The sequence below is a fragment of the Blastococcus sp. SYSU DS0828 genome, assembly GCF_054050975.1.
In genome coordinates, this window is sequence record NZ_JBJHAK010000003.1 from 1 (window position 1) to 56,904 (window position 56,904).

Annotated in this window: 53 protein-coding genes (1 of these 53 only partly in view); 29 read left to right on the forward strand and 24 right to left on the reverse strand. The window is 74.9% G+C overall.

The features are described from left to right. Positions 1-198 precede the first annotated feature (198 nt). A complete protein-coding gene (locus ACI79Q_RS02930) occupies positions 199-1,662 on the forward strand; it encodes a hypothetical protein (protein WP_456614103.1) in 1,464 nt (487 codons plus the stop codon). Between the two features lie 142 nt (positions 1,663-1,804). After that, entirely contained in the window at positions 1,805-2,755 is a 951-nt protein-coding gene (locus ACI79Q_RS02935; protein WP_456614221.1) for an SAM-dependent methyltransferase, read from the forward strand. Positions 2,756-2,765: 10 nt separating this feature from the next. Here the strand turns inward: ACI79Q_RS02935 and ACI79Q_RS02940 are convergent, their stop codons facing one another. From ACI79Q_RS02940 to ACI79Q_RS02950, 3 genes are all read right to left on the reverse strand, one after another. Next, the gene (locus ACI79Q_RS02940; protein ID WP_456597423.1) at positions 2,766-4,268 is read right to left on the reverse strand and encodes a phytoene desaturase family protein; all 1,503 of its coding nucleotides are present in this window, start codon (positions 4,266-4,268) and stop codon (positions 2,766-2,768) included. Between the two features lie 49 nt (positions 4,269-4,317). Beyond that, positions 4,318-5,979, reverse strand: a complete 1,662-nt coding sequence (locus ACI79Q_RS02945; RefSeq protein ID WP_456587313.1) for a SpoIIE family protein phosphatase — start codon at positions 5,977-5,979, stop codon at positions 4,318-4,320. 144 nt (positions 5,980-6,123) lie between these two features. Next, a complete protein-coding gene (locus tag ACI79Q_RS02950) occupies positions 6,124-7,242 on the reverse strand; it encodes a spore photoproduct lyase family protein (RefSeq protein WP_456614104.1) in 1,119 nt (372 codons plus the stop codon). A gap of 52 nt (positions 7,243-7,294) precedes the next feature. Here ACI79Q_RS02950 and ACI79Q_RS02955 point away from each other — a divergent pair, with 52 nt between their 5' ends. Continuing rightward, complete coding sequence (locus ACI79Q_RS02955; protein ID WP_456614105.1) at positions 7,295-8,071, forward strand: LamB/YcsF family protein; 777 nt, start codon at positions 7,295-7,297, stop codon at positions 8,069-8,071. Between the two features lie 4 nt (positions 8,072-8,075). Here ACI79Q_RS02955 and ACI79Q_RS02960 read toward each other — a convergent pair whose 3' ends face one another. Next, the gene (locus ACI79Q_RS02960; RefSeq protein ID WP_456614106.1) at positions 8,076-8,804 is read right to left on the reverse strand and encodes a GAF and ANTAR domain-containing protein; all 729 of its coding nucleotides are present in this window, start codon (positions 8,802-8,804) and stop codon (positions 8,076-8,078) included. Positions 8,805-8,892: 88 nt separating this feature from the next. Next, entirely contained in the window at positions 8,893-10,104 is a 1,212-nt protein-coding gene (locus ACI79Q_RS02965; RefSeq protein ID WP_456599694.1) for a PP2C family protein-serine/threonine phosphatase, read from the reverse strand. Positions 10,105-10,199: 95 nt separating this feature from the next. On the opposite strand from ACI79Q_RS02965, the gene ACI79Q_RS02970 reads away from it, so the two are divergent. Together ACI79Q_RS02970 and ACI79Q_RS02975 are read left to right on the forward strand one after the other, a co-directional pair. Further along, a complete protein-coding gene (locus tag ACI79Q_RS02970) occupies positions 10,200-10,829 on the forward strand; it encodes a 5-oxoprolinase subunit B family protein (RefSeq protein ID WP_456599693.1) in 630 nt (209 codons plus the stop codon). Further along, the gene (locus ACI79Q_RS02975) at positions 10,830-11,681 is read left to right on the forward strand and encodes a 5-oxoprolinase subunit C family protein (protein ID WP_456614107.1); all 852 of its coding nucleotides are present in this window, start codon (positions 10,830-10,832) and stop codon (positions 11,679-11,681) included. A 6-nt stretch (positions 11,682-11,687) separates the two neighbouring features. On the opposite strand, the gene ACI79Q_RS02980 is transcribed toward ACI79Q_RS02975, so the two are convergent. The 4 genes from ACI79Q_RS02980 to glgA all read right to left on the reverse strand — a co-directional run bounded on the left by ACI79Q_RS02980 (position 11,688) and on the right by glgA (position 15,993). Beyond that, a complete protein-coding gene (locus ACI79Q_RS02980; protein WP_456614108.1) occupies positions 11,688-12,497 on the reverse strand; it encodes an ABC transporter ATP-binding protein in 810 nt (269 codons plus the stop codon). After that, entirely contained in the window at positions 12,494-13,588 is a 1,095-nt protein-coding gene (locus ACI79Q_RS02985) for a FecCD family ABC transporter permease (RefSeq protein ID WP_456614109.1), read from the reverse strand. Before ACI79Q_RS02985 ends, ACI79Q_RS02980 begins: the two co-directional genes overlap by 4 nt. 10 nt (positions 13,589-13,598) lie before the next feature. Then, positions 13,599-14,567 (reverse strand): ABC transporter substrate-binding protein, encoded by a 969-nt coding sequence (locus tag ACI79Q_RS02990; protein ID WP_456614110.1) that lies wholly within the window; start codon positions 14,565-14,567, stop codon positions 13,599-13,601. Between the two features lie 253 nt (positions 14,568-14,820). Beyond that, positions 14,821-15,993 (reverse strand): glycogen synthase, encoded by a 1,173-nt coding sequence (gene glgA / locus ACI79Q_RS02995; protein WP_456587323.1) that lies wholly within the window; start codon positions 15,991-15,993, stop codon positions 14,821-14,823. Between the two features lie 213 nt (positions 15,994-16,206). Here glgA and glgC point away from each other — a divergent pair, with 213 nt between their 5' ends. Then, positions 16,207-17,427, forward strand: a complete 1,221-nt coding sequence (gene glgC / locus ACI79Q_RS03000) for a glucose-1-phosphate adenylyltransferase (RefSeq protein ID WP_456587324.1) — start codon at positions 16,207-16,209, stop codon at positions 17,425-17,427. Positions 17,428-17,503: 76 nt separating this feature from the next. Here the strand turns inward: glgC and ACI79Q_RS03005 are convergent, their stop codons facing one another. Continuing rightward, positions 17,504-18,163 (reverse strand): O-methyltransferase, encoded by a 660-nt coding sequence (locus ACI79Q_RS03005; protein WP_456614111.1) that lies wholly within the window; start codon positions 18,161-18,163, stop codon positions 17,504-17,506. 196 nt (positions 18,164-18,359) lie between these two features. On the opposite strand from ACI79Q_RS03005, the gene sigE reads away from it, so the two are divergent. The 4 genes from sigE to ACI79Q_RS03025 all read left to right on the forward strand — a co-directional run bounded on the left by sigE (position 18,360) and on the right by ACI79Q_RS03025 (position 21,489). Further along, the gene (gene sigE / locus ACI79Q_RS03010; RefSeq protein ID WP_456587326.1) at positions 18,360-18,947 is read left to right on the forward strand and encodes an RNA polymerase sigma factor SigE; all 588 of its coding nucleotides are present in this window, start codon (positions 18,360-18,362) and stop codon (positions 18,945-18,947) included. After that, entirely contained in the window at positions 18,944-19,513 is a 570-nt protein-coding gene (locus ACI79Q_RS03015; RefSeq protein WP_456587327.1) for an anti-sigma factor family protein, read from the forward strand. Before sigE ends, ACI79Q_RS03015 begins: the two co-directional genes overlap by 4 nt. A gap of 98 nt (positions 19,514-19,611) precedes the next feature. Then, on the forward strand, positions 19,612-21,063 hold the full coding sequence (locus ACI79Q_RS03020) for a S1C family serine protease (protein ID WP_456614112.1): 1,452 nt from the start codon (positions 19,612-19,614) through the stop codon (positions 21,061-21,063). Between the two features lie 60 nt (positions 21,064-21,123). Then, positions 21,124-21,489 carry a twin-arginine translocase TatA/TatE family subunit gene (locus tag ACI79Q_RS03025; RefSeq protein ID WP_456587329.1) on the forward strand — a complete coding sequence of 122 codons (366 nt, stop codon included), beginning with the start codon at positions 21,124-21,126 and terminating at the stop codon, positions 21,487-21,489. A 121-nt stretch (positions 21,490-21,610) separates the two neighbouring features. Here the strand turns inward: ACI79Q_RS03025 and ACI79Q_RS03030 are convergent, their stop codons facing one another. Then, positions 21,611-22,762, reverse strand: coding sequence for an Mrp/NBP35 family ATP-binding protein (locus ACI79Q_RS03030; RefSeq protein WP_456587330.1), 1,152 nt, complete (start codon positions 22,760-22,762; stop codon positions 21,611-21,613). A gap of 165 nt (positions 22,763-22,927) precedes the next feature. Here ACI79Q_RS03030 and ACI79Q_RS03035 point away from each other — a divergent pair, with 165 nt between their 5' ends. The 4 genes from ACI79Q_RS03035 (at position 22,928) to ACI79Q_RS03050 (ending at position 25,208) form a co-directional block, all read left to right on the forward strand. Next, on the forward strand, positions 22,928-23,620 hold the full coding sequence (locus ACI79Q_RS03035; protein WP_456587331.1) for an AzlC family ABC transporter permease: 693 nt from the start codon (positions 22,928-22,930) through the stop codon (positions 23,618-23,620). Then, on the forward strand, positions 23,617-23,934 hold the full coding sequence (locus tag ACI79Q_RS03040; protein WP_456587332.1) for an AzlD domain-containing protein: 318 nt from the start codon (positions 23,617-23,619) through the stop codon (positions 23,932-23,934). The genes ACI79Q_RS03035 and ACI79Q_RS03040 overlap by 4 nt, the downstream gene beginning before the upstream one ends. 66 nt (positions 23,935-24,000) lie before the next feature. Then, positions 24,001-24,657, forward strand: a complete 657-nt coding sequence (locus tag ACI79Q_RS03045) for a DUF6518 family protein (protein ID WP_456614113.1) — start codon at positions 24,001-24,003, stop codon at positions 24,655-24,657. An 86-nt stretch (positions 24,658-24,743) separates the two neighbouring features. Continuing rightward, complete coding sequence (locus ACI79Q_RS03050; protein WP_456613758.1) at positions 24,744-25,208, forward strand: PPC domain-containing DNA-binding protein; 465 nt, start codon at positions 24,744-24,746, stop codon at positions 25,206-25,208. A 6-nt stretch (positions 25,209-25,214) separates the two neighbouring features. On the opposite strand, the gene ACI79Q_RS03055 is transcribed toward ACI79Q_RS03050, so the two are convergent. Further along, entirely contained in the window at positions 25,215-25,733 is a 519-nt protein-coding gene (locus ACI79Q_RS03055; protein WP_456587335.1) for a DUF1003 domain-containing protein, read from the reverse strand. Continuing rightward, positions 25,726-26,964, reverse strand: a complete 1,239-nt coding sequence (locus ACI79Q_RS03060; protein ID WP_456614114.1) for a magnesium transporter MgtE N-terminal domain-containing protein — start codon at positions 26,962-26,964, stop codon at positions 25,726-25,728. The genes ACI79Q_RS03055 and ACI79Q_RS03060 overlap by 8 nt, the downstream gene beginning before the upstream one ends. Before the next feature lie 25 nt (positions 26,965-26,989). On the opposite strand from ACI79Q_RS03060, the gene ACI79Q_RS03065 reads away from it, so the two are divergent. The 3 genes from ACI79Q_RS03065 to ACI79Q_RS03075 all read left to right on the forward strand — a co-directional run bounded on the left by ACI79Q_RS03065 (position 26,990) and on the right by ACI79Q_RS03075 (position 29,995). Further along, positions 26,990-27,865, forward strand: coding sequence for a PhzF family phenazine biosynthesis protein (locus ACI79Q_RS03065; RefSeq protein WP_456587337.1), 876 nt, complete (start codon positions 26,990-26,992; stop codon positions 27,863-27,865). 101 nt (positions 27,866-27,966) lie between these two features. Further along, the gene (locus ACI79Q_RS03070; protein ID WP_456587338.1) at positions 27,967-28,836 is read left to right on the forward strand and encodes a DMT family transporter; all 870 of its coding nucleotides are present in this window, start codon (positions 27,967-27,969) and stop codon (positions 28,834-28,836) included. A 205-nt stretch (positions 28,837-29,041) separates the two neighbouring features. After that, on the forward strand, positions 29,042-29,995 hold the full coding sequence (locus ACI79Q_RS03075) for an HpcH/HpaI aldolase/citrate lyase family protein (RefSeq protein WP_456587339.1): 954 nt from the start codon (positions 29,042-29,044) through the stop codon (positions 29,993-29,995). Between the two features lie 55 nt (positions 29,996-30,050). Here the strand turns inward: ACI79Q_RS03075 and ACI79Q_RS03080 are convergent, their stop codons facing one another. From ACI79Q_RS03080 to ACI79Q_RS03090, 3 genes are all read right to left on the reverse strand, one after another. After that, positions 30,051-30,695 carry a dihydrofolate reductase family protein gene (locus tag ACI79Q_RS03080; protein ID WP_456587340.1) on the reverse strand — a complete coding sequence of 215 codons (645 nt, stop codon included), beginning with the start codon at positions 30,693-30,695 and terminating at the stop codon, positions 30,051-30,053. A gap of 77 nt (positions 30,696-30,772) precedes the next feature. Further along, the gene (locus tag ACI79Q_RS03085) at positions 30,773-31,144 is read right to left on the reverse strand and encodes a DUF4190 domain-containing protein (protein WP_456614115.1); all 372 of its coding nucleotides are present in this window, start codon (positions 31,142-31,144) and stop codon (positions 30,773-30,775) included. Positions 31,145-31,153: 9 nt separating this feature from the next. Beyond that, complete coding sequence (locus tag ACI79Q_RS03090; protein ID WP_456599685.1) at positions 31,154-31,867, reverse strand: M23 family metallopeptidase; 714 nt, start codon at positions 31,865-31,867, stop codon at positions 31,154-31,156. 141 nt (positions 31,868-32,008) lie between these two features. On the opposite strand from ACI79Q_RS03090, the gene ACI79Q_RS03095 reads away from it, so the two are divergent. The 4 genes from ACI79Q_RS03095 (at position 32,009) to ACI79Q_RS03110 (ending at position 39,420) form a co-directional block, all read left to right on the forward strand. Then, complete coding sequence (locus tag ACI79Q_RS03095; protein ID WP_456587343.1) at positions 32,009-33,208, forward strand: acyl-CoA dehydrogenase family protein; 1,200 nt, start codon at positions 32,009-32,011, stop codon at positions 33,206-33,208. 85 nt (positions 33,209-33,293) lie between these two features. Continuing rightward, on the forward strand, positions 33,294-34,229 hold the full coding sequence (locus ACI79Q_RS03100; protein ID WP_456614116.1) for a quinone oxidoreductase family protein: 936 nt from the start codon (positions 33,294-33,296) through the stop codon (positions 34,227-34,229). 76 nt (positions 34,230-34,305) lie between these two features. Then, on the forward strand, positions 34,306-34,974 hold the full coding sequence (locus tag ACI79Q_RS03105) for a DUF1028 domain-containing protein (RefSeq protein WP_456614117.1): 669 nt from the start codon (positions 34,306-34,308) through the stop codon (positions 34,972-34,974). Positions 34,975-35,067: 93 nt separating this feature from the next. Next, positions 35,068-39,420 (forward strand): FtsK/SpoIIIE domain-containing protein, encoded by a 4,353-nt coding sequence (locus tag ACI79Q_RS03110; RefSeq protein ID WP_456614118.1) that lies wholly within the window; start codon positions 35,068-35,070, stop codon positions 39,418-39,420. 79 nt (positions 39,421-39,499) lie between these two features. On the opposite strand, the gene ACI79Q_RS03115 is transcribed toward ACI79Q_RS03110, so the two are convergent. Next, positions 39,500-39,796: a WXG100 family type VII secretion target gene (locus tag ACI79Q_RS03115; RefSeq protein WP_456587347.1), complete on the reverse strand. Its 297-nt coding sequence runs from the start codon at positions 39,794-39,796 to the stop codon at positions 39,500-39,502. Positions 39,797-39,995: 199 nt separating this feature from the next. On the opposite strand from ACI79Q_RS03115, the gene ACI79Q_RS03120 reads away from it, so the two are divergent. From ACI79Q_RS03120 to ACI79Q_RS03140, 5 genes are all read left to right on the forward strand, one after another. Further along, positions 39,996-40,307, forward strand: coding sequence for an EthD family reductase (locus tag ACI79Q_RS03120; RefSeq protein ID WP_456614119.1), 312 nt, complete (start codon positions 39,996-39,998; stop codon positions 40,305-40,307). 4 nt (positions 40,308-40,311) lie between these two features. Beyond that, positions 40,312-41,850 carry an acetolactate synthase large subunit gene (locus ACI79Q_RS03125; protein WP_456587349.1) on the forward strand — a complete coding sequence of 513 codons (1,539 nt, stop codon included), beginning with the start codon at positions 40,312-40,314 and terminating at the stop codon, positions 41,848-41,850. 159 nt (positions 41,851-42,009) lie between these two features. Beyond that, positions 42,010-43,428 carry an esterase gene (locus tag ACI79Q_RS03130; protein ID WP_456614120.1) on the forward strand — a complete coding sequence of 473 codons (1,419 nt, stop codon included), beginning with the start codon at positions 42,010-42,012 and terminating at the stop codon, positions 43,426-43,428. 129 nt (positions 43,429-43,557) lie between these two features. Then, entirely contained in the window at positions 43,558-44,808 is a 1,251-nt protein-coding gene (locus ACI79Q_RS03135; protein ID WP_456614121.1) for an MFS transporter, read from the forward strand. Between the two features lie 38 nt (positions 44,809-44,846). Then, on the forward strand, positions 44,847-45,677 hold the full coding sequence (locus ACI79Q_RS03140; RefSeq protein WP_456614122.1) for an alpha/beta hydrolase: 831 nt from the start codon (positions 44,847-44,849) through the stop codon (positions 45,675-45,677). A gap of 104 nt (positions 45,678-45,781) precedes the next feature. Here ACI79Q_RS03140 and codB read toward each other — a convergent pair whose 3' ends face one another. Both codB and ACI79Q_RS03150 read right to left on the reverse strand, forming a co-directional pair. Beyond that, positions 45,782-47,074 (reverse strand): cytosine permease, encoded by a 1,293-nt coding sequence (gene codB, locus ACI79Q_RS03145; protein WP_456614123.1) that lies wholly within the window; start codon positions 47,072-47,074, stop codon positions 45,782-45,784. After that, entirely contained in the window at positions 47,071-47,565 is a 495-nt protein-coding gene (locus tag ACI79Q_RS03150; protein ID WP_456614124.1) for a nucleoside deaminase, read from the reverse strand. The genes codB and ACI79Q_RS03150 overlap by 4 nt, the downstream gene beginning before the upstream one ends. Positions 47,566-47,819: 254 nt before the next feature. Here ACI79Q_RS03150 and ACI79Q_RS03155 point away from each other — a divergent pair, with 254 nt between their 5' ends. Together ACI79Q_RS03155 and ACI79Q_RS03160 are read left to right on the forward strand one after the other, a co-directional pair. Beyond that, positions 47,820-48,326: a hypothetical protein gene (locus ACI79Q_RS03155; protein WP_456614125.1), complete on the forward strand. Its 507-nt coding sequence runs from the start codon at positions 47,820-47,822 to the stop codon at positions 48,324-48,326. A gap of 206 nt (positions 48,327-48,532) precedes the next feature. Then, positions 48,533-49,894, forward strand: coding sequence for a hypothetical protein (locus ACI79Q_RS03160; RefSeq protein ID WP_456614126.1), 1,362 nt, complete (start codon positions 48,533-48,535; stop codon positions 49,892-49,894). Between the two features lie 98 nt (positions 49,895-49,992). Here the strand turns inward: ACI79Q_RS03160 and ACI79Q_RS03165 are convergent, their stop codons facing one another. The 5 genes from ACI79Q_RS03165 to ACI79Q_RS03185 form a co-directional block, all read right to left on the reverse strand. Beyond that, entirely contained in the window at positions 49,993-51,180 is a 1,188-nt protein-coding gene (locus tag ACI79Q_RS03165) for an McrC family protein (protein WP_456614127.1), read from the reverse strand. Positions 51,181-51,193: 13 nt separating this feature from the next. Next, the gene (locus ACI79Q_RS03170; RefSeq protein ID WP_456614128.1) at positions 51,194-53,269 is read right to left on the reverse strand and encodes an AAA family ATPase; all 2,076 of its coding nucleotides are present in this window, start codon (positions 53,267-53,269) and stop codon (positions 51,194-51,196) included. Between the two features lie 372 nt (positions 53,270-53,641). Then, on the reverse strand, positions 53,642-54,268 hold the full coding sequence (locus ACI79Q_RS03175; RefSeq protein ID WP_456614129.1) for a LuxR family transcriptional regulator: 627 nt from the start codon (positions 54,266-54,268) through the stop codon (positions 53,642-53,644). A gap of 54 nt (positions 54,269-54,322) precedes the next feature. After that, a complete protein-coding gene (locus ACI79Q_RS03180) occupies positions 54,323-54,979 on the reverse strand; it encodes a hypothetical protein (protein ID WP_456614130.1) in 657 nt (218 codons plus the stop codon). Between the two features lie 182 nt (positions 54,980-55,161). After that, positions 55,162-55,371 (reverse strand): helix-turn-helix transcriptional regulator, encoded by a 210-nt coding sequence (locus ACI79Q_RS03185; RefSeq protein WP_456614131.1) that lies wholly within the window; start codon positions 55,369-55,371, stop codon positions 55,162-55,164. Between the two features lie 940 nt (positions 55,372-56,311). Between ACI79Q_RS03185 and ACI79Q_RS03190 the strand changes: the two genes are divergently transcribed. Then, positions 56,312-56,904 carry the 5' portion of an ArdC-like ssDNA-binding domain-containing protein gene (locus ACI79Q_RS03190; protein WP_456614132.1) on the forward strand. It continues 496 nt past the right edge of the window, so only the first 593 of its 1,089 coding nucleotides appear in the window; the start codon lies at positions 56,312-56,314; the stop codon falls past the right edge of the window.

Sequence of the window (56,904 nt, forward strand, 5' to 3'; positions counted from 1 at the left end):
GCCTCCCCACAAAACCCCCCCCCCCCCCCCCCCCCGGGGGAGGCGGCCCCCCCCACCCCCCCCGCCCGGGACCGCCCCCCCCCCCCCCCCCCCGGGGGCCGGGTCGTTCCCGGGCCCGGGCCGGGGCCGGCGCAGGGGTGCTGCTGAGCTGGCCGCGTGCCAGGAGCCGGGAGAAGCTGGACGGGTGGAGGAAGGCGCATGAGCGAGGACCAGGGGGTCGTGTTCCCGGCCGGGTCCGACGGACGCCGGAGCACGGCGGCGCTGGGCCGGGCCGTCGTCGCGGATGCACTGCGCCCCGCCGACGCCGCCGGCGCGCTGGCCGCCGAGCGGGAGACCAACTGGCGGGCGGGCTACCTGACGCACTTCCGCCGGCTGGTGGAGGCCGGGCTGCCCTCGCCGGAGGCGGCGCAGGCCATCGCCGCTGCCGGGCTGGCGTCCCTGCACTCGCGGATGCGGGTGGCCGGGCCCGAGGGGGAGGCCGACCTCGCCGGGCTGACCACCGCGCCCGCCGGCCGGGTGCTGCACACGGTCGAGGTGACCGGCACCGCCGAGCCGGAGCGGGAGCTGTCGCTGCCGTTCCGCGGCGGGCGGCTGCGGGGTGACGCCCTGCTGCGCCGGCTCGACGACTGGGTGGCCGCGGGGATCGTGGAGCCGTCGTGCGCGGAGGCGGTGCGCACCGTGGCGGCGCACCCCGAGTGGCTGTCGCTGCCGGACACCACCGTGGTCGTGCTCGGGGCGGGCGCCGAGATGGGACCGCTCACCGCACTGCTGCGCTGGGGCGCCCGCGTGGCCGGGGTGGACCTGCCCCGCGCGCCGCTGTGGGAGCGGGTGCTCGACATCGCCCGGTCCGGCGCCGGCACCCTCCTGGTGCCCGTGGCGGAGCCCGGGTCGGAGCCCGACCCGGCGCGCGCGGGAGCCGATCTGATCGCCGAGGTCCCCGCGGTGGCCGACTGGGTCGCGGGGCTGTCGGGCTCCCCGGTCCTGGGCAACTACGTCTACGCCGACGGTGCCACGAACGTGCGCGTCTCGGCGGCCGTCGACGCGCTCACCGTGCGGCTCGCGGGTGCGCGGCCGGAGCTCGCGCTGGCGTTCCTGGCCACCCCGACCGACGTCTTCGCCGTCCCCGCCGAGGCGGTGGCGCAGTCGGTGGAGGCGTACGCGCGCCGCAGCCGCACGGCGAAGCTGCTCGGCCGCCCGCTGCGGACGGTGTCGGGCGGCCGGCTCCTGCAGCGCGCCTACGTGCCCGGCACCGACCCGGGCATCGCCGACAGCCTGGTGGCGCAGCAGGGCCCCAACTACGCGCTGGCCAAGCGGCTGCAGCGGTGGCGGGCGACCGCCGCACGCGCGGCGGGCAGCACGGTGTCGATGAACGTCGCCCCGCCGACGCGGACCCGCTCGGTGGTGAAGAACCGGGCCCTGGCCGCGGCCTACGCCGGCGCCCACCGGTTCGGCGTGGAGATCTTCGAGCCGTCGACGTCGAACGTGCTCATGGCCGCGCTGCTCGTGCACGACCTGCACACCGGCGGCGGACCGGCGCACGAGCACCCGTGGCAGGACGAGGCGCACGAGGCCGCGCACGGCGGGTTGTGGCGCGCGGCGTACCAGCCACGCAGCGCGCTCGGGCTGGCCGCGCTGCTGGGCTACGGCGCGGCCCGCGGCTGACCGGACCGCGTCGCCGGTACTGGTGCGACGGGTCCGGGCGGACCACAGTGGGCTCCCCGAACGGTGGGAGCGCCAGATGGCCGGGTTGTTCAGCGCACGCACCCTGCTCACCGTCCTGCGGACCGGGAACGCCCGGGCCCGGTTGCGGGCCACCCGTGACGGGCAGGCCGCGGTCCGGCTGAACCTGGGCGCCGCGGCGCTGCACACCGGCGTCCTGGACGCGCTCGGCGACCGTGCGGTGGCGACCCCGGAGCTCGCCCGCCGGCTGGCGGTGGCCCGCGACGACCTGCTCGCAGCCTTCCTGCGGGTGCTCGCGGCCGCCGGCCTCGTCCGGGAGGACGCCGCCGGCTGGTCCCTGACCGGCGCCGGGCGCGCCCTGCGGGACGACGACCTGGTGCGGGCCTCCTACGAGGCGTTCGCCGGGTTCCACACCGGGCTCTACCGCCACCTCGGTGACCTGCTGGCCGGTGGCCCACCGCGGCGGGACGTCGCCGAGCAGGGGGCGGTCATCGCCCGGGTGTCGGCCGCCTTCGAGCCGTTCGTCGACGACGTCCTCCGGGAGACGGCGGCGGACGTGTCCCCGCGGCGGGTGGTCGACGTCGGGTGCGGCGCGGGGCTGCAGCTGGCCGCGGTGCTGGCGGCGGCTCCGCAGGCCGAGGGCGTCGGGGTGGACGCCGACGCCGACGCCGCCGCCCTCGCCGAGCGCACCCTCGAACGGCGCGGGCTGGCGGGACGGGCGCGCATCGTGCGGGCCGACGTCCGGGAGCTGCCCGACGAGGGCGGGTTCGACCTCGCGCTGCTGGCCAACGTCGTCTACTACGTCCCGGTGGCGGAGCGCGTCGCCCTGTTCGCCGACGTGGCGAGCCTGCTCGCGCCGGGGGGCACCCTCCTGGTCGTCACCACCGTGGCGACGCCGCAGCTGTTCAGCCGGCACTTCGACCTGCTGCTGCGGGCGCAGGAGGGCGGCATGTCGCTGCCGGGGGCCGCGGACCTGGTCGCGGAGCTGCGCGCGGCCGGGCTGCGACCGGGAGAGACCCGGCGGATCGCCCCGGGCGCCCCGCTCGTGGCCGTCGCGGCCGTCCGGCCGCGGTGACCGGACCCGGTCAGGCCGGGCCGACGAGCCCCGCCACGATCTCCGCCGAGAGGCCCACCAGCGGCAGCCCACCGCCGGGGTGCGCCGAGCCGCCGACCAGGAACAGCCCCGGGATGCGCGAGGCGTTGCCCGGGCGCAGGAACGCCGCCCGGGAGCCGTTGCTGGAGCTGCCGTAGATCGACCCGCCGACGCTGCCGGTGCCCCGCGCCAGGTCGGCCGGCGTCCGGATCTCCCGCCAGCGGAGGCGGTCCCGGACGTCGAGCCCGCGGCGGGCCATGACCGCCAGCACCCGGTCGGCGTACCGCTCGGCGAGCCCCGGGGCGTCCCAGTCCACCCCGTGCACCGGATCGTGCCGCGGCGCGTTCACCAGGACGAACCACGACTCGCTGTCGCCGTCGGGCACCAGCGCCGGGTCGTCGGGCGCGCTGACGTAGACGGTGGGATCGGGCACCGGGCACGGCCGGCCCGCGTACCGGCCGGTGCCGAAGACGGCGTCGAACTCCGCGTCGTAGTCGTCGGGGAAGAGCACCGTGTGGTGCTCCAGCCCCGGGGTCCGGCCGCGCAGCGCCAGCAGCAGCACGAACCCCGATAGCGACGGTGTGGCACGGGCCAGGTCCCGCCGGACGCCGCGGGTGCGCCGGTCGGTGGGCAGCAGGTCGGCGTGCAGCGCGGCGGCGTCGACGCCGGAGACGACGACGTCGGCGCGCAGCCGCTCGCCGTCGGCGAGCTCCACGCCCGCAGCCCGGCCGCCCGCCACCAGCACCCTGCGCACCGCGCAGCCGGTGCGGACCGCGGCGCCGCCCGCGACGGCCCGGTCCCGCACCGCCGTCCCGAGCCGGTGCAACCCACCCCGCACGTACCAGGAGCCGAAGGCCTGCTCGGCGTAGGGGACGGTGGCCAGCACCGCCGGCGCCCGGCGCGGGTCCGAGCCGGAGTAGGTGGCGTAGCGGTCCAGCACGGTGCGCAGGTGCGGGTGGCGCAGGTGGCGGTGACCGAGGCCGCGCAGCGACCGCCACGGCGCGATCGCGGCGACGTCGGCCGGGCGCCGGGCCAGCCGCGCCAGCGTCGTCGCCCCGGCCAGGGGGGTGCGCAGGAACGGCTCCTCGCTGATCCGCCACATCGCCGCGGCCCGCTCCATCAGGGCGGCCCACTGGGCTCCGGCGCCGGCCCCCAGCGCGTCGTCGAGCGCGGCGGGGACGGCCTCTGCGCGGCCGGGCACGGTCAGCCGGGTGCCGTCGGCGAACCGGTAGCCGACCGCCGGGTCCAGCCGGACCAGGTCGACGGTGTCCTCGAGCCGGCTGCCGGTCGCGGCGAACAGGTCGCGGTACACCTGCGGCAGGGTGACCAGGCTCGGCCCGGTGTCGAAGGCGTGCCCGTCGCGGGTGAACCAGCCGAGCTTCCCGCCGACGTCGGGCGCCTGTTCCACGACGGTCACCGCGTGTCCGAGGGCCGCCAGCCGCGCGGCGGCCGCCAGCCCGCCGAGCCCGGCGCCCACGACCACCACCCGCGCCACCGACCCACCGTAGCCAGCCGGCCCGGAGCGCGTCGGCGGGACGGGGCCCTCAGCGCGGGACGGCGAGCGCCAGCACGGCGAGGTCGTCGGGCTCGTAGCGGGAGCCGGCCAGCTGGGCCTCGACCGCGGCCGAGATCGCGCCGACGGCCGCTTCCGGATCGGCGACCGGCGCGCCGGCGACGACCCGCAGCAGCGCGTCCTCGCCGAACTGCCGCCCGGCGTCGTCCCGCGCCTCCGTGACGCCGTCGGTGTAGAGCACCAGGGTCGACCCGGGAGGCAGGTCCAGCGTGGTCTCGGTGAGCTCGACGTCGGCGTCGATCCCGAGGGGTGGGCCGGCGGTCCCGACCGGACGGGCGTCGGAGTCCGCATCGGAGACGACGGGGAGCGGGTGCCCGGCGACGGCGAGACGGACCCGGTGGCCCGGCCCCGCCGGTTCCAGCACCAGGCAGCAGGCGGTGACGAACCGCAGCGGCCCCGTCCCCTGTTCGTGCAGCAGCGCGGTGTTGACCGCCCGCAGGATCTCCGCCGGGCTCCCCGTGGCCGCGGCGCGGGCGGTGTGCCGGGTGACCGCCGTGACCGCCGCCGCCTCGGCTCCGGTGCCGCAGACGTCGGCGATCAGCACCATCCAGCGGCCGTCGGGCAGGGGGGTGACGTCGTAGGTGTCGCCGCCCACGAGGGCGGAGTCCCCGCCCGCGCGGTAGCGGGCCGCCAGCTCCACCCCGGGGATCGTGGGCAGGTGGGAGGGGAGCAGGCTGCGCTGCAGGGTGTCGGCCAGGTCGCGGATCACCGACTCCGCGCGCAGCCGGGCGAGGAACTGGCCGATCTGCCGGCCGGCGTGCCCGAGCACCTCCAGCAGCTCGGGGGGCACGGGCCGGGACTGCGTCGAGAACAGCTCGCAGACGGCGAGCAGCGTGTCGCCGCTCAGGACCGGGAACGCGACGCCGGTGCCGAGCCCGTCGGCCCGGACGACGTCGCGGCGGACCACCCGGGGGTCGGCGGCGAGGTCCTCGGCCACGACCGGGACCCGGTGCAGCCAGGCGCCCCCCGGCAGGCCCTCACCACGGCGGAAGACCCGGCGGGGGGCGTCGGCGGCCAGCGCTGGCACGTCCGCGCCGGGAGCGGCCCAGGTGCCCGCGTGCACGAGCCGGCCGTGCTCGGTGTCGGCCTGCCACAGCAGGGCGGCGTCCCAGTCCAGCTCCGTGCACAGCGTCGGGAGCAGCTGCTGGAAGGCGACGTCGGCGTCGCGCGCCTCGGTCAGCGCCGCCGTCACCCGCAGCGTGGCGGCCAGGTAGCGGCTGACGGCGAACTGCCGCTCGAGGAGGATCGTGGTGCTGGCGTCGCGGAGCACGGCGACCACGAGCGCCTCGTCCGGCGACGCGCCGTCCGCCGGGGTCAGGCGCGACAGGGTGAGGTCGACCGGCACCTCGTGACCGGCTGCGTGGAGCGCCGGCAGCTGCGTGGTCGCGCCGACGAGCTTCCCCTCGCCGGTGGCCCGGTACCGGGAGAAGCCCTCGTTGTGGCCGTGCCGGAGCCGCTCGGGCATGAGCAGCTGCAGCGGCCGGCCGATCAGCGCCGCCGGGTCGTGACCCAGCAACGTCTCGACGGCCGGGCTCACGTACGCGATGCGCCCGTCGCCGTCGGCCACGATCACGGTGTCGGGCAGCGCGGCCAGCAGCGTCGCCGCCGGTACGCCAGAGGTGGACCCGGGCACTCTTCCCCCTGCGTGACGTTCCCCGACGGAACGTAACGGCTCCGTCACGATGAGCCTCTCACAGGTCGGGTGGGGGTGCCGACGCGAGATGTCGACATGTGGTCATGCCGACATTTCGCCATGTCGGCCCCGGGCGGCAGCGGCTCAGAACGCGTAGCGGATGCGCAGCCAGGGGGCGTGCCGGGTGACCAGCTCGCGCAGTCGCGCGACCGCCGCCCGCTTGATCCCGGCGCGGTAGCGCACGTTGTCCTGCCCGTTGGAGCTGCGCTTGGGCTCCTGCAGGTCGGGGCGCCAGAGCAGCTGCTCGGCCGTCGGGTGCCACCCGAGGTTCACCTCGTGCAGGGCCTCGTTGTGGGTCAGCATGATCACCTCGGCGGCGGCCTGCGCCTTGGCCGCCGCGCCGAGCTCGTCGTCCAGCCGCGCCAGGAGCCGACCCCAGTCCTCCTCCCAGCCGGCGTGCAGGACCACGGGCGAGAGGTTCAGGTGCACCTCGTACCCCGCGGCCACGAAGTCGTCGACGGCGGCGATGCGGTCGGCCACCCGGCTGGTGCGCACGTCGAGGACCCGTGCGTCGTCCTCGGGCATCACCGAGAAGCGCACCCGGGTGCGACCGGCCGGGTCGAGGTCGAGCAGCTGCCGGTTCACGTACTTGGTCGCGAAGGACGCCTTCGCCGTCGGCAGGCCGCGGAAGGTGCGCACCAGGTCGGCGACGTTGTCGCTGACCAGCGCGTCCACCGAGCAGTCGCTGTTCTCGCCGATGTCGTAGACCCAGCTCTCCGGGTCGCACTGGTCGGGCTCGGTCTTCGGTCCCTGCCGGGCGACGTGCCGGCGCAGGTGCCCGGCGATCTGGTCGATGTTGGTGAAGACGGTGATCGGGTTGGCGAAGCCCTTGCGCCGGGGCACGTAGCAGTAGGCGCAGGCCATGGCGCAGCCGTTGGCCGTGCCGGGGGCGATGAAGTCCGCGGAGCGGCCGTTGGGCCGGGTGACCAGCCCCTTGCGGACGCCGAGCACCAGCGTCTCGGTCTTCACCCGCACCCAGCGGTCGACGTTCCCGGCGTTGCCGTGCAGCTCGGGGATCTGCCAGTGCGAGGGCACCTCGACCACCTCGGCGTCGGGGAACCGGCCGAGCACCTGGCGGCCACGCGGGGACTCCCTCGCCGCCGGTTCGGCGTAGATGCGGCGGACCTGCAGGAGGTGGTTGGGCGGCATCGGCGCCGGCGGCGGCCCGACCTCGAAGAGCGTGAGCGGCTCGGCGGCTCCCATACCGGGTGCAGCACCCGCGGGGCGGCCGCCATTCCGGTGCGAGACTGCGCGGGTGAGCGCACCGGGCGGCCCCCGCATCGATCTCAACGCCGACCTGGGGGAGGGCTTCGGCGTGTGGCGGCTGGGCGACGACGACGCGTTGCTGGAGGTCGTCAGCAGCGCCAACGTGGCCTGCGGGTTCCACGCCGGGGACCCGGTCACGATGCGTCGCGTGTGCGGTGCCGCCGTGGCCGGGGGCGTGGCCATCGGCGCCCAGGTCTCCTACCGCGACCTGGCCGGGTTCGGCCGGCGCTTCGTCGACGTCGCCCCGGACGAGCTCGCCGCCGACGTCCTCTACCAGCTCGCCGCGCTGGACGGCGTGGCCCGCACGGCCGGGGGGCGGGTCTCCTACCTCAAGCCGCACGGGGCCCTCTACAACGCCGTCGTGCACCACGCGGCGCAGGCCCGCGCCGTCGTCGAGGCGGTCGCCGCCTACGACGCCGGGCTGACCGTGCTGGGGCTGCCGGGCTCGGAGCTGCTGTGCACCGCCGCGGCGGCCGGGCTGCCCACCGTGGCGGAGGGGTTCGCCGACCGCGGCTACGCCCCCGACGGCAGCCTCGTGCCCCGCGGGTCGGTGGGAGCGCTGGTGCACGAGCCGGAGGTGGTCGCCGAGCGCGCGGTCCGCATGGCCGCCGAGGGCAGCGTGGTCGCGGTGGACGGCAGCGTGGTGCCGGTCGAGGTGGGGTCGGTGTGCGTGCACGGGGACACGCCGGGCGCGGTGGAGCTCGCGCGGTCGGTGCGGGCAGCGCTGGAGGGGGCCGGGCTCGCGGTCGCCCCGTTCACCGGGTGAGCGGTCAGTCGCCGGGGCGCAGGTCCTCCATCGAGCGGCGCCCGGAGAGCAGGGCGGCGGCGACCTCGTCCACGGACCGCCCCGACGTGTAGGCCTCGGTCCGGAGCAGGGCCAGCGCCTCCTCCGGATCGATGTCGTGGGCGACGCCCAGCTTGCCCACCGCCTCCCACACCGCCGCCCGCTGCCGCGGTGCCGCGCCGCGCAGCCAGTCCGGTCCCTCCGCCGGCGTCCAGGTCGACCAGACCGCGGCGTCGCTGAGCGCGGAGCTGACCAGCTCGCCCACCGCCACCGCCGCGAAGACGTCGAGCTCCACGACGGCGGCCGACCGCCTGAAGTACAGGTCGAGGGTCCCTTCCCCGGCGGGACCCGGGTGCAGGGGGAGGGCGACGACCGCGCGGAAGGGGGTGCCGCGCAGCAGCAGGTCGGCGAAGACCGGCCACCGGCGTCGCAGGTCGTCCTCGACGGCGAACACCGGCTGGCCGGTGGCCTGGGCCGTCGCGCACGGCCCCTCGCCGACGGTGAACTGCATCCGTTCGGCGCTCGCGGCCGCCGGGTCGCTGGCGCCCAGCGGGAGCCGGCGGCCGGTGCCGTCCACCAGGACCAGGCCGGCACCGTCGACCCGGAGCAGTTCGGCGCACACGCGGCTGAGCCGCAGCGGCAGGGCCTCGGGCCCGGCGAGCGCGGGATCGGACTGCCGCGCCAGAGCGGCGTCGAAGCGCGCCCCGATGGTCATGCCCGATTGTCCATCGGTGTGGCGGTGCGTACATCCCGGCCGGTATGGAGCCCCGTCCGGTCGCCCGGACCGGCCGATTCCGGCGGGGTCACAGGGTTATCTGGTTCTCACGGCCGGTCCGCCACTCGACGAGCACGATGGTGGCGTCGTCCTGCAGCCGGCCCGCCTGGTGGGCCATCACGCTGCGCATCAGCCGGCGGAGCGTCTCCGGCGGGGGGTCGCCGGCCGTCTCGGCGCGGACGACGAAGTCCGCGAGGCGCTCCTCGCCGAAGAAGTCGCCCGCCGGCGATCGCGCCTCGGTGACGCCGTCGGTGTGCAGCAGCACCCGGTCGCCCGGGCGCAGCTGCACCTCGCACGTCCGGGCGGGCCCCTGCTGGAGCCCGAGCGGCAGGTCCGGGCGGCAGCTGCGGGCGGGGATGAGGACGCCGTCGCGCACGACCAGCGGGGAGCCGTGCCCCGCGTTGACCCAGGTGAGCAGGCCGGACTCCAGGTCGAGCCGGGCCAGCAGCGCGGTGGCGAACCGGCTGCCGGGGAACTGCCCGGCGATCGCGGCGTCCATCGCCGCCGACGTCGCGGGAAGGGAGAGCTCGTGCCGGCGGGCCGAGCGGTAGGCGCCGACGGCGACCGTGGTCAGCAACGCAGCGGGCAGACCGTGGCCCACCGCGTCGAGGACCATGAGGTCGGCGACGGGGCCGTTGACGGCGTAGTCGAAGGTGTCCCCGCCGATCTCGTACGCGGGCTCCAGCGCCGCGGAGATGACGATCCGGTCGGTGCCGAAGGTCAGCGGTGGGATCAGGTCCCACTGGATCTCCGCGGCCAGGCTCAGCGGCCGGGTGCGCCGCAGCCGCGCGAACACGTCGCTGTAGGCGTCCCGGGTGACGCAGAGCTCGGCCACCAGTGCGGCGAAGGCGCGGCGTTCCTCGTCCTGCTCCGCGGGAGGCCCCGTGTCGAACAGCAGCTCCAGGACGCCGACCCGCTCGGCGCCGTCGAGCAGGGGGAGCCAGAGGCGCACGGCAGCGTCGTCGCCGGGGCTCGGGGAACGGGTCTCCTCGACCCGGCGAAAGGCGAGGCCGCCGATCGAGCCGTCGACGGACAGCCCGGTGCGCGGCGGAACGTCCTCGCCGGCCACGGGGACCAGGGAGGACTGTTCGTAGTCGGCCAGGTAGATGACGGCCGCGCGGGCGCCGAGGAGCCTCGCGTGCCGGGAGACGACCGAGCCGAGCTCGTCGGCCGTCAGGTGGTGCGACGACCGGAGCAGCGACCGCAGCGGGTCCTGCCCGGAGGCCGTCGTCGAGGTCACGGCGGTCCAGCATTCCACCGGCGTGCGGACCGGGCGAACGGAGTTGCGCGGCGGAGGGGCCGTCACGGGCCCGGGGGATGCCCGATCATGGGCGGGTGGGCGACGGTGGGGGAGCGGTGCGTGCGCTGCCCTACGGCGATCGCGCAGTACTGCTCGAGGTGGCCGACGTCGCCGCGATCCCTGGGCTGCGGGCCGCGCTGCTCGCCGCCCCGCTGGCCGGGCAGGTGGACCTGGTGCCCGCCGCCCGCACCCTGCTCGTCCTGCTCGATCGGCCGGTCACCGACCTCGACGTGACCACCCTGTGCCGACTGGCCCCCGCCGCGCCCGCGGCCGGACCGGCGCGCGCGGCCGTGGTGCTGCCGGTGGTCTTCGACGGACCGGACCTCGCCGAGGTCGCCCGGCTCACCGGGCGGACGGCGGACGCCGTCGTCGCCGCGCTGACCGGCACCGCGCTCACCGTGGCCTTCGGCGGCTTCGCCCCGGGCTTCGGGTACCTGACCGGGCTGCCGGAGGAGCTGCACGTGCCGCGCCGGGCCACCCCGCGCACCCGGGTCCCGGCCGGCTCGGTGGCGCTCGCCGGCCCGTACGCGGGCGTCTACCCGCGTGCCTCGCCCGGGGGCTGGCAGCTGGTCGGGCGCACCGACGCGGTCCTCTTCGACGTCGGGCGCGACCCGCCGGCGCTGCTCGCCCCGGGCACCACGGTCCGCTTCCGGGCGGTGGCCTGAGTGCTCACCGTGCTGACCCCGGGGCCGTTCGCGACCGTGCAGGACGCCGGGCGAATCGGCTGGGCGTCCGTCGGGGTGCCCCGGTCCGGCGCCGCGGACCGGCCGGCGGCGGCGCTGGCCAACCGGCTGGTGGGCAACGCGCCGGCGGCCGCGGTCGTCGAGGCGACGGGCGGGGGGCTGCGGCTCCGCGCCGAGCGCACCCTCCTGGTGGCGGTGACGGGTGCCCCGGTGCCGGTCGTCGTGGACGGGCGCCCGGCGCCGTTCGCCGCTCCCACCACCGTGCGCCCCGGCGCCGTGCTGGGGCTGGGCCCCCCGCGCGCCGGCCTGCGCAGCTACCTCGCGGTGCGGGGCGGCGTCGACGTCTCGCCGGTGCTGGGGTCGCGCAGCACCGACACCCTGTCCGGCCTCGGGCCGGCCGTCCTGACCGCGGGCACGCGGCTGCCGGTCGGCGGGCTGGCGGGGGAGGAGCCGGTCGTCGACGTCGCGCCCGTGGGTGCGCCGTCGGACCGGCCGGTGCTGCGGGTGCTGCCCGGGCCGCGGCGGGACTGGCTCGACGACGCCGCGTGGCCGGCCCTGCTGGGAGCCGGCTGGGCGGTCGGTGCCGACAGCGACCGGGTGGGGTTGCGGCTGGCAGGTCCCCGGCTCGGTCGGGCCCGCGACGGGGAGCTGCCCAGCGAGGGGCTGGTGCCCGGGGCGCTGCAGGTCCCGCCCGACGGCGCCCCGGTGCTGTTCCTCGCCGATCACCCGGTCACCGGTGGCTATCCGGTGCTCGCCGTCGTCGTCACCGCGGACCTGCCCGCCGCCGCCCAGTTGCGGCCCGGGGACGTGGTCCGCTTCCGCGCGGCGCGCTGACCGGCATCAGCTCCCGCGCACCGGCAGCACCGCGGGCCCGTGCGGGCCCGGCACGATGCGGGCGCGGGCGCCGTAGTGCTCCGCCAGCACGGCGGCGGTGAGCACCTCCGCCGGGCTGCCCTCGGCGGCCACCCGCCCCTCGGCGAGGAGGGTGAGCCGGTCGGCGTACTGCCCGGCGAGGGTGAGGTCGTGCAGGGTGCTCACCACGGTGAGCCCGTCCTGCCGCCGCAGCCGGTCCAGCAGGTCGAGCACCTGCTGCGCGTGCCCGAGGTCCAGGGCGGCGGTGGGCTCGTCGAGCAGCAGCACCCGCGGTCGCTGGGCCAACGCCCGCGCGAGGACGGCGCGCTGCTGCTCCCCACCGGAGAGGGTGACGACCGCCCGATCGGCCAGCTCGTCGAGCTCCAGCCGGTCCATCACCTCGGCGACGACCTCGCGATCGACCCGCCGGGGTGCGGCCAGCAGCGGACGGTGCGGGGTGCGGCCGAGCAGGACGTAGTCCCGCGCGCTGACGCCCTCGGGCAGCACCGGCAGCTGCGGCGCGTAGGCCAGCAGGCGGGCCCGGTCGCGGCGCGGCATCCCGGTGAGCGGGACGCCGTCGATGCGCACCTGGCCCTCGTGCGGGTGCAGGCCCAGCACCGAGCGCAGCAGCGTGGACTTGCCCGACCCGTTGGGGCCGATGATGCCCAGCCAGCCGCCGGCCGCCACGGTGAACCGGACACCGACGAGCACCGGGCGCCGTCCGTAGCCGGCGTCGAGGCCCACGACCTCCACGCGCGCGCCGCCGGCCGGGCGCGGGCCGGGTGGTCCTGCGCTCACCGTCGCCGCGCCCCCGCCCACAGCAGGCCCGCGAAGAACGGGGCGCCGACGAAGGCGGTGACCACGCCCAGCGGCAGCTCCGCGGGGGCGAGCACGGTGCGGGCCAGCAGGTCGGCGAGCACCAGGAACGCGCCACCGGCCAGCAGGGAGACCGGGAGCACCCGGGCGTTGGCGCCGCCGACCAGCCGGCGGACGATGTGCGGCACGACCAGCCCGACGAAGCCGATCAGCCCGCTGACCGCGACGGCCGACGCGGTGGCCAGCGACGCGGCGACCACGACCAGCAGCCGCAGCCGGCCGGGGTGCACGCCGAGCGAGCGGGCCTCGTCGTCGCCGACCGCCAGCACGTCCAGGGGGCGGGCGCACAGCAGCAGGGCGACCACCGCCACCCCCAGGTAGGGGAGGACCAGGCCCACCTCGGACCACTGCGCGCCGCCCAGGTGCCCGAGCAGCCAGCCGTAGATCTCCCGCAGGTCGTCCGTGTTCTGCTGCTGCACCAGCGTCTGCGCCGCCGCGAGAAAGGCGGCGACCGCGATGCCCGCCAGCAGCAGCGGCGCGCTCTGCGAGCCGCCGGCCGCGTGACCGAGGGCCAGCGCGCACCCCACACCGACGAGCGCGCCGACGAAGGCGGCCAGCGGGACCACCCCGACCGGGCCGACCTGCTGGCCGGGCGCGTAGGCGAGGACCAGGGTGGCGCCCAGCCCGGCCCCGGCCGCCGCGCCCAGGAGGTAGGGATCGGCGAGCGGGTTGCGGAACACCCCCTGGTACGCGGCGCCGGAGACGGCCAGCCCGGCGCCGACCAGCACCGCGAGCACGACGCGGGGCAGGCGGAGCTCCAGCAGCACCGCTGCGCGGGTCCCCTCCAGGGTGCCGGGGACGTCGAGGCCCACGGGCGCCAGCGCGCGGTCGAGCAGCGTGGCGACGACCGCGCCGGGCGGCAGCGGCACCGCGCCCACCCAGACCCCGGCGAGCGCCGCGGCCACGAGGGCGGCGGTGACGCCGGCTCCGGAGAGGAGTGCGGAGCGCGGTGACCGCACGGCACCCGGCTCCGCCGCGGTGCGGCCGGGCCGGGTGCCGTGGGTGGTGCTCATGCCGCCGGGCTCACTCCTGCAGCGCCCCGGCGACCGCCTCGGCGAAGTCGGCCACGCGCGGACCCCACCGGGAGGCGATGTCGTCGTCGACGGCGAGGACCCGCCCCTCGGTCACCGCGGGCACCGAGCCGAACGCCGGCCGCTGGGCCACCGTCTCGGCGCTCTCGCCGCAGCACTCGGTGTCGGCCAGCACGATCAGCTCGGGCGCCTGGTCGACGACGTACTCGGCCGACAGCTGGGGGTAGCCCCCGGCCTCGGGGGCACCGTCGGCGATGTTCTCCAGGCCGAAGAGGGAGTAGATCCCGCCGATGAACGTCTCGCTCGTCGCGGAGTAGAACGACGGGTCGAGCTCGTGGTAGACGCGCATCCCGGCGACGTCGTCGGGCACGGACGCGACGGCGGCGTCGATCCGGTCCTGCACGTCGGCGACCACCTCGGCCGCCTCGTCGTCGTGCCCGGTCGCCGTCCCGAGGGTCTCCAGCTGCGCGTAGGTGTCGTCGAGGTCCTCGGCGGCCTCGAGCAGCAGGACCGGGACGTCGAGCGTCTCGAGCGCGTCGACGATGCCGTTGATGTCGTTGCTGAGCACCACCAGGTCGGGGTCGTACCCGGCGACGGCCTCGGCGTTGGGCGTGAACGCCGACAGCTCCGTGGTCGGCGCCTCGGCCGGGTGGTCGGAGTTGTCGTCGACGGCCTCCACCTGCTCCCCGGCGCCGATGGCGAAGAGCATCTCGGTGGCCGTCGGCGACAGGGAGACGATGGCCTCCGGCCGCTCGTCGAGGGTCAGCTCGCCGTTGTCGCCGGTGACCGTCACGGGGAAGTCGCCGGCGGCCGTGGTGGGGGCCGCGTCGTCACCGCCGTCCGAGGCCCCACCGCAGGCGGGCAGCGCCAGGACGGGGGCCGCCAGGAGGGCGAGGACGGCGCGCACGGGTCGCCGCGGGGCGCGCGAGGTGCGCGCCGCCCGGGAGGAGGTGCCGAGCAAGGAAGAGCCTCCAGAGGAGGCGGCGGGCGTCGCCCCCGAGCTGACCCGACGCCCGATGCGCGACCCCTGCCGCGGGGGTCGGTTGCACGGCGCAGGGCAGGCGATCTGGCTCGGGCCCGCACGGGGCCATCACAGTTGCGGGACAGCGCCGGGTTCGCACCGGGCTTCGCTGCGGCTGCACCGCCGGCAGACGCCGGCGGGCTGAAAGGTACCAGCGGGCGGGACGCGGACGGCCGGAACCGCGGCGGTCGGCTCACCCGCGGGCGGCGAGCACCTCCGCGTAGACGTCCACGGTCTGCCGGGCGATCGCGGCCCAGCCGAACTCGGCGACGACCCGCTCGCGGCCGGCGGCGCCCATCGCGGCGGCGCGCTGCGGATCGGCGAGCAGCTCGCCGGTGCGCGCGGCCAGGCCGGCGGCGAACCCGGTCGGGTCCGCCTCGTCGTAGGGCACCAGGAGACCGGTGCGGCCGTCGTCGACGACCTCCGGGATGCCGCCCACGGCGCTGGCGACGACGGCGGTGCCGCACGCCGCCGCCTCCAGGTTGACGATGCCCAGCGGCTCGTACACCGACGGGCACACGAAGACCGTGGCACCGGTGATCAGCGGCACCAGCTGCTCGCGCGGCAGCATCGCCTCGATCCACACCACGCCGTCGCGGCGGGACTGCAGCTCGGCGACGGCGTCGGCGACCTGCTGCCGCTCGGCCGGGGTGTCGGCGGCCCCGGCGCACAGCACGAGACCGGCGTCGGCCGGCAGCTGGTCGGCCGCGGCCAGCAGGTGGGCCAGCCCCTTCTGCCGGGTGATCCGGCCGACGAACAGCGCGTACGGCCGGTCGGGGTCCACCCCGAGCCCGCGGACCACCTCCGGGGCGTGCACCGGGCGGTAGGCCTCCGCGTCGACGCCGTTGTGGACGACGTGCACCCGGGCCGGGTCCAGCTCGGGGTAGACGGCGAGCACGTCCTCCCGCATGCCCGCGCTCACCGCGACCACCGCGTCGGCGGCCAGGTAGGCGGTGCGCTCGGCCCAGGAGGACAGCCGGTAGCCGCCGCCCAGCTGCTCGGCCTTCCACGGCCGGCGCGGTTCCAGCGAGTGGGCGGTGACGACGTGCGGCACGCCGTGCACCAGCGCGGCGAGCAGCCCGGCCGTGTTGGCGTACCAGGTGTGGCTGTGCACGAGGTCGGCTCCGGCGAGCGCGGCGGCGATCTCGACGTCGACCCCCAGCGCCTGCAGGGCCCCGTTGGCGTCGGACAACCCGGCGGGCACGGCGTGGGCGGTCGCGTCCGCCCGTGCGCCGCCGAAGCAGTGGACGTCGAGCTGCGGCCCGTCGGGCAGGGCACGCAGCGCCGACACCAGGTGCTCGACGTGCACCCCCGCGCCGCCGTAGACGTCCGGCGGCCACTCTCGCGTGACGATCCCGATGCGCACGCCGTCACCCTAGAAGGACCACCTTTCCCCCCGCGCCTCGCAGGCTCGGCGCGGGCCCCTGAAAGGTGGCCGTTCCAGCGCGTCACCGGGCTCGGCGCGGGCCCCTGAAAGGTGGCCGTTCCAGCGCGTCACCGGGCTCGGCGCGGGACCCAGACGGGTGGCCTCCGTGCGGTTCGTGCTGTGCCCGCGTCGGCCAACGGATACGTTTCTGGCATGCGCGGCGGTCCACGGGTGCTCGGCATCGTCCTGGCGGGCGGTGAGGGGAAGCGGCTGTCTCCGCTGACCCAGGACCGCGCGAAGCCGGCCGTCCCCTTCGGGGGCAACTACCGGCTCATCGACTTCGTCCTCTCCAACCTGGTCAACGGCGACATCCGGCACATCGCCGTCCTCACCCAGTACAAGAGCCACAGCCTGGACCGCCACATCACCCAGACCTGGCGGATGTCCAGCCTGCTCGGCAACTACGTGACACCGGTGCCGGCGCAGCAGCGCCTCGGCCCCCGCTGGTACACCGGCAGCGCCGACGCGATCTTCCAGAGCCTGAACCTCATCTACGACGAGCGCCCGGAGATCGTCGTCGTCTTCGGCGCCGACCACGTCTACCGCATGGACCCGGCGCAGATGATCGACCAGCACCTGCAGACCGGTGCGGGCGTCACCATCGCGGGGCTGCGGGTGCCGCGGCGGGAGGCGACCGAGTTCGGCGTCATCGACTCCGACGCGGCGGGCAAGGTGCGGGGGTTCCTGGAGAAGCCCGCAGAGCCGCCCGGCCTGCCGGACTCGCCCGAGGAGAGCTTCGCCTCCATGGGCAACTACGTCTTCACCACCGACGCCCTGCTCGAGGCGCTGCGCACCGACGCGGAGGACCAGGACTCGGTGCACGACATGGGCGGCTCGATCATGCCCATGCTGGCCGACGCAGGAGAGGCGTGGGTCTACGACTTCTCCACCAACGTGGTGCCCGGCGCGACCGAGCGGGACCAGGGGTACTGGCGCGACGTCGGGACGATCGACTCCTACTACGACGCGCACATGGACCTGGTGTCGGTCTCGCCGGTGTTCAACCTCTACAACGAGCGGTGGCCGATCTACACGCTGCCGCCGCAGCGCCCGCCGGCGAAGTTCGTGCTGGGGGGCCGCGCCGAGGAGTCCATGGTCAGCGCCGGCGCGATCATCGGCGGCGGCTCGGTGCACAACTCCGTGATCTCGCCGGGGGTGCGCGTCGAGCGGGGCGCCCGGGTCGAGGACAGCGTCGTCATGGACGGCGCCTACATCGGGGAGGGTGCGCAGGTCCGGCGGGCGATCCTGGACAAGAACGCCGTCGTGCCCGCGGGTGCGCGGATCGGTTTCGACCACGACCTGGACCTGGAGCGCTACCACGTCAGCGCGGGCGGGATCACCGTGCTCGGCAAGGGCGCCCGCGCCTACCTGTAGGCCCCGTCCGGCGGCTCGCCGCGAGCCTGCGAGTGGTGGGGGGGAACCGAGGTCCTTCTGGGGGTCCTTCCTCGCGTTACCCGCGCTTGGTGGCGACGAGCAGGCCGGTGCCGATCGGCAGGACGGCGGGCAGCAGGGTCTCGTCGTCCCGGATCGTGCGGGCGATCTCCCGCCAGGCCACCGACTGGGGGTCGCGGGCGGTGCGGTCGGCGACCCGGCCGCCCTCGAGCAGCCCGTGGCAGGTCAGCGTGCCGCCGACCCGGACCAGGGCGAGCAGTGCGGGGAGGTGCTCGGCGTACTCCCGGGGCGGGCCGGCGCAGCACACCATGTCGTAGCCGCCGGGCGAGAGCCGGGGGAGGACCTCCCCGGGGGTGCCGAAGATCAGCCGTGCCCGGCTGGCCGGCACGCGGGCCTCGGCGAGGGCGGCACGTGCCGCGCGCAGCTGCTCGGGATCGCCGTCCAGCGCGGTCAGCACCCCGTCGGACCGCATCCCGCGCAGCAGCCACAGCGCGGCCAGCCCCCCGCCGCTGCCGATCGAGACCACCGAGCGGGCAGCGCTCGTGGCGGCGAGGACGGCCAGGGTGGCGCCCACCGGGGGCTCCACCGGGCCAGTCCCGGGTAGGAACTGCGCGCGGCGCCGGGCGGCCACCATCTCGGGGGACTCGGCGGCGAAGCGGTCGGCGTAGGCGGCGCCCGGGTCGGTGCCGCCTCCGGGCGGCGGCTGATCGGCGCTCATCACCGGCCGAGGGTAGTTGCCCGCACCGCCGCCGCCGCGTGCGCGGGCGCACCTGTGCGTCTGCTGGGAGTCCCGGTGCGCGGGAACACGGGTGTGCCGATCGACCGTTGACCAGGACGTGCGATTCACGCGTGCCGCGTCCGGTCCCGCCGACGCCGGGGAGGTCGCGGGCGGCCCCGTCTGCGATCCTGGTGGCGTGCCCGAGGCCACCGCCCCGCAGTCCGCCGCTCCCGCGGAGCAGCCGGGCTGGGTGGCGCCGTCCTGGGAGCAGGTCGTCCGCGACCACTCCGCCCGGGTGTACCGGCTGGCCTACCGCCTGTCGGGCAACCCCCAGGACGCCGAGGACCTGACGCAGGAGACCTTCGTCCGGGTGTTCCGCTCGCTGGCCGACTACTCGCCGGGCACCTTCGAGGGCTGGCTGCACCGGATCACCACGAACCTGTTCCTCGACATGGTCCGGCGTCGGCAGCGGATCCGCTTCGACGCGCTGCCCGACGACACCGAGCGCCTGCCCGGCCGCGCGCCGAGCCCGGAGCAGGTGTACGCCGACACCCACCTCGACCCCCAGGTGCAGGCGGCGCTCGACGCGCTGTCCCCGGAGTTCCGGGTGGCCGTCGTGCTGTGCGACATCGAGGGGCTGACCTACGAGGAGATCGCCGCCACGCTGGGCATCAAGCTCGGCACCGTGCGCAGCCGCATCCACCGGGGGCGGGTGCAGCTGCGCGAGGCGCTGGCGCACCTGGCCCCGCGCCGGGCGGGCGTCCCGGGGGAGGTGGGGGCATGAGCATCCCGGAGAGCCACCTGGCGCAGGAGGCGATCGCCGCACTGGTCGACGGCGAGCTCTCCGCCGGGCCCGCCGGTCGGGCGGCCCGCCACCTCACCGCCTGCGCCTCCTGCCGGATGGCCGTGGCCGCGCAGCGCGAGGCCAAGGAGGCCCTCCACGGCTCCGCCGACGTGGCCATGCCCGGTGATCTGCTGTCCCGGCTCCGCGCCATCCCCTTCACCGCCGAGGTACCGGGGGCCGGTGCCGGCACCGGGGGGCTGAGCGCCTCGGCCGGGGAGCTGACGGTCACGGGCAGCACCGGCGCCTTCTCCGTCGACCTCACCGAAGGGGCGCACCGGCGCACGTCGTCCGACCACCGCTGGTTCCGCCGCGGCGTCGCCGGGACGATCGTCGGCCTGGGCGCCGGGGTGACGGCGCTGGCGCTCACCCTGCCGCCCGACGGCGGCCGCGCGCCCGCGGCCGATCCGGTGCGGCCCGAGCAGCACACCGAGGTCGCGCCGCCGGTGCTGCGGACGGTGACCATCGGCACCGTCGGCGGCCTCGGCTCCCCGGGCGGGACCCCCTGAGCAGCACGCGGCGCGACGCCCCGGAGGACGGCGACGCCGCCGCCTACGCGCGGCCCGAGGGCCAGGCCGGCGCCTTCGACGAGACGACGGCCCCCCGGGTGGCGCCCGGCCCGGTCCGCGCCCCCCAGCCCAGCCCCGCGCAGGCCACGGCCTTCGGACGCCCGGAGCGGGTGACGGGCAGCTTCGCCGGCGACCGCCCGACCCTCCCGCCGCGCCCGGTGCCGCCCCCACCGCCCGAGGCGCTGCTGCGCGCCTTCGGCCCACCCGCTCCGGGGCGGGGCGGCCTGCAGGAGCCGCCGGATGGCCGCCCCGGACGGCGGCGCACCGCCACCGGCCCGTGGTGGAAGGCCGACGCGCGTGAGGACCCCTGGCGCGACCCGTCGTCCCCCGCCGCGCTGGGCGCTCCCGCCGTGTACGACGAGGACCGCCAGCCCGGCCCCGTCGTCGTGGACGCCCGCGGCCGCCGCAAGGTGCGGCTGCGGGACCTCTCGATCCGCCTGACCACGCTCGCCGTGCTCGGCCTGCTGGTCGTCGGCCTCGTCGGCGGCGGCGTCGGCTGGTACCTCACCCGCACCGCGGACGAGACGCCCCTCCACACCCCGGGCACCACCCTCACACAGGTCGATCCGGGCGGGCCCCGCGAGCAGGGGTCGGTGTCGGGCATCGCCGAGGCGGTGATCCCGGCGGTCGTCTCGATCGAGGTGCGCGTCGGCCAGGCCGGTGCCACCGGTTCCGGGGTCGTGATCGACGGCGAGAACGGCTACATCGTCACGAACAACCACGTCATCTCCGGCGCCGACGACGTCGAGGGCGCCGAGATCCGGGCGGTCTTCTCCGACGGCAGCGGATCCGCCGCGCGCATCGTGGGCCGAGACCCGGCCAGCGACCTCGCCGTCGTCAAGGTGGAGAAGCCCGGTCTGGTGACGGCCGCGCTGGGCCGGTCCGGCGACGTCGTGGTCGGCGACCCGGTGGTGGCGATCGGCTCGCCGCTGGGGCTGGCGGGCACCGTCACCAGCGGGATCGTCAGCGCGCTGGACCGCCCGGTACGGCTCTCCGGCGAGGGCACCGACACCAATGCGGTGATCAGCGCGGTGCAGACCGACGCCCCGATCAACCCGGGCAACTCCGGTGGGGCGCTGGTCGACGGGAGCGGGGCGCTCGTCGGCATCAACACCGCGATCGCCTCGACCGGCGCCGGTGGGTCGATCGGCCTCGGTTTCGCGATCCCGGTGGACACGGTGAAGCGGATCACCGAGCAGCTCATCGCCACCGGCTCGGCCGTGCACGCCACGCTCGGCGTCAACGCCCGGTCGGTCACCGACGGCACGCGCGACGGCGCCCTGGTCGTCAACGTCGAGCCGGGCAGCCCCGCGGCCGAGGCCGGCATCCGCGAGCAGGACGTCATCATCGCCGTCGGGGACACGCCGGTCGGCAGCTCCGAGGAGCTGGCCGTCGCCGTCGACGCCCGGCAGCCGGGGGACGTCGTGACCGTCGAGCTCGTGCGCGGCGGGAGCTCGCGCACGGTCGAGGTGACGCTCGCCGCCGCATAGGCCCGGCGGCGGCTACGCTGACCCCCGGTAGCGCTGGCGGCCGGAGGAACAGGGAGCACGGTGTTCGACTCGATCGGCTGGGGCGAGATCTTCGTGCTGGCGCTCGCCGCCCTGTTCATCTTCGGGCCGGAGCGGCTGCCCGACCTGGCGCGCGAGGCCGCCGCCGGGCTCAAGCGGTTGCGCAGTGCGGTCACCGGCATGCGCACCCAGGTCAACGACTCCCTCGGCGACGACTTCGCGGAGCTGCGGGACCTCGACCTGCGCAAGTACCACCCGCGGACGTTCATCCGCGAGCAGCTGCTGGGTGACGACGACGACGCCCGGGTACCCGCCGCCACGGCGAACGGGGCGACGGCCGCCACGGTGGTCGCCGCGCAGCTGCGCGACCGCAGCGTCCCGCCGCCGTTCGACATCGACGCGACCTGACCCCCTGAGCCGGGCGCCGCGACACGACCCCTGATCACGACTCTGGGGGTGCTCCTCCCGCTGGTGGAGTCCTGAAGGACGCCGACAGCGGGAGGAACACCCCCAGAGCGGGCGGCTCAGCTCAGTGCTTGACGGGGGTGAGCCCGAGGCTCATCCCGGAGAGCCCGCGCTGGCGGACGGCGAGCCCGTCGGCAATCTTCTCCAGCGCCTTGGCGGCCGGGGTCTCGGGGTCGGCGAGGACGATCGGCGCACCGGCGTCGCCGGCCTCCCGGAGCCGGGTGTCCAGCGGGATCTGACCCAGCAGCGGGACGCGCGCACCGAGGGTGCGGGTGAGCGCGTCGCTGACCGTCTGCCCGCCGCCGGAGCCGAAGACCTCGACGCGCGAGCCGTCGGGGAGCTCCATCCAGCTCATGTTCTCGATGACGCCGACGACCTGCTGGTGGGTCTGCGTGGCGATCGCACCGGCGCGCTCGGCCACCTCGGCCGCGGCCAGCTGCGGGGTGGTGACGACGAGGATCTCGGCGTTGGGCAGCAGCTGCGCGATGGAGATCGCGACGTCACCGGTGCCCGGGGGGAGGTCCAGCAGCAGGACGTCGAGGTCGCCCCACCACACGTCGGCGAGGAACTGCTGCAGCGCGCGGTGCAGCATCGGCCCGCGCCACACGACCGGCGTGTTGCCGGGGGTGAACATGCCGATCGAGATGACCTTCACGCCCATCGACTGCGGCGGCATGATCATGTTGTCGACCTGGGTGGGCTTGTCGTCGACGCCGAGCATGCGCGGCACGGAGTGGCCGTAGATGTCGGCGTCCACGACACCGACCGACAGCCCGCGCTTGGCCAGGGCCGCGGCGAGGTTCACGGTGACGCTGGACTTGCCGACGCCGCCCTTGCCCGAGGCGACGGCGTAGACGCGGGTGAGCGAGCCGGGCTGGGCGAAGGGGATCACCGGGTCCGCGGCGTCGGTGCCGCGCACGGTCTTGCGCAGCTCGGCGCGCTGCTCGTCGCTCATCACGTCGAGGGCGACCTGCACCGAGGTCACGCCGGGGACGGCGCCGACGGCGGCGGTGACCCGGTTGGTGATCGTCTCCCGCATCGGGCAGCCGGCGACGGTCAGGTACACCTCGACGTCGACCGAGCCGTCGGGCCCGATCCGCACGTCCTTGACCATGCCGAGCTCGGTGAGCGGGCGGTTGATCTCCGGGTCCTGGACGGTGGCCAGAGCGGCGTTGACGGCGTCGAGCGCCGGGGTGCCGGTCAGCTGGTCGGACATGGTGTTCGTCTGTCTCCTTCGACGGGGGACCGGCGTCCGGCGGTCTGCGGCCAGAAGCGGCGACCTGCGCGATCGGTCGCCTGCCACTGTACGGCGGGTGGCGGCCCGGCCTGCCCGGCGGAGGGTGATCTACCGCGCAGCCGGCCGCGTCCTAGGGTCGGGGTCGTGCCGGCCGACCGCTCCCAGACCCTGCGCGACGCCGTGGGGCTGGGCCTCGCGGTCGGGCTGTACGGCATCGCCTTCGGAGCCGCCGCCGACGCGGCCGGGCTGGACGTCTGGCAGGCGATGACCCTCTCGGCGCTGATGTTCACCGGCGCGTCGCAGTTCGCGCTCGTCGGCGTCCTGGGGGCCGGCGGGAGTGCGGCGGCGGCCGCGGGCAGCGCGCTGCTGCTCGGCACGCGCAACACCGTCTACGGCGTCCGCATGGCCCCGCTGCTGGCGCCCCGGGGACCGGCCCGGCGGGCCGGTGCGGCGCACTGGGTGATCGACGAGACGACGGCGATGGCCGTGGCCGCGCCCGACCGCGAGCTGGGCCGGCTGGCGTTCTGGGCCACCGGCGCCACCATCTACCTCGGCTGGAACGTCACGACGCTGATCGGCGTGCTCGGCGCCTCGGAGCTCGGCGGGGCGGCGGAGGCGGCGCTGGACGCCGTCGTCCCCGCGGCCTTCCTCGCGCTGCTGTGGCCCCGGCTGCGCGCGGGCTTCCCGGAGGCGCAGGTCCAGCGCCGCGTCGCCCTCGGGGGAGCGGTGGTGGCGCTGGCCCTGACGCCGTTCGTGCCCGCCGGCGTGCAGGTCGTCGCCGCGGTGGTGGCGGTCGCGCTCGCCGGCCGGCCGCGGTCGGAGGTCCGCCCGGCATGAGCGCTACCGCGGTGTGGACGGCGGTCCTGGTGGCCTCGGCCGGCTGCTACCTGCTGAAGCTGGCCGGCCTGTCGGTGCCGGCGGCGTGGGTGGAGCAGCCGTGGGTCGCGCGGGTCGTCGACTTCGTGCCCGCCGCGCTGCTGGCCGCCCTCGTGGTGGTGCAGGCCCTCACCAGCGGCGACCGGCTCGTGCTCGACGGGCGGCTGGCCGGGCTGGCCGTCGCTGCCCTGGCCCTGGCGCTGCGGGCGCCGTTCATCGTGGTGCTGGTGCTCGCGGGGGCGGCCGGGGCGCTCGTGCACGTCGTCACCGGCTGACCGGTACCGCGGCGCGCCGGAACCGCAGCTCACCCGCCCCTCGGCCAGGATCGCGGGGTGACAGAGGTGACCGAGGCTGCGACGCCGGGGCGGGCGGCCGCCCGGCGGGAGGCGTTCCTGCGGCTCGCCGGTCTCGCCGTCCTGGGCGGGGTCGCCGGCGTGGCGGCCAAGCTCGGCGACGAGTCGGGGTGGCGGTGGGCCGCCGATCTCGGCACCTACCCGGCGGCCTGGGTGCTCGTGGTGGCGCTGATCGGGCGGTTCGCGCCCGGCGTCGCGTCGGCCGCGGTCCGTGCGGCCGTCTTCTTCGCCGCGATGACCGCCGCCTACTACGGCTGGGCGGTCCTCGTGCTCGGCTTCGGCTACGACCCCGGGCTGATCGCCGCCTGGCTGCTGCTCGCGGCCACCGCGGTGGCGGTGTTCGCGGCGGTCTGCTGGTGGGCCTCCCGCCGGCCGGGTCCGCTGGCCGGGGCGCTGCTCGCGCTGGCCGCGGGGACGGCCCTGGCGAACGGCGCGCTCCGCGGCTTCTGGCTGGATCGGACGGGCAGCGACGTGGTGCTGCACCCGGTGCAGGCGGTCGTGGAGGTCGTCGTCGTCCTGGTCGTCGTCCTGCTGCTGCCCCGCCGGCGCAGCACCCGGCTGTGGGCGCTGGGACTGCTGCTCCCCATGGCCTGGCTGGCGCAGGAGCTGCTCGACCGCCTGTACGGGACCGGCCTCGTCCGCTGACCGGCGGCACGGGGTCGCCCGGGGATTGGGGGGCCGATCGGGGGGCACGGCAGCGGGTGCCCGACCCCGACGATCGGAGGGACCCCGTGCAGTACCGCGAGATCACCACCCCGGGAACGAGTGCGGAACGCGAGCGCACCTACGTCGTGATCCTCGACGAGGGGGACGAGGCGGTGGCGGCGCTGACCTCGTTCGCCCGGGAGGAGCGGCTCTCCGCCGCCCAGGTCACCGCCGTCGGCGCGTTCCGGCGCGCGGTGGTCGGCTGGTTCGACCGGCAGACCAGCGACTACCGGCGGGTCACCGTCGGCCAGCAGTGCGAGGTGCTCTCGCTGATCGGCGACGTCGCCCTGGGCACCGACGGGAACCCGGCGCTGCACCTGCACGCCGTCCTCGGCCTGCCCGACGCCACCACGCGCGGCGGCCACCTGCTCGAGGGCGAGGTGTGGCCCACGCTGGAGGTGGTGGTCCGGGAGAGCCCGGCGCAGCTGCGCAAGACCATGCGCCCGGAGATCGGGCTGGCGCTGATCGACCTGGACCGCGCCGAGCACTGAGCGGGCTCAGGCGACCGGGTCGCGCTTCCGCTTGCCCTTCTTGTCGCGCCGCTCCCGGTCCTCGCCCTCGTCCGGCACCAGCCGGTTGAGCTCGCCGCGGATGAAGTCCCGGGTGGCCAGCTCGCCGACGGCCACGCGGAGCGCGGCCAGCTCGCGGGCCAGGTACTCGGTGTCGGCGCGGTTCTGCGCCGCCCGGGCGCGGTCCTCCTCGGCCTGCACGCGATCGCGGTCGGCCTGCCGGTTCTGCGCCAGCAGGATGAGCGGGGCGGCGTACGCGGCCTGGGTCGAGAACGCCAGGTTGAGCAGGATGAACGGGTACGGGTCCCAGCGCAGCTGGACGGCGAAAACGTTCAGCGAGATCCAGACGACGACGAGGATCGTCTGGACGGCCAGGAATCGCCCCGTCCCCAGGAAGCGTGCGATGCCCTCGGCGAACTGCCCGACCGCGTCGGGGTTGAGCCGCAGGAAGCTGCCGAACCGGCGGGCGCCGCCGCGCGGGACGTCCAGCCGGGGCGTGTCAGCCACGGCGCGCCCGCTCCCGCCAGTCATCGGGCAGCAGGTGGTCGAGGACGTCGTCGACGCTCACCGCGCCGACCAGCCGGCCCTGCGCGTCGACCACCGGCGCGGCGACCAGGTTGTAGGTGGCGAAGTAGCGGGTGACCTCGGCGAGCGGCGCCTCCGGCTTGAGCGGCTCCAGGTCGTCGAGCACGCCGCTCACCAGGGTCGAGGGTGGCTCGCGCAGCAGCCGCTGGATGTGCGCGAGCCCCAGGTACCGCCCGGTCGGCGTGGCCGACGGCGGGCGGCAGACGTACACCTGGCTGGCCAGCGAGGGGGTGATCTCCTCCTGCCGCACCCGGGCCAGCGCCTCGGCGACGGTGGCGTCGGGGGAGAGGATGACCGGCTCGCTGGTCATGATCCCGCCGGCGGTGTCCTCCGAGTACTTGAGCAGCTGGCGCACCGACTCGGCCTCGTCGGGCTCCATCAGCTCGAGCAGCCGGTCGCGGTCGACGTGGTGCAGCTCGGAGAGCAGGTCCGCGGCGTCGTCGGGGTCCATCTCCTCCAGGACGTCGGCCGCGCGGCCCTCCTCCAGCGTGCCGAGGATGGTGATCTGCTCGGCCTCGGGGAGCTCGCCCAGGACGTCGGCCAGCCGCACGTCGTCCATGGCCTCGGCGACCTCGTGCCGGCGTTTGATCGGGAGCTCCTGGAGCGCGTGCGCCATGTCCGCTGCGTTCAGCTCCCGGTAGGTGGCGATCAGCGTCTCGGCGCCCTGCCCGGCCGGCGAGAGCGCCAGCCCGGTGACCTCGCCCCACTCGAGCTGGTGCAGCTGCCCGCGCCGGCCGATGCGACCGGGCTCCTGGACGGCGACCCGGGACAGCAGCCAGTCGCCGGTGCGGGTCTGCTCCATGCCGGCGTCGACGACCGTGGCCGGGCGGCCGGACTCGTTGATCGTCACCTGCCGGTCGAGCAGCTCGCCGAGCACGAGGGTCTCGCCGCCCCGCTGCTCGAACCGCTTGAGGTTGAGGGTGCCCGACGCGAGCATCACCGCTCCCGGGTCCAGCGCCGTCACCCGGCCCATCGGCACGAAGATCCGCCGCCGGGCGACCACCTCGACCACGAGGCCGAGGACGCGGGGGCAGGCGGTGCCCACCCGGAGCCCGACGACGACGTCGCGGACCTTCCCGACCCGGTCGCCGTTGGGGTCGAAGACGGTCAGCCCGGCAAGCCGGGAGACGTACGCCCTGGTCGCCGTCGTCACGGATCGGAAGGCTACCGTCGGCGCCGTGACTGCCCCGGTTGCGCTGGAGTACGAGGTCGTCGACGTGTTCGCCCCGCGGGCGTTCGCCGGGAACCCGCTGGCGGTGGTCTTCGCCGCCGACGAGCTCACGACGCAGCAGTGCCAGGCCCTGGCGAACGAGTTCCAGCTCTCGGAGACGTCGTTCCTGTGCGCCCCCACGGAGCCCGGCGCCGACTACCGGGTGCGGATCTTCACGCCCTACGCCGAGCTGCCCTTCGCGGGCCATCCGAGCGTCGGCGCGGCGCACACCCTGGTCCGCACCGGGCGGCTGCCGGCGGGGACGCTGCGCCAGGAGTGCGGTGCCGGGGTGCTCGACGTGGTGGTCGACGACGGCGGCGCGACCCTCTCCGGTGGCCGGCCGACGCTCCAGGACGGACCCGCGCCGGCTGTGCTGGCCGCTGCGCTCGGGCTGGACGAGGCCGACGTCACCGGGGTTCCCTCGGACGTCGCCGGCTGCGGCCTGCCCTTCGGCTACCTGTCCGTGTGCCCCGACGCCGTCGACCGGGCCGACCCCGACCGGGCCGCGCTCGCCGGGCTCGACGTCGGTGAGGGCGTGTCGGTGCTCTCCTGGGACGGCGCGACCGCGACCGCCCGCGCGCGTGTCTTCGCCCGCGACCTGAACTGGGGCGAGGACCCGGCCACCGGCTCCGCCGCGCTGGGCGCGGGGGTGTGGCTGGTCGAGAGCGGTCTGGTGGCCGGGGAGGGGACGACGTCGTTCACCGTGCGGCAGGGCGAGCGGATGGGGCGCCCCTCGGTCCTCGGGTGCACCGTCACCGCGGCCGGCGGGCGGGCGGTCGCGACCACCGTGCGCGGTGCCGTCGTCCCGGTGGCGAGCGGTCGGATCCGGGTGCCGTCCTGGTGAAGGGCACTCCTGCCCCCCGCCACTCGCCCGCTCGCGGCGGGGCGCTGCGGGAGGGCCACGCGTCCTCCGCCTGGGCGCTGCACCGACCCGGGAGCCGGGACGTGGGCCTGCTCTCCCTCGCGGTCGTGGGGGTCTCGCTGTCGGCGCCGCTGACCGCGATGGTCACCGCGCCGATGCTGGCGCTGGCGTTCTGGCGCAACGCAGCGGGCGCGGCCGCGCTCGTGCCCGTGCTGCTCACCCGCGAGCGGGCCACGCTGGCCGGCCTGCGGGCGCGGGACCTGCGCAGCTCGGTGGTCGCGGGGCTCTTCCTCGCGGCGCACTTCGCCGCGTGGCTGCCGAGCCTGTCGATGACGACGGTGGCCGCCTCGGTCGCGCTGGTCACCACCACGCCGATCTGGACGGCGCTCGCGGCCCGGATCTCGGGGGTGCGGCTGCCGGCCGCGGTCTGGTGGGGCCTGCTCCTCGCGTTCGCCGGCGTCGTGCTGATCGTGGGCGTGGACGTCACGGTGAGCGCCGAGGCGCTCGCGGGCGATGCGCTGGCCCTGCTCGGGGCGATCTGCGCCGGCGGGTACGTCCTGGCCGGGGCGCGCGCCCGGCGGCGGCTGGCGACCTCGGCCTACGCCGTCGTCTGCTACTCCGTGTGCGCCGTGGTGATCGCGGTGGCGGCGCTGCTCGTCGACGCGCCGCTGGGCGGGTTCGAGGCCCGGGACTGGTGGCTGATCGCGGGCATCACCGTCTCCGCGCAGCTGTTCGGGCACACGCTGCTCAACCTGGTGCTCTCGTCGGTGGGCCCGACCGTGGTGAGCCTCGCCGTCCTGCTCGAGGTGCCCGGCGCGCTGCTGTTCGCGCTCGTCCTCCTCGGCCAGGTGCCGCCGCTGCTGGCGCTGCCCGGGGTCGTACTGGTGGTGGCCGGGGTGGCGCTGGTGGTGCGGGCCGGACGTCCGGCGACCCTGGTCGAGCCCGCCACCTGAGCAAGGACCCCCAGAAGGACCTCGGTCCCCCTGCCACTCGCAGGCTCGCGGCGGGACCCGGCACCGAGGCCTCCCGACCACTCGCAGGCTCGTGGCGGGCCCCTGCGACGGGGCCGACGGCCGATGATCAACGCGGCAGCGCGGGCGTGCGACGCCGTCGCTACCCTCCGGTAGCCGAACTTTCCGACCCACACGCGGAGGCACCGTGGCCGAGCTCCGATCCCGTCGTTCCAACCTGGCCGTCCCGGGCAGCAACCCCCGGTTCCTGGAGAAGGCCAAGGGCCTCCCCGCCGACCAGGTGTTCCTCGACCTGGAGGACGCGTGCGCGCCGCTGGCCAAGCCCGGCGCCCGCAAGAACATCGTCGCGGCGCTGAACGAGGGCGGCTGGGGCGACAAGATCCGCACCGTCCGGGTCAACGACTGGACGACGGAGTGGACCTACCGCGACGTCATCGAGGTCGTCGAGGGCGCCGGCGCCAACCTCGACTGCATCATGCTGCCGAAGGTCGTCGACGCCGCCCAGGTGCGCGCGCTGGACATCCTGCTCACCCAGATCGAGAAGACCAACGGGCTGCCCGTCGGGCGCATCGGCATCGAGGCGCAGATCGAGACGGCGCAGGGCCTGATCAACGTCAACGACATCGCGTTCGCCAGCGAGCGCATCGAGACGATCATCTTCGGCCCGGCCGACTTCATGGCCAGCATCAACATGAAGTCGCTGGTGGTCGGCGCCCTGCACCCGGACTACCCGGGTGACCCCTTCCACTACATCCTCATGCAGATCCTCATGGCCGCCCGCGCCCGTGGCGTGCAGGCCATCGACGGCCCGTTCCTGCAGGTGCGCGACGTGCCGGCGTTCGAGGAGGTCGCGAAGCGGTCGGCCGTCCTCGGCTTCGACGGCAAGTGGGTGCTGCACCCCGGCCAGATCGACGCCGCCAACGAGATCTACGCGCCGTCGCAGGAGGACTACGACCACGCCGAGCTGATCCTCGACGCCTACGACTGGTACACGTCGGAGGCCGGCGGCAAGAAGGGCTCGGCGATGCTCGGCGACGAGATGATCGACGAGGCCAGCCGCAAGATGGCGCTGGTCATCGCCGGCAAGGGCCGCGCCGCGGGCATGTCCCGGACGTCGTCCTTCACGCCCCCCGAGGACTGAGACGCCACGACGCGGCGGCTCCGGAGCGGTCCGGGGCCGCCGTTCGTCGTTCCCGCTACCTCCGCCAGAACAGGTGGTGGGTCACGCCGCTCGGGCTCGGCACGACGTCGCGGTGGAAGCGGTCGAGCAGCTCGTCCGGCGACTCCCACAGCCGGACGCCGGAGCCGAGCTGCACCGGCGAGACGGCCACGTGCAGGGTGTCGACGAGGTCGGCGGCGAGGAACTCCCGGATGACGGTGGCGCCGCCACCGAGCCGCACGTCCTTGCCCTGGGCGGCCGCACGCGCCTGCGCGAGCACCGTCCCGGGGTCGGCGTCCACGAAGTGGAACGTGGTGTCCGAGAGCGTGAACGAGGGACGGACGTGGTGGGTCATCACGAACACGGGCGTGTGGAACGGCGGTTCGGCGCCCCACCAGCCCTGCCAGTCGAGGTCGCGCCACGGCCCGCGGTGCGGGCTGAACTTGTTGCGGCCCATGATCTCCGCGCCGATGCCGTGGGCGAAGTCGCGGGTGAAGTAGTCGTCGAGCCCGCGGCTGCCCCCGGGTTCGGAGCGGTTCGGGAAGCTCGCCGTGGCGAGGGCCCAGGCCATCAGCTCGCCGGGGTCGGCGTGGCCGAACGGCCGCTCGAGGCTCTGCCCCTCGCCGGCGCCGAAGCCGTCGCTGGAGACCGTGAAGTTCTGCACCCTGAGCAGTTGAGCCACCGTTGCCCCTCTCGTCGTCGGTGGAGGGGGGACCGCTGGAGCGCCCGGAACTCATCGCCGCCAACGGCGAGCGGCGATCAGGGGCCGAAGCCGGTGCTGGTCAGCGCCGCGAACGCGACGATCCAGAGCACGATCATGAGCACGAAGAAGCCGGTGACCAGGCCGCCGACGATGATCCCGGCCAGCGCCAGGCCGGCCCCCTCCTCGCCGGTCTCGCGGATCTGCCGGCGGGCGATGATGCCGAGCACCAGCCCGACGGGCGCGAAGACGAACGCCATGACCAGGGCGAGGATCGCCAGGGTGTTCGTCGGCCGGCCCCACTGCGGCGGGCCGTACCCGGGCGGGGGGCCGTAGCCGGGCGGACCGTGGGGCTGCCCGTAGCCGGGGGGCGGGCCGTATCCCGGCGGTGGGCCGTAGCCGTCCTGCGGCGGGTCGTCACGGTAGGTCACCGCCGCACGCTAGCCCGCCTCGGTTTCCTCCGGCTCGACCACCGCGCCCTCGCCCGGCATCCCCCGCTCCCGGCTCCGCGGCGCTCCGCCGCGCGGCCACTCCCGGAAGCGGGTGAACGCGATCGGGAGCCCGCGGGCGACGGTCAGGTCGGCGCTGTCCATGGCCTGCAGGTGCAGGTGCGGCTGGGTCGAGTTGCCGGAGTTGCCGCACCCGGCCAGGTGCTGTCCGGGGTGGACCGCATCACCCACCGAGACGCGGAGCGAACCGGATCGCAGGTGGGCCAGCGCGACGAACCGGCCGGACGCCGGCAGCTCGATGACGACGTGGTTGCCCGCCACGGCGGGAACCCCCTGGCGCAGTCGCCCGGCCTGGCCCAGCGCGTAGCCGAGCAGGGCGAGCTGGGAGCGGCGCGCCCCGTGGTCGGGCTCGCCGTCGTGCACGTGGACGACGACGCCACCGGCCGGGGCGAGGACCGGCCGGTCGAAACCCACGAAGCGCTCCGGCGGTTCGACGGCCAGGAGCGTGCGCCAGTCGCGGGTAGCGGCCGTCCGGTGCCGGTCGTCGACGGGGACGAAGTCGACGGCGTACCGCTCGCCGAGCACGTCCACGCCGTGGGACGGCACCCGCCGCGCCGGGCTGTTCTGCGTCAGCCAGCGGCCGCGGAACGGCAGGGCGAGCTCCACCTCGGGCGGTCCGCCCACCGGCGCCGATGCCTCGCGCATGCCGCCGAGCCTAGGGGCCGGGGCGGGTCGCGCGCGCCGGTCCGCCGCGCGCGGGAGTGACCGAGCGCACGCAGAGCCCGGGGACCGGGTGCCCCATACTCACCGGTAACCCGGACACCGGAGTCCCCGAGGAGCGAACCTGTGACCCGCTTGGCCCAGACCGCTGATCTGACCGACATCCAGCGCGAGATCCTGTCGACGGTCAGGAGCTTCGTCGACCGCGAGATCATCCCGAACGCGCAGGAGCTCGAGCACGGCGACGTCTACCCGCAGGAGATCGTCGACGGGCTCAAGGAGCTGGGCATCTTCGGGCTGATGATCCCCGAGGAGTACGGCGGCCTCGGCGAGTCGCTGCTCACCTACGCGCTGGTGGTCGAGGAGATCGCCCGCGGCTGGATGAGCGTCTCCGGCGTCATCAACACCCACTTCATCGTGGCGTACATGCTCAAGCAGCACGGCACGCAGGAGCAGAAGGAGTACTACCTGCCCCGCATGGCCACCGGCGAGGTGCGCGGCGCCTTCTCGATGTCCGAGCCGGGGCTGGGCTCCGACGTCGCCGGCATCCGCACCAAGGCCGTGAAGCAGGCCGACGGCGGCTACGTCATCGACGGCCAGAAGATGTGGCTGACCAACGGCGGCAGCTCCACCCTGGTCGCGGCGCTGGTGCGCACCGACGAGGGCGCCGAGAAGGCCCACCAGAACCTGACGACGTTCCTGGTCGAGAAGCCGGCCGGGTTCGGCGAGGTCAAGCCCGGGCTCACCATCCCCGGCAAGATCGACAAGATGGGCTACAAGGGTGTCGACACCACCGAGCTGGTGTTCGACGGCTACCGGGCGGAGGCCACCGACATCCTCGGCGGCGAGCCGGGCCGTGGCTTCGCCCAGATGATGGACGGCGTCGAGGTCGGCCGGGTCAACGTCGCCGCCCGCGCCTGCGGCATCTCGATCCGGGCCTTCGAGCTCGCCGTCGCCTACGCCCAGCAGCGGGAGACCTTCGGCAAGCCGATCGCGCAGCACCAGGCGATCGCCTTCCAGCTGGCCGAGATGGCCACCAAGGTCGAGGCCGCGCACCTGATGATGGTCAACGCCGCCCGCCTCAAGGACGCCGGCAAGCGCAACGACGTCGAGGCCGGCATGGCCAAGCTGATCGCCAGCGAGTACTGCGCCGAGGTCACCACGCAGTCCTTCCGCATCCACGGCGGCTACGGCTACTCCAAGGAGTACGAGATCGAGCGCCTCATGCGGGAGGCGCCGTTCCTGCTCATCGGCGAGGGCACCAGCGAGATCCAGAAGACGATCATCAGCCGCGGTCTGCTCAAGGAGTACAAGCTCAAGGGCTGAGAACCCGTTGAACGCCTGAGGCCCAGAACCACTTCGGTTCTGGGCCTCTCGCGTTCACTCCTGCGTGCGCGTGTATGCAGGAGCCATGCGTGCAGCGGGAGTGACCGAGTTCGGCGGGCCGGAGGTCCTGCACATCGTCGAGGTGGAGCCGGAGCCCCTGGGTCCGGGCCAGGTGCGGCTGCGGGTCGAGGCGGCCGCGGTGAGCCCGACCGACACCCACGCCCGCAGCGGCGCCTACGCCGGGCGCGACCCGGTGAAGAACCCGCCGTGGGTGCCGGGGATGGACGTCGCCGGCGTCGTCACCGAACTCGGCGAGGGCGTCGACCACCTGTCCGTGGGTGACCTGGCGATGGGGATCGTCGTGCCCTTCGGGCCCTACGGCGCCTACCGCGAGGACAAGGTGCTGCCGGGCGGCTCCGTCGTCCGCGCGCCGGCCGGGGCGACCGCCGTGGAGGCGTCGACCCTGCCCATGAACGGGCTCACCGCCCGGCTCGCCCTGGACCTCATGGCGCTGCAGCCGGGTCAGGTGCTCGCGGTGACCGGCGCGGCGGGCGCCTTCGGCGGCTACGTGGTGCAGCTGGCGAAGGCCGACGGGCTGACCGTGGTGGCCGACGCCTCCGAGGCCGACGAGGAGCTGGTGCGCGCGCTGGGCGCCGACGTCGTCGTCCGGCGCGGGGAGGAGGTGGCGTCGCGGATCCGGGAGCACTATCCCGAGGGTGTCGACGGGCTGGCCGACGGATCGGTGCAGGACGAGCAGGTGCTGCCCGCCGTCCGCGACGGGGGAGCGGTGGCCACGGTGCGCGGCTACCGCGGCAACGGCGAGCGCGGCCTGCGCTTCTTCCCGACCATGGTGCGGAAGGTCGCCGAGGACCGAGCGGCGCTGGACCGGCTCCGCCAGCAGGTCGAGGAGGGTGCGGTGACCCTCCGGGTGGCCCGCACGTTCCCCGCCGAGCAGGCGGCCGAGGCGCACCGGGTGCTGGAGGCGGGGGGCGTGCGCGGACGGCTCGTGCTCACCTTCTGAGGCGGCGGGCCCGGTTGAGCGCCGACCGGGGCGGGCACCTGCGGCGGGACGACCTGGGACGGACGGCGATCCCCGCATGACCTTCTCGATCGTGGCCCGCTGCCCGCACACCGGTGAGTTGGGAGTCGGCGCCCTGACCGCGCTCATGGGTGTCGGCAAGCTCGTGGGGCACGCATCGCCGGGCGTCGGCGCCGCCGCGTCGCAGGCGTCGATGAACCCCTACCTCGCCGTGGACGGGCTGCGGCTGATGGCCGAGGGGCTGGAGGCGCCGGCCGCGCTGGACGAGGTGCTCCGCCGGGATCCCGGCCGCGACGTGCGGCAGTGCGGCTTCGTCGACCGCAATGGCTGCACGGCCGCGTGGACCGGTGGGCGCACCCTCGGCTGGTCAGGGCACATCGAGGACGACGCGGTCGTGGTGTCGGGCAACCGGCTGGTCGGCCGGCAGACGCTCGAGGCGTTCCACGCCCACCGGGACCGCGAGCTCGCCGAGCGGCTGGTGCTGGCCGTGGAGGCCGGCGAGGCGACCGGCGCCGACACGGAGGGCCCCCGATCCGGGCACGTGCTGGTGCTGGGGTCGGAGGCCTACCCCCTCTGGGACATCCGCGTCGACTCGGACAAGGACCCCGCGCTGCGGCTGCGCGAGCTGTTCGAGGAGTACCGCACCGACTTCCTGCCCGAGGTGCAGCGGCTGCCCACCCGCCGCGACCCCGTGGGCGCGGCCACCCGCGAACTGCTGGAGGCCTGACCGGGGAGCGCCGCCCGGGCGGGGAGCCCGCGGGAGGGGGTTTTCCACAGCCGGCGTTGGACCGGTTCGGCGCCGTCCGCCTACGGTCCCGGCGTGCGCGTCCAGGTCAGCGTCGGGCAGACCGACGGCACGCTGCTCGACGTCGCCGTCGACGTGGACGACGACCTGCCGGTCGGCCGGCTGGTCGCGGAGCTGGGCCGGGTCGCCGGCCTGCCCGCCGCGGGGCTGTGGCTCGCCGGCGGCCGGCTCGACGACGAGCAGCCGGTGGGGGAGAGCGACCTCGTCGACGGCGCCGTCGTCCACCTGACCGCGCCCGCGGCCGCGCCGGCCGGCCCGCGTGGCTGGCAGCTGCGGGTGCGCAGCGGCCCGTGCAGCGGGCTGGTCGCCGCGCTGCCGATGGGCGAGCACGAGCTCGGCCGCAGCGGTCCGTTCGGCTTCACCGACCGCGCGATGTCCCGCCGGCATGCGGTGCTGCGGATCGGCGCGGACGGCGCGACGCTGCGCGACCTCGGCTCGGCCAACGGCACCACGATCGAGGGCGCGCCGGTGCCCGAGGACGACGACGTGGCGCTGGCCCCCGGTCAGCTCGTGCAGCTCGGTGACACCCAGCTGGTCGTCGAGCCGGCCCCCGTCGCCGACGCCGCCGTCGAGCCGGCCGGCCCGGGGGCGCGTGCCTTCGTCCGTGCCCCCCGGCTGCTCCCCTCGGCACCCGAGGTGCGTATCCAGCTGCCGCAGGAGCCGGCGACGCGGGAGCCCCGCCGGTTCCCGCTGGTGATGGTCCTCGTGCCGCTGCTCGTCGGCGTCGTGCTGGCGGTCGTCCTGCGCTCGCCGCTGTACCTGGTGTTCGCCGTCGCCGGCCCGGTGGTGATGATCGGCAACACCGTGGCCGACCGCCGGCAGGGCGCCCGTGAGGAGCGCCGGGCGCGCGAGGAGCACGCCCGGGAGCTCGCCCGCGCCCGGGCGCGGATCGACCGCGCCGTGGCCGAGGAGACCGCCCGCCGGCGCGACGCGCACCCGGACCCGGCGACCGCGCTGCTCACCGCCGTCCTGCCCGGCCGCCGGCTGTGGGAGCGGCGCCGCACCGACCCCGACGCCCTCGACCTGCGGCTGGGCGCGGCCGACCTGCCCGCCCGCGTGGTGGTCACCGACCGGTCGGGGCGCGACGAGCCGCCGCAGCAGCGCACCGTGCACGCGGCGCCCGTCGTGGTGCCGCTCCGCGAGGCCGGTGTCGTCGGCCTGGCCGGCCCGGCCGCCCCGCTGGCCGGCCTGCTGCGGTGGGTGGTGCTGCAGCTGGCGGTCACCCACCCGCCGCGCGACCTGGCGCTCACGCTGCTCACCGCGCGCAGCCAGGCGGACTGGAGCTGGGTGCGCTGGCTGCCGCACGCCCGGCCGGCCGACGGCGAGGGCCCGGTCGCGTTCGTCGGGAACGACACCGAGACGGTGGCCGCCCGGGTCGCGGAGCTGGCGGCGCTCGTCCGCACGCGCCGCTCGGCGACGGCCGGCGGCGGGCGCGTGCTCCCGGAGTTCTTCCCGGCGCACGTGCTCGTCGTCCACGGGTTCCGGTCGCTGCGTGCCACCCCCGGGCTGGCCCAGCTGCTGCAGGACGGCCCCGCGGTCGGGGTGTACGCCGTCTGCGCCGACGAGGAGGAGCGCTTCCTGCCGGAGGCGGCCACGGCGACCGCGGTCCTCGACCCGGGCGAGGAGGCGCGGCTGGTCGTCCGGCGCAGCGGCCGCGACCCGGTGCCGGGCGTGCTCGCCGAGCCGGTGCCCGCAGAGCTGGCCGAACGCGCGGCCCGGGCGCTGGCCCCGTTGCGCGACGTGAGCCCGGAGGAGGACGACGCCGTCCTGCCCGACAGCGTGCGACTGCTCGACCTGCTCGGGCTCGAGCCGCCCACCGTCGACGGCGTGCGTGCCCGCTGGCAGCTGGCGGGCCGGAGCACGCGGGTGGTGGCCGGCGCGGGCCTGCACGGGCCGTTCACCCTCGACCTGCGCACCGACGGCCCGCACGGGCTGGTCGCCGGGACCACCGGCGCGGGGAAGTCGGAGCTGCTGCAGACGATGATCGCGTCCCTGGCGGTGGCCAACCGCCCGGACGCGCTCAACCTCGTGCTGGTCGACTACAAGGGCGGCAGCGCGTTCAAGGACTGCGTGCACCTGCCGCACACCGTCGGCATGGTCACCGACCTCGACGCCCACCTCGTCGAACGGGCGCTCACCTCGCTCGGCGCGGAGCTCAGGTACCGCGAGCACCGGCTGGCCGCGGCCGGCGTCAAGGACATCGAGGACTACGTCGACCTGCAGGCCCACGACCCCGGCTCGCCGCCGCTGCCCCGGCTGCTCATCGTCATCGACGAGTTCGCCTCGCTGGCGCGGGAGCTGCCCGACTTCGTGGCCGGGCTGGTGAGCATCGCCCAGCGCGGGCGGTCGCTGGGCATCCACCTGCTGCTGGCCACCCAGCGGCCCAGCGGCGTCGTCTCGCCGGAGATCCGGGCGAACACGAACCTGCGCATCTCGCTGCGCGTCACCGACGCGGCCGACAGCAGCGACGTGCTCGAGGCCCCCGACGCCGCGCGCATCGCCCGGTCCGCGCCCGGCCGCGGGTTCGCCCGGCTCGGGCACGGCGCGCTGGTGCCCTTCCAGGCGGGCCGCATCGGGGGCCGGCGTCCCGGCCAGGGCGCCGTGGCCGCGGCGGCGCCGTTCGCCGTCCCCCTCGGCTGGCACCAGCTGGGGTACGCGCCACCGCGGCGGCCGGCGACGGCGAGCCGAACCTCCGACGTCGAGGTCACCGACCTGTCGGTGCTCGTCGACGCCGTCCGCGGCGCGGCGCAGGCCGAGGGCGTGCCCGCGCAGCGCAGCCCGTGGCTGCCGGCGCTGCCCGCACGGGTGCTGGTCGCCGACCTGGCGGACCCGGTGGACGGCCGGGTGACCTGCCTGCCCTACGGGCTGCAGGACCTCCCCGCGACCCAGGAGCGGCGGGTGGCCGCCTTCGACCCCGCGGTCGACGGGCACCTGCTGGTGGTCGGCTCGCCGAAGAGCGGCCGGTCGCAGCTGCTGCGCACCCTGGCCGGGGCCGCCGGCGCGCGCTGCTCGACCGCCGACGTGCACCTGTACGCCCTCGACTGCGGCAACGGCGCGCTGCTGCCGCTGGCCGACCTGCCGCACTGCGGCGCGGTGGTGACCCGCACCCAGACCGAGCGCGCCACCCGGCTGCTCGACCGGCTCGCCCGCGAGCTGGAGCGCCGCCAGCAGGTGCTGGCCGAGGGCGGCTTCGCCGACGTGAGCGAGCAGCGCCGATCGGTGCCGCCGGGGGAGCGGCTGTCGCACGTCCTGCTCCTGCTCGACCGCTGGGAGGGGTTCACGCCGACGCTCGGCGAGGTCGACGGCGGCCGGCTCTCCGACGTGCTGACGACCCTCCTCCGGGAGGGGGCCTCCGCCGGGATCTCGGTGGTGGTCACCGGCGACCGGTCGCTGGGCACCGGCCGGCTGTCGTCGCTCACCGACAGCCGGCTGGTGCTGCGGCTCGCGGACCGGGGCGACTACCCGCTGGTCGGCGTGCCCGGCCGGCAGGTGCCCGGGGAGCTGCCGCCCGGGCGGGCGGTCACCGTCGAGGGGGCGATCGAGACGCAGGTCGCGCTGCTCGCCCCCGACGAGTCGGGGCAGGGGCAGGCGGCGGCGGTCGCCGAGATCGCGAAGGCGGCGCACGTGCGCGACGCGATGGTGCCGCGGGCGGCCCGCCCCTTCCGGGTCGACGCGCTGCCCGCGCGCCTGGGCTTCGCGGCCGCCTGGGAGCTGCGCCCGGCCGGCGCCGGCGCGGGGTTCGCCCTGGTCGGCGTCGGTGGCGACGAGCTGGCCGCCGCCGGCCCCGACCTGGTCGAGCGGGGGCCCGCGTTCGTCGTCGCCGGGCCGGCGCGCTCGGGCCGGAGCACGGTCCTGGCCGTCATGGCCGAGTCGCTGCTGCGGCAGGGCACGTCGGTCGTCGTGTGCGCGCCGAAGGCCTCACCGCTGCGGGCCCTGGCCGGCCGGCCCGGCGTGCTGGACGTCGTGCTGGACCCGGCGGCCCCGGCGGAGCGCTGGCAGGAACTGCTCCACGCCGCACCCGGCCGGCCGCTGGTCCTGCTCCTGGACGACGGCGAGGTGCTGCGGGACTGCCCGGCGGGGGAGGTGTTCCGCGAGGTCGTGCGCGGCGCCGTCCCCGGCTGCGGCCTGGTGCTGGCCGGGAACGCCGACGGCATCTGCACCGGCCTGTCGGGGTGGCAGGTGGAGGCGCGGAAGGCGAGGCAGGGCGTGCTGCTGTCGCCGCAGGGGAGCACGGACGGCGACCTGATCGGCGTGCGCCTCCCGCGCGGTGCCGTGGGCGGGCCGCTCCGGCCGGGTCGCGCGCTGCTCCATCTGGGCGACGGCGAGCTGCGGACCGTCGCCGTCCCGGCTCCTCCGGCCGCGCCCTGACCCGACCGGCGACGGCGGCCCGGGGACGACGACGGCCGCCTCGCGCGGGGCGGGCGGCCGTCGTCGGGCGGTGGGCTGCTCAGCGGCCGAGCGCACCGGCCAGCTGGGCGTCGGCGTCGCGGAAGGTGGCGGCGGCCTGGGTCAGGTACTGGGCCATGCCGTCGAGGCCCGCGACCATGTTCCGGGCGCCGGTGGTGAACTCGTCGTAGGAGGCGGAGAAGCTGCGGCTGGAGGCGTCGGTGACGTAGCCCTCGGCTACGAGCTGGTCGACGAGGGCCTTGAGCTGGCCGAGCATGCCGTCGATCTCGACCCGCCCGTTGGTGAGCCGGCCGGCCGCGTCTTCCATCTGCTGGTAGGTGACGTTGACGTTCGCCATGGTGAGTCCAATCGGGAGGTCCGGGTGCTCCGGGCACCGGAGGATGCGGATACGCGGCGGAACGTAACAACGGATGCCGGTCGACCGGGCCGCTCCGCGGGAACCTGTGGACAACCCGCGCGGGGAGCCTGCCGGACTCGCGCCGGAGGCCGATGCCCTGTTTGCTGGCGGGCGTCGGACCTGCGGAGGGAGCTCGGAAATGGTGCACAGGCTCGTGGTCAGCTACGGACAGCCGGAGGACCCGGCCGCCTTCGACGCGTACTACCGGGAGACGCACACGCCCCTGGCGCTGCGGCAGCCCGGCCTGGTGCGGCTGACCTACGGCAAGCCGGTGTCGCTGGACCCGGCGCAGCCCGCGCCCTACCTGATCGCCGAGCTCGACTTCGACTCCGAGGAGGCGATGGGGCAGGCCATGGCCTCGCCCGAGGGGCGGGCGGCCGGCAAGGACCTCGCCAACTTCGCCACCGGCGGCGCCACCTTCGTGCACTTCGACGTGCAGCAGGCGAGGTGAGCCGGTGAACGGTGCACAGGCGCTCATCCGGACGCTGGTGAGCGCGGGCGTTGACGTCTGCTTCGCCAACCCCGGGACGTCGGAGATGCACTTCGTCGCCGCGCTGGACGACGTGCCGGAGATGCGCGGTGTGCTGACCCTCTTCGAGGGCGTGGCCACCGGCGCGGCCGACGGCTGGGCGCGGATGACCGGCCGGCCCGCCGCGACGCTGCTGCACCTCGGGCCGGGCATGGGCAACGGGCTGGCCAACCTGCACAACGCCCGCCGGGGCACGGCGCCGATGCTCAACGTCGTCGGCGACCACGCCCGCTCGCACAAGCGCCTCGACGCCCCGCTGGAGTCGGACATCGACGCCGTCGCCGGGACCTTCTCGACCTGGCTGCGCCGGTCGCTGTCACCCGCCGACGTCGCCGCCGACGCCGCCGAGGCGGTGGCCGCCGTCGCCACCGGTGGCATCGCGACGCTCATCCTCCCGGCCGACGTCTCCTGGGAGGAGGGCGCCGACGTCGCGGAGCCGCTCCGGGTGCGGCCGCGGCCGCACGTCGCCCCGTCCGTGGTCGAGGACGTGGCCTCGGTCGTGCGGTCCGCCGAGCCGGTGGTGCTCCTGCTCGGTGGCGACGTCATGACCGAGGAGGGCCAGCTGGCCGCCGCCCAGGTCGCCGCGGGCACCGGGGTCCGGCTGATGGCCGAGACGTTCCCGGCCCGGTCGGCGCGCGGCGCCGGCCTGCCCGACCTGCACCGGCTGCCCTACCCGCCGGAGATGGCGATGGCCGCCCTCGCCGGCACCCGGCACCTGGTGCTCGCCGGCACCACCGCGCCGGTGCACTTCTTCGGCTACCCCGGGGTGCCCGGCCACCCGGTGCCCGAGGACTGCGCGGTGCACGTGCTCAGCGCCCCGGGCGAGGACGGCGTCGCCGCGCTGCGGGCGCTGGCCGACGTCGTCGCGCCGGACGCGAAGCCGGAGGTCGCGGAGTTCGAGCGGCCCGAGCTGCCCACCGGCGAGCTGACCCCGCGCAGCATGGCCGCGGTGGTGGGCGCGCTGCTGCCCGAGGACGCCGTCGTCGTCGACGAGGCGCTCACCTCCGGCGCGGGGCTCACCGAGATGACCTCGGCCGGCCCGCGCCACGACTGGCTCTCGCTCACCGGCGGCGCGATCGGCGACGGGCTTCCGATGGCGCTGGGCGCGGCGGTGGCCTGCCCCGACCGGCCGGTGATCGGCATCCAGGCCGACGGCAGCGCGATGTACACGATCTCGGCGCTGTGGAGCTACGCCCGCGAGCAGGCCGACATCACGACGATCGTCTGCGACAACGGCTCGTACGCGATCCTCGAGCACGAGCTCAAGCGGGTGGGCGCGGCCAACGACGGCGAGCGGGCGCGGCAGCTGCTCGACCTGGGCGGCCCCCGGCTGGACTTCGTGGCGATCGCGCAGGGGATGGGCGTGCCGGCGAGCCGTGCGACGACCGCCGACGAGCTGGCCGACCAACTGCGGCGGGCGCTGGCCGAGCCCGGCCCGCACCTCATCCAGGCCGTCCTGCGCTGAGGTCGTCCGGGGGGTGGGGTACCGGTCCGTCACCCGGATGGAGTACACAGAGGCGCTCCGCTGTGACGAGCAGCACAGTGTCGACGAAGGAGTCGTCTCGTGTCCCTGCACCGCAACCGGTTGGCCCCCCTCGCTGTCGCGGCAGGCGTGGGTCTTGGTGTGTTCACCGTCGGGGGCCCCGCCCTCGCCGCCCCCCCGTCCTCCGACGAACAGGTGTCGAACCCGGACTGGCAGCCGGTTCAGCAGTCGCCGAAGGAGCGGGTCTACAACCTGCGCTGGACGGTCGCCGACCCGCGCTACGACTACGCCGGTGAGACCGCCGGCCAGGAGTTCGTGCCCCTGACCGACGAGGCCGGCAACCCGATCAGCAAGGTGCTCTACGGCACCGACCGCGGCTCCGCGTACCGCATCGAGGTGCCGCTGGACTGGAACGGCGACGTCGTCTTCTGGGAGCACGGCTACCGGGGCACCGGCACCACCGTCTACGTCAGCGACCCCAGCTACGACCTGCGGCGCACCTACATCGAGAACGGCTTCGCCTGGGCGGCCTCCTCCTACGGCGAGAACCGGTACGACATCGAGGCCGGTGCGCTCGCCACCGAGCGGCTGGCGCGGATCTTCGACGCGCGGGTCGGGCGGGCCGAACAGCGGTACCTGCAGGGCGTCTCGATGGGCGGGCACGTCATCGGCACGCTCCTGGAGCGCGACCGCGGCGTCGAGTGGGACGGCGCGGCGCCGATGTGCGGCGTCATGGGCGACTTCGAGCTCTACGACTTCTTCCTCGACTACAACCTGCTCGCGCAGACGCTCGCCGGGGTGGACGCCTACCCGTTCCCCTCCCAGTCGGAGTACTTCGCCGAGGTCGTGCCGCAGATCAAGGCCGCGCTCGGCACCCCGACCACGCCGACCCCGGTGTACGAGGGGCTGACCGAGGAGGGCGAGGTCTTCCGCGCCAACATCACGGCGATCACCGGCGGCGAGCGCCCCGGTGACGACGAGGCCTTCGGCTACTGGGAGGGGCAGAACTTCGTCTACGGCGTCGTGACCAACGAGCCCAGTGGCCTCGCGGGCGTGCTGCCGGGTGCGGTCTGGACCAACGCCGACCAGGACTACCCGGTGGACCACACCTTCGAGGACGGCTCCACGCTCGACCAGCGCGTGGAGCGGGTGGCGCCGGCGCCCGGGACCCGGAGCACCCGCCTGGCGGTCCCCGTCCCGGCGCTCACCGGTGACATCGACGTCCCGGTGCTCTCCTCGCACACCCTCGGTGACTACTACGTGCCGTTCTCCATGGAGCAGCACTACGCCGCCGACGTCGCCGCGCAGGGCAACGCGGACCTGCTGGTCCAGCGGGCGATCCGGGCCGCCGGGCACTGCGAGTACACGCCCGAGGAGGCGGCCGACCAGTTCCTCGACCTGGTCGACTGGGTGGAGAACGGCGTGACGCCCGCGGGCGCCTCGGTGCTCGACCCCGAGGTCGTCGCCGACCCGGACTACGGGTGCGAGTTCACCACGCCGGTGCGCACCGGCACGCGGTCCTTCTACGAGGAGTGCCCGGCGCCGGGCGCCGGGGGCTGACCCGCAGCACGGCTGACCACCGAGGGCCCTCCTCCCCGCACCGGGGAGGAGGGCCCTCCGCGTCGGTGGGCCCGGCGCGACCGCCCCCGGGTGGCCGGCGTCCGGCGGCGCTGCCTAGATTGCCGGGCAGTGGACGGCGGAGCGGAACGGGAGCCGGAACCCGCCGCACCCCGGCCGTCCCGCCGGTTGGTCACCGACCCCGTGTTCGGGCCCTACTGGGCCGGCAAGCTGCTCGCCAACGTCGGCATCTGGATCCAGAACATCGCGAGCGCGGCGCTGGTCTGGCAGCTGACCGCGTCGGCGTTCCTGGTCGGGATGGTCAGCTTCGCCCCGTTCGTGCCGCAGCTGGTGCTGACCCCGGTGAGCGGCGCGATGGCCGACCGGGGCAGCCCGCGCCGGCAGATCCTGCTCGGCCGCGCGCTGTGTGCGCTCGGGGCCGCGGTGCTGGCCGGCTGGGTCCTGCTCACCCCCGACGTGGCCGACGTGCCGCCGTGGGTCGTGATGGTCTGCGCGCTCGTCGTCGGCATCGGGTTCTCCGTCGGCGGGCCGGCGATGCACTCGCTGCTCCCGTCGCTGGTGCGCCCGGGCGAGCTGCCCCGGGCCGTCGCCCTGGACAACCTGACGCTCTCGGTGGGCCGTGCGGTCGGTCCGGCCGTGGGCGGGGTCGTGGCCGCCACCGCCGGGTACGGCGTCGCGTTCGGCCTCGCCGCGGTCGGCCACGTCGTCTTCCTGCTGGCGGTGTTCCGGCTCCGGACGCCGGGTGCCGCCACCGCGCCGGGCCCGCGCCTGTCGGTCGCCGCGGGGATCCGCTACCTGCGCACCGACCCGGTGGTGGGCGTCCTGTTGCTCGGCATCACCGCGGTCGGGATCGGCGCCGACCCCGCCGTCACGCTGGGCCCGGCGCTGTCCGACCGGCTCGGCGGCGGCCCGGAGCTGGTCGGCCTGCTGGCCTCCGCCTTCGGCGTCGGCGCGCTCCTGGGCTTCGTCGTCCACGCCGCCCTGCTCCGCTTCCTCGACCACGCGCGGCTGGCGACCACCGGTCTGGTGCTGCTGGCACTGTCGGCGGTCGGGCTGGCGCTGGCCGGGAGCGAGGCCGCCGCGGTGGCGGCCTTCGCGGTGGGTGGCGTGGGGATGACGCTGGCCATGAACGGCGTCACCACGTTGCTCTACGACCGCGTCCCGCGCGAGTACATCGGCCGGATCATGGCGCTCTGGCTGGTCGGCTTCGTCGGCTCGCGGCCGCTGGCCGCGGCGCTCAACGGGGCGCTCACCGACCTGGTGTCGGTCGTCGCCGCCCTGCTCGCGACGGCGGTGTTCGTGCTGGGCGTGGCGGCCGTGTGCCGACCGTCGGTGCTGCGGCGCCCCGCCCCGGGGCGGTGAGGGCGGGCATCATCGGGCGGGTGGTCCGGTCGGTACTGGTGAGCGTTGGTGCGGTGGTGCTGCTGCTCGTGGTCGTGGTCGGCCTGCTGTGGGTGTTCCAGCGCAACCTCGTCTACCTGCCCGACGGCGGGCCGGCGCGCCCGGTCGAGGTCGCCCTCCCTGGCGGCCGGGAGGTCGTCCTGACCACCGGGGACGGGCTGGAGCTCGCCGGCTGGCACCTGCCGGCCGAGGGGGACGGCGCGCCGACGGTCCTGGTGGCCAACGGCAACGGCGGCTCCCGGGACCTGCGCGCCCCCCTCGCGCAGGCGCTCGGCGAGGCCGGGCTGGGGGTGCTGCTGTTCGACTACCGGGGCTACGCCGGCAACCCGGGGAGCCCCACCGAGGAGGGGCTGGCGTCCGACGTCCGCGCCGCGCGGGACTTCCTCCTCGACGAGGGCGTCGCGCCCGACCGGCTCCTCTACTTCGGTGAGAGCCTGGGCGCCGCCGTTGTCACCGAGCTGGCCACCGAGCACCCACCGGCCGGCCTGGTCCTGCGCTCGCCGTTCGTCGACCTGCCGGCGGTGGCCGCGGAGCACTACCCCGTCCTGCCGGTGCGGGCGCTGCTGCGCGACCGCTTCCCGGTGGCCGAGCGGATCGCGCGGGTCGAGGTGCCCACCACGGTCGTGCTGGGCACCGAGGACTCGATCGTGCCGCCGGAGCAGAGCCGCGCCGTCGCCGAGGCGGCGGCCGGGCTGCACAGCCTGGTGGAGGTGCCCGGCGCGGACCACAACGACCGGGTGCTGCTCGACGGGGACGCGCTGGTCGACGCCGTCGTCGAGCTGGCCGAGCAGAGCACCGGCTGGTCCGGCCCTGACCGGGGCGGCGGCTGACCGGTTCCCGCCGCCGGGAGCTGGCCGGGCGACGGCGCGAGCAGTCCTCTGGTCGCTCATGCGGCGGGGACGGCTCGGGTGGCCGCCACCGCCGCAAGCAGCGGTCAGGCCGGAACCGGCTGCTCCACCGGGCGCCGGCCGCGCTGCAGGGCCAGCACGCCGGCGACGGCGACGACCACACCCACCACCGGTGGGATGAACCACCCGGCCTCGCTGCTCCACCAGGCGGCGAATGCGGCGACCACGTAGACGGTCAGGTTGCGCCACTCGACATCCGGGAGCGCGGTATCGGCCGGCATGCCGCGTCGCCAGCGCGCCAGGAAGTCGCCGATCACCACGCCGCCCAGCGGTGGGATCAGGATGCCCAGCCACACCAGGTACTCGATCAGGTTCTCGTAGATGCCGGTGATGGCCAGCAGCGTCCCGATGACCACGCCGCCGATGACGAACGGCTTCTTGGACCGCGAGTTCGCGATCTCCGCGCCGGCGACGCCGAAGTTGTAGGCGGTGTTGTCATTGGTGGTCCAGAGGTTGGCGACGAGGAAGACCAGCCCCCAGCCGACCAGCCCCAGCTGATAGAGGACCAGGACGAAGTCGCCCTCCCCGAAGCTGATCGCCCCGATCGCGCCGAAGCCCAGCATCAGCAGCTCGCCGATCAGGAACGCGACGAGGCAGGCCCAGAAGCCGCTCAGCGGCGTGCGGGCGAACCGGGTCCAGTTGGGCGCCTGCGTGCCGCCGGAGGCGAACGTGCCGACGACGATGGTGATCGCGGTGGCCAGCGGCATCGTGGTGGCCGGCTCGACACCGGTGAGACCGCTCCAACCGCCGACCTCGTCCAGCGAGCGCCAGGTGACCCAGCCGGCCAGCACCAGCATGAGCGGCACGGAGACCACGGACAAGGCGTACATGCCCTTGTAGCCGTAGTACGCCGTGACGCCCATGAGCGCCCCGCCGGCCAGCATGAGCAGGACTTCGGCGGCTCGGCCCTGCCACTCCAGCGCGCTGGCGGTCAGCCCGGCCAGGGTGGCGACGGTGACGCCGTACCAGCCGACCTGCGTGCCGCCCAGCAGCAGGGAGGCGAGCTTGGCGCCCCGCCGGCCGAGGGCGTACCGGCACATCATCACGGTGGTCAGCCCGGTGCGGGCGCCGATGCCGCCGATCAGGGCGACGTACACGCCGAGGACGGCGCTGCCCAGCAGCAGCACCCAGATCAGCGAGCCGACGTCGAACGCGGCGCCGATCTGCGCGCCGGCCAGCATGGTGGGCGTGAAGAAAGTGAAGCCGAGCAGGACGATCGCCAGGGAGAACAGCGACCTCCGGGCGTGCGCCGGCACCGGGTCGATCGGGTAGTCGGGATCGACGACAGCCGGGGCGTCCTCGGGACGGACGGTGCTCATCGGGTCTGCCCCGTCTCCGCGGACGGCTCGTCCTCGCCGATGTCCTCGTTCCACAGCGTGGGGTTCGCGGCGATGAAGTCGGTCATCAGCTGCACGCACTCCGGGTCGTCGAGCACCAGCACCTCGACGCCGTTCTCGGCCAGCCACTCGTGGCCGCCCGAGAACGTGGTCGCCTCACCGACGACGAGCCGGGTGATACCGAACTGGCGCACCAGGCCGCTGCAGTACCAGCAGGGCGAGAGCGTGGTCACCATCGTCGTGCCCCGGTAGGAGGTCTGCCGCCCGGCGCGGCGGAAGGCGTCGGTCTCCCCGTGCACCGACGGGTCGTCGTCCTGCACCCGGCGGTTGTGGCCCCGGCCCAGCACGTCGCCGTCGCGGCCGATGAGCGCGGCCCCGATCGGGATACCGCCCTCGGCGAGCCCGGCGCGCGCCTCCTCGATCGCGACCGCCAGCCACTGTCGGGCGGTCTCCTCCTCCAGTGGGACGGTCATCGCGTCACATCTCCCGTTCCGGTCGGCGTGGTGCCGAACCCTGGCAGGGACGGTGCCCGCCGTCCATGACCTCCTCGTTCCCGTCAGGTCACGACTGGGCATCGGGCGGCGAGCTCCGCGGGTTCACCCGACCGGGTGCTCTGCCACCTCCTGGTCCTCGTCCTTGTCCACAGATCGACTGACGTCACCCCCGCGGACTGATCCGTTTCCTTACAGTCCGCACGGATTCGACGACTGCTCGACGGGGGATGGGCGTGCCGACTGCTCTGGACGTCGTGGACGGCGAGGTCCGCGAGCTGATCCGCCGGCGGGGGCTGGACCCGTTCACCGATCCGGGTCCGGTGCGGCTGCTGGTGCGCGACGTGGTCGCCGACTACTCGGAGCGCTCGCTGACCTCGGCGCTGCCGCCGATCGGTGATCCGGAGTCGGTGGTCCGCGACGTGCTGGACCGGGTGGCCGGGTTCGGGCCGCTGCAGCGCTACCTGGACGACCCCGAGGTGGAGGAGGTCTGGGTCAACGAGCCGGGCCGGGTGTTCGTCGCCCGCCGGGGTCGCAGCGAGCTGACCACGACGATCCTGGCGCCCGGCGAGCTGGCCGACCTGGTCGAGCGGATGCTGCGCACCTCGGGTCGACGGATCGACATGTCGACGCCGTTCGTCGACGCGATGATGCCCGACGGTTCCCGGCTGCACGTGGTCATCCCCGACATGATTGTGGGGCGCGCCGCTGACCAGCAGGGCGAACGCAAATCACCGTCTTGACCTGCGTGTATATGCGTCGAAGGTCGTTGAACGACATCGGCGATTTGTGGACGTCTTGCGGACTGTCTGCGGACTCTGTGCGGACAAAGAACACGTCACATGGGTTGATCGATCGTCCTCCGACGACGAGGAGACCGCGCGTGTGAACCGCCCCGGGTCGACGCTCTGTTTCGCGCGATGGGCGCCATCAGCGATAGCTTCCGCCCGTGCCCTTCATGAGCCGCGACAGGCTCTACTCGGATAGCTATTCCTCAGGCGCCCAACTCGAACGCCATCGAGATGAGTACTGGCGCGACCTCTTCACCGCCCAGCTACGGTTCGACCTGCTGACGACGCGTGTCGTGATCACCACGGATTCGCATCTCCTGGACGGCGTGAACCTCCTGGACATGGGCCCCACCGCTCTCGCTCAGGTGCTTGGACGGGACGCCGAGCACGAGCCGCTTCCCCTCATCGTCCGTACGAGAGAGTCGACCATCGAGAAGTCGCTGGCCGCGCTGCTCGTCCGTCCCGACAGGCCGACGCTGAACGGATTTCCCTTCAAGATCTTCCGTGACCCAAGGGGAACCCGCCAGGTAGCCGATGCGCTGCAGACACGCACCGCCGAGGACTTGCTCGTTGCACTCCGGCGAACGGACGACGCGGCGCGCGGCCTGGGCACTTTCCTCCGGCAGCTGTTGAAGGACGAAGGCATGGCGGACCTGACTCCACAGGTCGACGCCGCGGAGCAAGGCTGGGCCCGCTGGGTGGAGGCGGAGCGTCAGGGGAGGGTCCGTTCCGCGCGGTGGAACGGCACCTTCGACCTTGCAGGGAGCCTGCAGAGCGACCCCATCGATCCCGAATCCGAACTGGCGTCTGATACCGGCCGCCGCATGTACGCGCAGATCAAGTGCACCGTGGCGCGTGGGGAAGCTCATCGGTCGGATTTCCGCAGCTGGCTGGAGTCCGAGCTCGGTGGGCAGGCGTCAGGGCCGGAAGTCCTCGACGCCATAACCCTCGAGAACTGGTACGCGCAAGCTCGCCACCGAGCCATCGCCCGCCAGCATGCCGCCGCATTCGCCCACGTCAGCCCGACCGGAGGCGCCGCCGTCGGCCCGTACCGGCGCGCGGCGGAAGACGTGCCACTGGACCCGGCCCTTCGGGAAGGTCCTCGCGACGGCGCAGCCGAGGTTGAGGACGTCCTGGCGCGACTCGGTGAGCTGGACTCCGGGGGATATCGGTCGCTGCTTCGCCGGACGCGGCCGGACCGCGACGAGTGGATCACGTCGGGGAGCCGTTCGGCGCTCATCCACGTGTTCGAAAAGGTGACCGAGCCGGTGACGTCGCCCAAGTACGAGGGGCGGGATCTCGTCCAGCTGTTCGCTCCAACAGCCGCCAACGGCGCACTGACCACGGTCATCGTCGACGGCTGGAAAGGACTCGTCGCCGCTGGAGGGACGTTCCTGATCTCGCTGTGCGCCGATCGTGTGGGCCGGCGACGTCCTGTGCGACGCATCGTGGAATACATCGAAGACTCCCGACCTGACGGAGTTCGACGAGGTACTGACCGGCCGGGCGCGACGGCCTAGCCCGCTGGCGTCGGGCCGCAATCGTCCGCTGTCTCTTGTGGACTGGCTCGACAGTCCTCACGCTTCAGTCGACCGCGCCCCTGGTCCCCGGCTCCCTGTCATTTCGCCGGGGCGAGCGAAGGGTCTTGGCCGTCGGCCACCGCTGCGGCGATTCGCCTGGTCTGTCGGAGCAGGCCGTCGGGTGCCTGTGCCAGGTCGAGGACGTGCTGCACGATCTCCACGCCATTTCCGCGGATGACGTGCCGCCGTTCCGTCTCCCCGGATCCCTTCGCGTAGACCAGGTGTCCGACCGGCAGCTCCAGGGCGGTGCAGTAGGCCAGCAGCTGGTAGAGGTCGGCCTGCGGGAAGCCGGCGGGCTTCTCTGCCTTGTACTTCGCGTCGACGACCCCGCGGGGGATGCCCGCTGCGGACGTCCAGACGAGGTCCGGCTTCATCCTCACGGAGTCCGCTTCATCCAGCCAGGTGGGCGCTTGCCGCTGCGCCCGGCCGCCGCGCCGCTCGATCTCCTCGCCGAGCGCCACGGTCACGAAGTCCTCGAACAGCTGTGGCATGTTGACCAGGAAGCCATCGACCTGCAGCACGCCCGGCGCCAGCTGCATGGAGGTGGCCCGCAGCACCATTTCCGCCAAGCGCACCGCGACGTGGTAGCGGGCGTTGAGCCGTGTCGGCCGCCAGGTCGGCAAGGGGCGCCCGGCCACTGCCGGAGTGACTCCGTCGAGGCGGCCGGCCACGCGGAGGAGCCCGTGTCGGACTTCGCGTGGCAGCCGTGGCAGGCGCTGCAGGCGACGCGTGGCGGTGAGGAGCAGCTGGTTTTCGGCGATGTCGACGGTGAACTCGTCGAAGCGCACTTCCAAGGGCACGGGGAAGCCGAAGCGCCTGCGCAGCTGATCAGACTCCCGGATGCGGCCACGGAGCACGGGGAGGCTCGCCTCCACTTCGCGGTACCCGTGGAGCACCCCCTGGCGGAGCGCGCGGTCGGCCTGGCGCACGAAGGCCTCGGCGACGGCCGGCAAAAGCTCTGGCTCCTCGGCGAGGGGGACGCGGGTGTCCTGCCACCTCCTGCCCGACAGCGCGTAACCGAGGAGGAACAGCAGCCGGTCGATCTCGACCTTGGGCCGGATCCACACCTCGATGCCAGCGACTACCGCGACGCCGACCAGATTGGCCGGTCGCACGAGATAGGCGTCGCCGTGCAGGAGGCGCTCGACCGTCACGACGCCTGAGGTCGACAGCGTCTCCGCCACCGGGCTCGGCAGCCGGACTTCCTGGGCGTCTCCCAGCTCCACGAGTTCCAGGCGCTCAGGGGGCAACGGCGTCTCCCGGCTCCGGTGACGGTCCGCTTTGGCCTTCCTCGTCGGTGTCCTGGCCAGCCAGGGCGGCGCGGAGGGCCGGTAGGCCGTATCGACGATGGACGTCCACGCCGTCCCCGTAGTGGTGCTCATCCAGGAGCGGCAGGATCGCCGTGCGCCATACCCGTTCCAGACCACCGTCCTGGTGCGCCGCTGAACGCATGAGGTAAGACGGCCCCACCTTGAATTCCGGGTCGGTGATCCGCCGATTCAGCTCAGAAAGCAGCCGCGCCGCCTCATCCCTTCTGCCCTCACGCTCCAGCCAGCGGCCGAGCAGGGAGCGGATCGGGTCCTCCTCCGGGTGCAGCGAGAGGAAGTTGAAGCGTCGCCGCATCGCGGTGTCGACCAGGGCGATGGACCGGTCGGCGGTGTTCATCGTCCCGATGACAAGCACGTTCGGCGGGAGCGTGAAGGCCTTGTCGTCCCCCGAGGCGTACAGCAACTCGATCGCCTCATCCCGGTACTCGAGCAGGAAGTAGAGCTCACCGAATATGCGGGCGAGGTTGCCGCGGTTGATCTCGTCGATGATGAGAACGAACGGCTGCTCCGGGTGCTGGAGTGCCTGGTCGACTACTCGTCGCAACGGCCCGGGCCGGAGCCTGAACCCGACCGTCCCGCCTTCACCTGCCACGGGGCGGTAGCCCTCGAAGAAGTCCTCGTAACTGTAGGCGGGGTGGAACTGCACGAGCGTCGTTCCCTCGGGGCCGGCGAGGTGGCGGGCCAGCTTCTGCGCCAGGTAAGTCTTGCCCGTTCCGGGTGGGCCGTAGAGGACGAGCTGCGGCCGGTCGCGCAGCAGCTCCACACACTCCTGCAGCCAGGTGCGGGGCATCAGCAGCTGATCGGCCAGGTCGTCGGTCACGTCGGGTAGGACGAACGTTGCCACGGGGGCGGCGGCCTCGTGGCGGTCGACGAGCTCCTCGAGCTCGGCCAGTTGAGCCGTGAGGTCGAGCAGCTCGTGCTGGCTCTGCAGCTTCGCGCCGAGCGTGGCGGGCAGGTCGGTGAAGTCGACGCCCTCCCCGGGGTTGTCCCACCTGACGGGCCTGCGGAGCCGGGACAGCGTCTCGGCGGACCGGTACTCGACGTCCCCATCGACCTCGCCGACGTAGAGGGCGCCCTTGTCGGTGGTGGCCACGAGGTCGCCGGGCTGCATGCGGGTGAGGAAGGCGTGGAACTCGTCGAGCTTCTGGTCGCGCTGGCTGTAGGAGACGTGCCCGTAGTTCTCGTCGATGAGGCGCTTGAGCTCCTCGTGAGCAGTCCCGCCATCGACCGCTGGCAGGTGGGTGGCGGCCAGGCTGATCCAGCCCTCCGCCAGCCAGGACGGGACAAGGCTTGTGCCCTGCACGCTCGCCCCCCGGACCAGCCACGCCCTCCTGGAGGGGGTTGCTGCCGTGCCGCTCTGGCTCTGCGGCAGCCACTTGTCGCGGTAGGGCGGCTGGTACCAGTCGAACGGCTCGCCGGTCGCCTGCTCGAAGTGGTCGCGCAGCGCCAGCAGGTCCCGGTCCAGGTCGCCGGTCGGTGCGACGACGTCCGCGAATGCCGACCGGATTTTCCGCTTGTGCTGGTCGCTGATGATCGGCTCGAAGACGTCGGGGAACGCGAGGTAGGCGAGGGCGTGGCGCTGCCCGGCCGGCTTGGAGCCGGGTGTCGACTGGAGCAGGTCCCGGAACGCCCAGGGGTCGCAGGCCAGTCGCTGGCGCTCCGATGGGGGCAGCTCCGTCCAGGCGCGGACGAAAGAGATGAGGACGCCGAACTGGTTCCAGACCTGGACCTTGTAGCCCATGCCGCCGTTGAAGACGCCGCTGCTGAGAGCAGAGTCAAGGTCGGGCGGCACCGTGACCGGCTCGGCCGTCAACGACAGCGGACGACGGATGCGATCCCGCTTGGTGTCCACCTTCAGGTCGCTCAGCGGCAGTACAGACAGGTACTGCAGTTCTGCCGCGAGCTGGAGCGCGACCGGGGAGCAACCGGCCAGCTGACCACGCAGCTTCTCGAGGAAGCTCCCGGGGCCGAGGTCGGGGTTGTCCACGAAGGCCCGTTCGAGTTCAGCGGCGGCCTGCGCCGTCCACACTGGCGAGCCCGGAGTGAAGGCGGAGTCGCCGCCCACGAGCCCGCGCCTCAGCACGGTGGCTGCGGCCTCTTGCACTTTCTCCTCACCACGCTGGTTGCGGGTGCCGTGCTCGCGTCGTGGCCGTTCCCCGATGCACTCCGTGACCATCCGTGCCTCCCGTTTCACTCCCGCGGTGGCCCGAGTCTTGCCTGTGCGTGGGACGCGTGCACAGCAGCCACGTGAAGAGGAGCAGGGCGCCTGGGAGGTGATCTGCGGCGATGCCAGGCAGTCCTCACACGTCGAGGATGCGCACAGCAGCGATCCCGGGCCGCAGCCGGGGCGGCTGCGGGTTCAGTAGAGGTAGCGGTCGATGGCGGAGCCGTGCGCCCAAATGTGGTTCATCCGGTCGGCGGTGCGGGCGTGGGCGGCTTCCTCGGCGTCGCTGAGCACGCAGTCGGTGCCGGGCGGGGTGGCCCGCAGCCGGGCGGTGAGTAGTCGGGTCTCGTCGGTGGGGGAGAGGTCGAGCAGGCCGGCCAGCCGTGCAAGGAGCGAGACCAGTTCGGTGCGACCGCCCGAGCGGCAGCCGCCGGCGAGCTGCTCGGCGTATGCGTCGACCAGCTCGCCGATGTCGGGATCCAGTCCGGGGTGGCCGAGGGCGGCGGCGGTTGCGGAGAGGAGGTCGATGTCGGCGGCGGGCAGGGTGAGCGCGGTCATCGGCGCGTGCTCGTGGCGGCCGTCCGGGGCGAGCAGCCGGCCGCACCTGGGTCCCCGGGACTGAGTGGGCGCCAGGGCGGCGAGCAGTCGCTGCACGGCGGCGAGGGCGGCCCGGTCGGCCAGTGGCGCCTGCAGCCGCAGCGGGTGGGTGTCGGTGCCCGGATCCCGTCGGTCGTCGTCCTCCCAGGTGCCGAGGCACAGCAGGATCTCTTCCAGGGCGCGCAGCCGCGCCAGCGGCTCCCCATCGAGGTCGACGACAAGCACGGTCCGCTGCCCCGCCGGCGTTCCCCCGCTCGGTCCGGGTGGCCGGTCGGCCGCTCAGTCACGGGCGGACCACCGCTCGGTGGCCGACTGGCCGGTCATGCCGGTGACCCGGCCGATGTCGGCCCACGAGGCCCCGGCCGCGAGTGCGGCGCGCACCGCCTGGTCCAGCGCGCGGGCGGCGGCGGCCTGCCGGGCGGCGACCGCCTCGACGTCCTCCAGGGCTTGCCATCCGGCGATGTGCCGGAGCCAGTCCTGCCGCACCCGGTTCTCGTCGGCGGCCTCCAGATCGGCCCACGGGCCGGCGGTGGCCAGCCGCCGCGCCGCCGGGTCGGCCAGCCCCGGTGGTACGCGGGTCCAGGGGGTGCCGCGCCAGCCGCAGGTGCAGCCGGCGGCCCAGCCGGCGACCGCGGAGTCCGGGCGCCACTGCTCCGCCTGGTCGATCACCTCATGGCGGACCTGGCCGCTGCTGTGGGCGTGCACGATCCCGTCGGCGCGGAGAAGCGTGCCATCGGACCAGATGCCCTCGGCGGTGGAGACGTCGCGGTAGGTCAGCCGCACCCGGTCGCCGTCGCAGGGCCCGTCGTCGGGCCGGCGGGCCACCAGCACACCGCGGGCGCTGCTGGTGCCGGCGCCTTGCGCGCCGTCTTCGAACAGCGGCACCACCCAGCCTTCGTGCTCCTGGCCGTCGGCGACCGGGCCCATCCATCCCATCGCTCCTCCTCTCGGTGCGTGTGTGCAGCGTCGCGGTACGGCGCTGCCGGAGCCGGTCCTGTTCGGCTGCTGTGGATGGGCCGTCGTTGTCCACGGGCGGGGGTGGACCCAGGGCCTCACCGTGTGCCCGGAGACGCAAGCGGCCCCGTGCCTCGTCCAGCCGCTCTCCGGAGGCGCGGCGGCTATCGGCTCGGGGACTGGTCTGCGTGTGCGTCGATCCAGCTGCGCAGGTCGGCGCGGCGGTAGAGGACGCGCCGGCCGAGTCGGAAGCTGTTCGGGCCGGTGCCGAGGTGTCGCCAGTACCGGAGGGTGGCGACGGGGGCGCGGAGCACGTCCGCGGCCTCGGTGATGGTGAGCAACTCGGGCTCGTGGTCGGCGGTGGGGTCGGGCATGGCTGGCTCCCGAGAGTCGTCGGTGGCAGTGCCTTCACCACAGAAGGCGCCATTTCGGGCCCGGTGGTGACACTTCACAGCCAGCTTTGTCTGACGATCTCCGGTTGTTCTCCTGTAGCGGCCACCGCTGGCGCGTCACCTGTTAGCGATGGAGGCCCTTCATCTGCCGACGCCGGGCGTCGGCGCCGGGACACCCGGTGGACGGCCCCCGGTCCTGCGGCTGGGGTTCGGCACGTTCTCCGGTAGGCCGACGGCAGTCGGGGTAGCCGTGTGCCGACGGGACCTGGAGAATTGCTGGAGGTCCGCTGCTGACCTGGGGTTCCTCCTGTTGTCCTCCTGCTTGCCGATGCAGGCCGTGAGCATCGGGGTGCTCCTGCGCAATTGGTCCCTGTGGACGAGGGAGTCTGTCCACAACATCCGGACGGACGCCTTCGGGCGAGCGCTGAGCTGGCCACGCTCGACTCATGGCGCTGGACACCGCACCCCGAGCACGGCGAGACGGCGGGCCCCGTGCTCGGTTCGCCAAGGGTTGGCGGCGCGTGCCAGGTAATCGAGGCTCGCTATCCCGGTGGGCGCGCCATCGACGCCGTCGCACCGCGGCCGCTGGTGGAAGGCAGGACGCCCTTTCGGGCCACGCTGCGCGTGGCGCCGGCTGCGCCGTCGTCAAGGTCCGCCTGCGGCGGGCTGTGCTTGCTGGTCCCTCGACCCGTCCGGCAGCTCAGCGTAGGGGCCTCCCGCGCCGTCTCCTCCCGACCGGACCAAGATCCTTCCGCCCTTCGGGCGCTTCGCTGCGGAAGCAGTCTTGGCCCGGTCGTCCCCCGCCGTCGCTCCCGGCCCCTGAGCAGAGCTCTTTGCCGGACGGGCCGGGGAATGGGTGGCAGGACACCTGTTCCGCAGTTCCTCCCGTACCGGCTTCGGCTCCAGTTCCGGGAGGGTCCAGATGACCAACACCACGAGCAGCAGTCGCACCGGCAAGGGCGGGCGAGGCAGGCGCGCTCACCTCAATGAGGCGCAGCGTGAAGCCGCCGACGCCGCTCGGGCGGCGAAGATCGCCGCCGTGCACGAGCAGATCGGCGAGCGCGTCGAGCAGCTGACCGCCGATCCGCAGTGGCGGGCGATGCTCGATGCCGCCGCGAGGTTCCACACCTACTGCCTCAACAACCAGTTGCTGATCGAACTGCAGGCCGCGCGGCTGGGCATCAGCCCGACGCGGGTCGCCGGTTTCGGCACCTGGAAGGCGCTGGGCCGCAGCGTGGTCAAGGGCTCCACGGGGCTCGCCGTCCTGGCTCCCTGCACGTACACCCCCAAGGAGACCCAGGCCGGCACCGGCACCGGGCAGGACACCGACCGGGCCGCACCCGCCGCCGGTACAGCCGGGGAGCCGGCCGGCGGGGACACCGACCAGCCAGCCGAGGCGGTGCGGGCACTGCGCGGGTTCCGGGTCGCGCACGTCTTCGACATCTCCCAGACCGAGGGCGAGCCGCTGCCGGAGATCCGCCCGCAGCTGCTGACTGGTGACGCCCCCGCCGCCCT

Excerpts from the sequence above, each read along its gene's own strand:
- ACI79Q_RS02930 (WP_456614103.1), top strand. The coding sequence starts at position 199 with ATGAGCGAGGACCAGGGGGTCGTGTTCCCGGCCGGGTCCGACGGACGC.
- ACI79Q_RS02950 (WP_456614104.1), bottom strand. The coding sequence starts at position 7,242 with ATGGGAGCCGCCGAGCCGCTCACGCTCTTCGAGGTCGGGCCGCCGCCG.
- ACI79Q_RS02960 (WP_456614106.1), bottom strand. The coding sequence starts at position 8,804 with ATGACCATCGGGGCGCGCTTCGACGCCGCTCTGGCGCGGCAGTCCGAT.
- ACI79Q_RS02985 (WP_456614109.1), bottom strand. The coding sequence starts at position 13,588 with ATGAGCACCACCCACGGCACCCGGCCCGGCCGCACCGCGGCGGAGCCG.
- glgC (WP_456587324.1), top strand. The coding sequence starts at position 16,207 with ATGCGCGGCGGTCCACGGGTGCTCGGCATCGTCCTGGCGGGCGGTGAG.
- ACI79Q_RS03005 (WP_456614111.1), bottom strand. The coding sequence starts at position 18,163 with ATGAGCGCCGATCAGCCGCCGCCCGGAGGCGGCACCGACCCGGGCGCC.
- ACI79Q_RS03015 (WP_456587327.1), top strand. The coding sequence starts at position 18,944 with ATGAGCATCCCGGAGAGCCACCTGGCGCAGGAGGCGATCGCCGCACTG.
- ACI79Q_RS03030 (WP_456587330.1), bottom strand. The coding sequence starts at position 22,762 with ATGTCCGACCAGCTGACCGGCACCCCGGCGCTCGACGCCGTCAACGCC.
- ACI79Q_RS03040 (WP_456587332.1), top strand. The coding sequence starts at position 23,617 with ATGAGCGCTACCGCGGTGTGGACGGCGGTCCTGGTGGCCTCGGCCGGC.
- ACI79Q_RS03090 (WP_456599685.1), bottom strand. The coding sequence starts at position 31,867 with ATGCGCGAGGCATCGGCGCCGGTGGGCGGACCGCCCGAGGTGGAGCTC.
- ACI79Q_RS03100 (WP_456614116.1), top strand. The coding sequence starts at position 33,294 with ATGCGTGCAGCGGGAGTGACCGAGTTCGGCGGGCCGGAGGTCCTGCAC.
- ACI79Q_RS03105 (WP_456614117.1), top strand. The coding sequence starts at position 34,306 with ATGACCTTCTCGATCGTGGCCCGCTGCCCGCACACCGGTGAGTTGGGA.
- ACI79Q_RS03115 (WP_456587347.1), bottom strand. The coding sequence starts at position 39,796 with ATGGCGAACGTCAACGTCACCTACCAGCAGATGGAAGACGCGGCCGGC.
- ACI79Q_RS03120 (WP_456614119.1), top strand. The coding sequence starts at position 39,996 with ATGGTGCACAGGCTCGTGGTCAGCTACGGACAGCCGGAGGACCCGGCC.
- codB (WP_456614123.1), bottom strand. The coding sequence starts at position 47,074 with ATGAGCACCGTCCGTCCCGAGGACGCCCCGGCTGTCGTCGATCCCGAC.
- ACI79Q_RS03150 (WP_456614124.1), bottom strand. The coding sequence starts at position 47,565 with ATGACCGTCCCACTGGAGGAGGAGACCGCCCGACAGTGGCTGGCGGTC.
- ACI79Q_RS03180 (WP_456614130.1), bottom strand. The coding sequence starts at position 54,979 with ATGGGATGGATGGGCCCGGTCGCCGACGGCCAGGAGCACGAAGGCTGG.
- ACI79Q_RS03185 (WP_456614131.1), bottom strand. The coding sequence starts at position 55,371 with ATGCCCGACCCCACCGCCGACCACGAGCCCGAGTTGCTCACCATCACC.